The following is a 57,671-nucleotide window of genomic DNA, read 5'->3' on the forward strand; positions in this document are numbered from 1 at the left end:
GTGCGCTTTTTGGACGAGAACGGCGCGGAGCTCGCGGGCGTGGGGCGCGACCTCGCCCTGGTGCGCTCCATCGACCTCTCGCTCTTCAGGCTCTACGTGGGCGAGACCCGCTTCAGGGTCATGTGTGACGTGCGCAGCCTGCTTTTGGGCGAGGAGGGGGCCACGCTGGGATATGCCGCCTCGCGGGGCGCCACGGACGAGGTCGCCCGGGAGCTGGAGCGGGGCATGGCACGCTACGCCGACGTGCTGGACGCCGTCTTTGGGCGCGCGTCGGGCGTGAGCGTCCGCGACCAGTCCGGATCGGGAGCCGCAGGCGGGCTTGGCGCCGCGTGCGCGGCGTTTCTCTCCGCCCGGCTGGACGGCGGCATAGAGAGCATCCTTGAGCTCGTCCGCTTTGACGACATCCTGGCGACCGCCGACCTCTGCGTCACAGGCGAGGGACGCCTTGACGGCCATACGGGCGTCGGCAAGGTCGTGTCGGGCGTGGCCGCGGCCTGCGCTCGGCAAGGCGTGCCCTGCGTGGCGATCGTGGGGGAGGTGAAAAGGGGCGACCTGCCCCCGGTCGTGCGCAGCCTGGCCGCCGTCATCCCGACGGTCGAGTCGTCCGAGGCCGGCGAGGAGGCTCTCGACCACGCCGAGGAGCTGTACGTGCGGGCGGCGAGGCGCCTCTTCTCGCTCGTCGCCGTTGGGGCGGGCCTTGGTGCGTAGCGTGATGAGGAGCTCCGCCCCGTCGTCCAGGCTGGCCATGACGGACGCGAGAAGGTCGGCCGTCGCCGCGACGGGACGCGTCGTGCCGCGCGTCTTTGTCTCATCCGCAGGCGTCCTGGCGCTCAACCTCCTCTGCTGCCTTTTGTGGGGCAGCGCCTTTCCTTGCATCAAGCTGGGGTACGCGCTGTTTTCGGTCACGGCCGACGACACGGGCTCCAAGCTCCTGTTTGCGGGCGTGCGCTTCTTCTTGGCCGGCCTCATGGTGGTCGTGCTCATGAGCGCGCTGCGTCGCAGGGTCGTGCGACCGCGCCCGGACGAGCTGCCCGTGGTGGCCCTGCTCGCGCTCTTTCAGACGGTGCTGCAATATCTCTTCTTCTACCTGGGGCTGTCGCATGCGTTGGGAACGACCAGCTCCATCATTAACGCCAGCTCCACCTTCCTGTCGATATTGCTGGCGGCCCTCGCGTTTAGGCAGGAGCGTCTGACGCCGCGCAAGATCCTTGGCTGCGTCCTGGGCTTTGGCGGCGTCGTGCTGGTCAATCTGGGGTCGCTTCGCACGGGCGGCGGCTTTGCGCTCAACGGGGAGGGGTTCATCTTCCTGTCGGCCCTGTCAGGCGCCGTGGTGACGTGCCTGCTGCGGCTGTTCACGCAGGACCATGACGCCGTGATGCTCAGCGGCTGGCAGTTCATGCTGGGCGGACTGGTGCTTGCTGGGGCGGGTCTGTCGCTGGGCGGGCATCTGTCCCTTCCGGGCCCCTCGGGCGCGGCGCTCATCCTATACATGGGGTTCATCTCGGCCTGCGCCTACTCGCTGTCGAGCGTGATGCTGTCCGTCAACCCCGTGTCGCGTATCGCGGTGTTTCGCTTCATGACGCCGGTGTTTGGCTTTCTGCTGTCGGCGGCGCTGCTGGGCGAGGCAAAGTCCATCGACCCCGCCCGCTCCTTGATCGCGCTTGCGCTTGTGGCGGCAGGCATCATCGTCGTCAACGTGGCCCTGCCGGCGCAGCCACGCGGCGCGACGCGGGAGGGCGTGCGACGCTGAGGCGGGCATGCGGCTCCGCCGAGGGCCTTTTGTCGTCCGTCCGTCGCCCCGCCGCCCGTCCCCTCCCGTCGTGCTACCTGACGCGTACCTCATAGACGTCACGGACGGGAAGCCGCAGGTCGGTTGCCACGAAGGCGTTCGCGCCGCCGCGCCTGGGATCGTCAGGCCATTCCGGAAACAGGTAGACGTGCGCAAACTCCGCGGCAAACGCCTTGATGGTCTGGTGCAGCACGTCCGAGGACCTCCCCTCGAGCGGGCAGAGGAGGTTGGCCAGGTAGGCCCCGCCGGGAAGGAGATGCGCGCGGATGGTCCGCGCGCCGTCCGTCCCGGTGAGCGCGCCCAAGGGCCGCCTGGCCCGAAACGCGTCATTGACGATGAGGCGCCATCGTCGGTCGCCCGACGCCAGCCAGTCCCAACCGTCAGCGCAGCGCACCACGAGGCGCCCCTGCTCCTCGGCGTGAAAGCGCGCCTCAAGCTCGGATAGGAAGAAGTGCCGACGGGCGATGTCGATGATCTTGGTGTCAATCTCCGCCACGTCAACTCGTGCGCGCGGGCAGTGCGCCACCAGCCACTTGGGAAGCGAGAAGCCGCCCCCGCCGACGACGAGGACACCGTCCAAGGTGCGACACCCTCCCGTGCCGCCCGGCCCCAGCATGTCGATGACCTCGGCAAAATACTGGTGGTAGGCGCAGACGAGCTCAAAGCGCTGGTCCGTGGGCCCCCCGTCGAACAGTCGCGCGTCCGATGGGGCCCCCGCTACTCCCGCGACGTCCTCTCCGTCCGTAGCTCCCGCGCCGGGTTCAGCGCCCGCGCCGTCCGATGACGGCAGGACGTAGCTCACGCTCTGGAAGGTGCCGTTGACGTTGAGGAGCCTGATGGCGTCACCATCCTCGTCAAAGCCGTCAAACACCAGGGCGGGCCCAAAGCGCGTGAGGTAGACGCTCACCTTGCGCCAGCGCAGCAACAGCCACAGGGCAGCAAGAAGCACTGCGTCGATGAGGAGGCAGGCTATGACTATGGCAAGGGCAAGCTGGCTCACGGGCGTTCCTTTGGCGCGATGCTGCAGGGCGCATTCTCATTGAGGCGTAAGGTGACCCGATGCTGCGGGGCGCAGGCGCATGATGACCGCACACAGGACGCCTGCGATAGAGATTATGAGTAATGGACATGCTCGGCTATACTACCATGTGCGAAAACCGCACAATCAAGCAGTATGATTTCTCGACCTTTAGGGGGCAGTCAACATGTTTCTCGGCATGGGTCCTTTGGAACTCGTCCTTATCCTCGTCGCGGTCCTCGTGATCTTTGGGCCCAAGAACCTTCCCAAGCTGGGCAAGTCCCTGGGCAAGACCGTCAAGAACATCCGCGAGGGCATGGACGAGGTTGGCGACGCCATGACGGAATCCGACGACGCCACCGACGTGACCGACTCCGTCAAGGACGAGAAGGACGTCGTCGAGGATGCCGCCCCCGCCCACGTCTTCTGCAGCAAGTGCGGTGCCAAGAACGCCGCCGACGCCGAGTTCTGCGGCAAGTGCGGCGCCAAGCTGGGTTCGGCAGAGTAGCCCCACGTCCATCGTCGTAGTCCCGCCCGCACCCCCGCCAATAGGCGACGGGCGGGGACCCATGCGACACCGAGAAGAAAGCGTGACATGGAAAAGCAGGACCGTATGACAAAGAACATCATGACCCAGGGCGCCTACAACCGCCTTGAGCAGAGCATCAAGCAGCTCGAGGACGTCGAGCGCCCCCGCGTCATCGCCGCGATTCAGGAGGCTCGCGACCATGGCGACCTCTCCGAGAACTCCGAATATGATGACGCCCGCGAGGCGCAGGGCCAGCTTGAGGCCAAGATCAGCGAGATGCGCTCCCAGTTGGCCAACGCGGTCATCGTGGAGAGCAGCACCGAGTTCGCGTCGCTCGAGTCGGAGGTCACCATCGCCGACGAGGCGGGGGCGACCCGCACGGTGACCATCGTCTCCGCGTCCGAGGTGGACGTGCTCAGCGGCAAGATCTCCAACAACTCGCCGCTGGGCGGTGCCCTCTTCAACCACACCATCGGCGAGAAGGTGTCCTACGTGCTTCCCTCCGGCAAGGCCAAGACGGTCACCATCGTCGCGGTCAAGCCCAAGTACGATGACGCCGCCGACGGAGGCGCGACGAAGTAGCCCAGGGCGATGCGCCCGCATGCTCGCGCGTGCGCGGCTGCGCCAAGAGGAGCATCGGGGGAATCCAGTGTCAGACGAGCTTGCAAGCGTCCCAGAGGTGGACATCAACGACGAGAGGGCCGTGCGTCGCGCCAAGCGCCAGGCCCTGATTGACGCCGGCATCAACCCGTATCCCACCAGAAGCGAGGTCAGCGCCCATGCCGCCGAGCTTGAGAGGCGCTATGCCTCCCTGGAGGACGGCGCCGCGACCGAGGACGAGTTCACGGTCGCCGGTCGCGTGAGGGCGCTGCGCAAGCAGGGCAAGGTCTGCTTCATCGTGCTCGAGGACGTCTCGGGTCAGATTCAGCTCTTCTGCCGCGTCAACGACCTCGGCGACGCCTGGGGGCTCCTTGGCCAGCTTGACCGCGGGGACATCATCCAGGCGACCGGCGTCGTGCTGCGCACGAGACGCGGGCAGCTGTCCGTCTGCCCGTCGGACGTCAGGCTCCTCTCCAAGAGCCTGCGTCCCCTGCCCGAGAAGTTTCACGGCCTCACCGACCGTGAGGTCCGCTACCGCCAGCGCTACGTCGACCTCATCATGAACCCGGAAGTGCGCGAGACCTTCCGCAAGCGCTCGCGGATCATCAGCCTGATTCGCCGGTACATGGAGGACGACGGCTATCTTGAGGTCGAGACGCCCATGATGCACGCCATCCTGGGAGGGGCCAACGCCAGGCCGTTCGTCACGCACTTCAACGCCCTCGACCGCGACTTCTACCTGCGCATTGCTACCGAGCTGCCCCTCAAGCGCCTCATCGTGGGTGGCATGGAGCGCGTCTTTGAGATTGGTCGTCAGTTCCGCAACGAGGGCATGGACCTCACGCACAACCCCGAGTTCACGTCGATGGAGGCCTACTGCGCCTACTCTGACCTCGACGGCATGAAGCGCCTCACGGAAGGCCTCTTCAAGACCATCGCGCGTGAGGTGTGCGGCTGCGCTGAGGGGCATGAGGTCATTACGTATCAGGGCCAGGCCGTGGACATGAGCGGCAGCTGGCCGTCGCGCTCGCTGTCCCAGATTGCCTCGGAGGTCGTGGGCGAGAAGCTCGACATGGACACGCCCGTCGAGCGCCTGCGGCAGGTCTGCGACGACCACAGGATCGAGTGGCAGGACAACTGGGGGGCCGGCAAGCTCCTCTTTGAGCTCTATGACGAGCTGGGCGAGGGAACCATCGTCAACCCGACCTTCGTGTGCGACTATCCCGAGGAGGTCAGCCCCCTCTCCAAGCGCAAGGACGAGGATCCGCGCCTGACCGACCGCTTTGAGCTCGTCATCTGCGGACATGAGTACGCCAACGCCTTCTCGGAGCTTAACGACCCCATAGATCAGGCCGGGCGCTTTGCTGAGCAGGTGACCGCAAAGGGGTTTGGCGACGACGAGGCCATGGGCTACGATTATGACTACGTGCGTGCCCTTGAGTACGGCATGCCGCCTGCGGGCGGCATCGGCTACGGCATCGATCGCATGATCATGCTCTTCTGCGATCAGCCCGCCATCAGGGACGTCCTCCTGTTCCCCCAGATGAAGCCCGAGACCATCTCGCGGGCGGACATCGAGGCGCAGGTTGGCGGCGCCTTGGGCCAGGACGCGGCGCGCATTGACACGATCGCGGCGGACTCGGTTGCCGGGGCGAGCGGCTCGGCGGAAGGGAAGGGGACCATGGCACGGCTCGAAAGCGGACTTTCTCGCGAACAGGCTCTTGACCTTTTGAAGAAGTACAACGAGGACGAGTTCCACGTCCAGCATGGCAAGACCCTGGAGGGTCTCATGCGCCATTTTGCCGAGCAGTACGACCCCGAGAACGTCGAGTTCTGGGGGCAGGTGGGGCTGCTGCACGACCTTGACTGGGAAAAGTGGGACGACGACCAGCTTCACACCGTCAAGACCGCGGAGCTGCTGGCGGAGGCCGGCGCCGACCCCGCGCTCGCCAAGGCGATCCAGACGCACAACTCCGACGTTAACCCTGATTTGCCCAAACCCGAGCTCAAGATGGAGAAGGTCCTCTTTGCCGTGGACGAGCTGTCGGGGCTCATTCAGGCCGCGGCGCGCATGCGCCCGTCCGGCTCCGTCACGGACATGCCGCTCAAGTCCCTCAAGAAGAAGTTCAAGGACAAGCGCTTCGCCGCCGGCTGCGACCGCAACGTGATTCGCATGGGCGCCGAGCTCAACGGCATGGAGCTCGACGAGCTCCTGGAGGCCGTGCTTGGTGCCATGAAGGCCATCGCTCCCGTGGGCGACTACAACGCCAAGCCCACGGACGCGGCTGCCGAGTAGTCCGCGCGCACACGTTGTGTTCGCCCCCGCGCCGAAAGGTACGGGGGCTTTTTGTGTGGACGCCGGCGCTTTTTGTGCTTGGTACCTTGGGGGTCCCGTCTAAAGCGCACGTTGCGAAGACAACTTCTGCGCCTGCCCAGGATTAGATAATTCGACCCGTCCAAACGCACACGTGCCTCGAGGCCTGAGATGTCGTCCCTGCGCCTCGTCCCGTCCCGCCGCCCTCGCGCACCGGTTTCGTTCATGCGCGGGCGGGGTACAAGCATGACCAGCAAACAGAGGCCGGGTGCATCCCGGCGAACGACCCAGGGGGGCGTTGACGTCAATGTTCGAAAAGTTCACGGACAAGGCGCGCAAGGTCATGAGCCTTGCGCAGGACGAGGCTCGCAACCTCGGCAAGATGTACGTGGGCACGGAGCACCTGCTCCTTGCCCTCATCAAGGAGGGGGAGGGCGTGGCGGCCCAGGCGCTCGCCAAGCTCGACGTCACCTACACGGAGACCCTCGCCACCGTCAAGGAGATCTCAGTTGACGACAACGAGACCATCCCCGGCGGTCACATCCCCTTCACGCCGCTCGCCAAGCGCGTCCTTGAGGACGCCTACCGCGAGACCATGGCGCGGGGCCAGACATATATCTCCACAGAGCACCTGCTGCTGGGCATCGTCTCGCAGCCCGAGGACCGCGCCATGATCGCGCTCTCGCGCATGGGCGTGGCGGGCGACGCCGTCCGCAACGCCGTCAACGAGTTCATCGAGAAGAGCGCCGAGAAGGACGCGCCCTCCACCCAGCAGCCGACGGGCGTTGGCTTTGGCCAGCAGTTCTTTAGCGGCATGGGCCCCGGCCAGAGCCAGCAGAGCGACGACTCGGTCCTCGAGCAGTTCAGCCGCAACCTCACGGCCCTCGCCGCCGACGGCGAGCTTGACCCCGTGATCGGCCGCGACCGCGAGGTGGAGCGCGTCATGCAGGTCCTTGCCCGCCGCCAGAAGAACAACCCCCTCATCCTCGGCGACCCGGGCGTGGGCAAGACGGCCATCGTCGAGGGGCTTGCGCAGCTCGTGGCCGTCGGAAACGTCCCCGACATCCTGCGCGGCAAGCAGATCTGGACCCTTGACGTGGCGAGCCTGGTCGCCGGCTCCAAGTATCGCGGCGAGTTTGAGGAGCGCCTCAAGAAGGTCATCGCCGAGGTCTCCCAGAACAAGGATGACATCCTCTTCATCGACGAGATTCACACCATCATCGGCGCCGGCGCCGCCGAGGGCTCCATCGACGCTGCGTCCATCCTCAAGCCGCCCCTCTCGCGCGGCGAGATACAGGTCATCGGCGCCACCACCGCCGAGGAGTTTCGCAAGCACATCGAGAAGGACTCCGCCCTCGAGCGCCGCTTCCAGCCGATCTACGTCGGCGAGCCCACGCCCGAGGACACCCTCGAGATCCTGCATGGCCTGCGCGAGGCCTACGAGAGGCACCACCGTGCCAAGTACACGGAGGAGGCCCTTGCGGCGGCCGTGACCCTCTCCAACCGCTACGTCCAGGACCGCTTCCTGCCCGACAAGGCCATCGACATCATTGACGAGGCCGGCGCCCGCACCCGCGTTCACAAGGTTGACCTGCCGCCCGAGCTCAAGCAGGTCGACCAGGAGCTGGCGCGCATCAAGGAGGAGAAGTCCAAGGCGGCCGACGCCCAGGAGTTTGAGGAGGCCGCGCGCCTGCGCGACCGCGAGAGGGAGCTGGGAGCCAAACGCGACGAGCTTGAGCGGGCCTGGCACGAGAAGACTGACGCCGCCGTCACGCTCATCACCGAGAAGGAGGTCGCAGACGTCGTCTCGGACATCACGGGCGTGCCCGTCTCCAACCTCACCGAAAAGGAGGCGAGCAAGCTGCTGCGCGCCGAGGAGGCCCTGCACCAGCGCGTCATCGGGCAGGAGGAGGCAATCACCAAGGTGGCCAAGGCCATCCGCCGCTCGCGCTCCGCGCTCAAGGACCCGCGCAGGCCCGGAGGCTCGTTCATCTTCCTCGGGCCCTCGGGCGTGGGCAAGACCGAGCTCGCCAAGTCGCTCGCCGAGTTCCTCTTTGGCAGTGACGACGCGCTCATCAGCTTTGACATGTCGGAGTTCATGGAGCGCCACGAGGTGGCCAAGCTCATCGGCGCGCCTCCGGGATACGTGGGCTACGACGAGGGGGGCGAGCTCACCAAGGCGGTGCGGCGCAGGCCCTACTCCGTCATCCTCTTTGACGAGATCGAGAAGGCCCACCCCGACGTCTTTGACGTGCTCCTCCAGATTCTCGACGAGGGGCGGCTCACGGACGGCCAGGGCCGTACCGTGGACTTCTCCAACACGGTCATCATCATGACCTCCAACGTGGGCGCCCGCGACATCGCGCAGACGAGCTCCATGGGCTTCTCCGCGCAGGGGTCGGGCGGCCTGTCGGACAAGGAGATCAACTCCCGCGTCATGAGCGAGCTCAAGAAGCTCTTCAGGCCCGAGTTCCTCAACCGCGTGGACGAGGTCGTCGTCTTCAAGTCGCTCACGTCCGACCAGCTGCGTGGCATCGTGGACCTGATGGTCGCCGAGCTTCGCAACCGCATGATCGCCCAGGGCATGTCCATAGAGCTCACCGATGCCGCCCGCGACCACATCGTCAAGGTGGGCACCGACCCCGTCTACGGTGCGCGCCCGCTGCGCCGCGCGATTCAGACCCTCATCGAGGACCCGCTCTCCGAGCAGCTGCTCGAGGGCAGGTGGAAGGAGGGCGACATCGTCAAGGCGGACCATGACGGCACGGCGGACGAGCTGAGCTTCGAGCGTGTCGAGGGCGAGATACCAGAGCCCTCCACCCGGCTGCACATGGATCTGCCCAAGGCTCGCGAGCACTGGAGCACCTCGCGCCCGCTGCCCGCCTCCGGCGCGGCCGACGGCACCAGCCGCCAGACCCAGTAGGCTCGCGCTCTCGCCCATGGCCCTGCGGCCCCCAGCCTGCTGGGGGCCGCGCGCACGGAGGGCTCTGGCGCAACGTCGCATGCGGCAGACCCATGAGCGCGGGTGATACACTGTCTGTGACAGTCCGGCCGGCCCGCGACGCGGGTCGGCCTCTTTTAAGGAGAGCCACATGGAAGACGCCCGGCCGACGCAGGAGACGAGCGACGTCAAGGAGCGCCTGCGCGACGCCATCAAGAAGACGGCGCCCGGCACGGCCCTGCGTCACGCTCTCGACATGATCATCGCCGGCCACCTGGGCGCCCTCATCTGCATCGGTGACTCCGACAACGTCATCGACGCGGGCGACGACGGCTTCAAGCTCGACATATCGTTCACGGCAAACCGTCTCTTCGAGCTGTCGAAGATGGACGGCGCCATCGTCATCGACAAGGACCTCACCCAGATCCTGCGCGCCAACTATCACCTCAACCCCGACCCCTCGCTGCCCACGACCGAGACGGGCATGCGCCATCGCACGGCGGCGCGCATGAGCCTGCTCACCAAGGCGACGGTCATCTCGGTCTCCGAGCGACGCCAGGTGGTCACGGTCTACATCGGGGGCGAGGGGCATCAGCTCAAGTCGGTGCCCGAACTCATGAGCAGCGTCAACCAGCTGCTCGTCTCCATGGAGAGCACCCGCGGCAGGCTCGACCGCGCCCTGCTGCGCCTGACGACGCTCGAGCTTGACAACTACGTGACCCTCGCGGACATCACCGAGACGATCTATCTCTTCGAGATGCTCACGACCGTCTCCGCCGAGCTCGAGAGCCTCGTCCTGCAGCTGGGCAGCCAGGGCAAGTCAATCGAGATGCAGCGGGAGGAGCTGCTGGGCAACACCTCGGACGACTACACGCTGCTCTTGCGCGACTATGCGCGCGACAACAGCGAGGCAAACGCCGCCGCCATCCGTCGCGAGCTGCACGGTACGGACAACGCCGACCTGCGCTCCGCCAAGGGCGTGGCGGAGCTTCTGGGCTATGAGGAGATGGCCGAGGACGCCATCCTGCGTCCCTTGGGCCTGCGCACGCTCTCCAACGTCTCGGTGGTGCGCAAGGGCATGGCTGACAAGATCGTCGACGAGTTTGGCTCGCTGCAGACGCTGCTCGACAACATCGAGAGCAATCCCGAGCGCCTTGACGACGTGGGGGTCAAGAATCCCAGCATCCTGGCAGACAGCCTCTATCGGATGTGGGGCAAGCGCGCATGAGCGCCCAGGGCTGCGCCCGCGTGCTGCCGCAGCGCCTGAGGGCCTCCGGCGCGACGCCCGACACCACCGCCGTCATCCTTGCCGGCGGCGTGGGCGCCCGCTTTGGCAACCCCCGGGGCAAGCAGTACGTCGACCTCTGCGGGCTGCCCGTCGTCGCCTGGTCGCTTCTGGCCTTTGACCGGGCCCCCTCGGTGGGCCGGCTGGTGCTGGTGGTGTCCGACGAGCGCGACGAGGAGGTCAGCGACCACGTGCTTCCCAGCGTCTCGCTTGCCAAGCCACTGACGCTGGCCCGCGCGGGATCGACGCGCCAGGACTCGGTCTACTCGGGCCTGCAGGCTGCCGATGACGCCCTGCCCTACGTCGCCGTGCACGACGCCGCCCGACCCCTCGTCGACGTGAGCGCCATAGAGGGATGCATCGCCTGCCTGCGCGAGGGCCAGGACCTGGCCGGGGCCATCTGCTGCGCGCCGGTCACCGACACGCTCAAGCTGGTGGAGGGGCGCTCCATCATCGCGACGCCGGACCGCAGCCTCTATCGACGCGCGCAGACGCCCCAGGTGTTCAGCCTTCGCCGTCTCAGGGAGGCTCATCGGGCCGCGCGCGCCGATGCCTACCTGGGCACCGACGACGCCTCGCTCGTGGAGCGCATGGGAGGCAGGGTCGCCTGCTTTTCGACGAGCGCCGCCAACATCAAGGTCACGGTCCCCGAGGACTATCTTGTCGCCCAGGCGCTCATGAGGGCTCGCCTCATGGGCGAGGGGTGCGGCATCGACGCGGCGACGTTGGCCGCCTGGGGCGACGAGCAAGGCCCCGCCACGCGCGACCGTGACGCCGAAAAGGGGGGTGGGCGCTGATGCTGCGCATCGGCCATGGCTTTGACGTGCATGCCTTTGCCGAGGGCAGGGACCTCGTCCTGGGCGGGGTGCGCATCCCCGCGTCGCGCGGGCTTCTTGGGCACTCCGATGCCGACGTGGTGGCCCACGCGCTCATGGACGCGGTGCTGGGCGCCATGCGCGCCGAGGACATAGGGCAGCTGTTTCCCGACACGGACCCCGCCTATGAGGGCGCCGACTCCTGCGAGCTGCTGCGCCAGGTCGCCGGCCTCGCTCGCGACAGGGGCTATCGCGTCCTGGACTGCGACTGCACCATCGCCGCCCAGGCGCCCCGCCTCGCGCCGCATCGCCTTGCGATGCGTCGCGCCCTCGCCGGCGCCCTGGGCATAGACGTCGAGAGCGTGGGCGTCGCCGCCACCACCACGGAGCACCTGGGCTTCGTGGGCCGCGAGGAGGGCATCGCCGCGTGGGCCGTGGCGCTGCTCGAACAGGACGAAGGAGGAGCTCATGCTCATTTACAATAGCCAGACCCACCGCAAGGAGGAGTTCGTTCCCCTTGAGGAGGGAAAGGTCCGCATGTACGTGTGCGGCCCCACGGTCTACGACCAGATTCACATAGGCAACGCGCGCACGTTCGTCTCGTTTGACGTCATCCGTCGCTACCTGTCCTACAAGGGCTACCAGGTGACCTTTGCGCAGAATCTCACGGACGTGGACGACAAGATCATCAATCGCGCCAACGAGGAGGGCCGCTCGGCCTTTGAGGTGGCCGACGAGTACTCCGCGGCCTTCATAGAGCAGATGCACCGCTTCAACGTGCTCGACCCCGACATTCGCCCGCGCGCCACGCGCGAGATCGACGCCATGCAGGAGATGATCGCGTCTCTCATAGATCAGGGAAACGCCTACGTGGCCCATAACGGCGACGTGTACTTCTCGGTGCGCTCCGACCACGACTACGGCACGCTGAGCGGTCGCGACCTCGACCAGCTGCGCGCCGGCGAGCGCGTGGAGGTCAACGACGAGAAGCGCGACCCCTTTGACTTTGCCCTCTGGAAGGCGGCCAAGCCCGGCGAGCCCAGCTGGCCCAGCCCCTGGGGCGACGGCCGTCCCGGCTGGCACACCGAGTGCTGCGCCATGATCCACCGCTACCTGGGCACGCCCATCGACATCCACGGCGGCGGCCAGGACCTCGTCTTTCCCCACCACGAGAACGAGACGGCCCAGGCGAGCTGCGCCTGGCACGCGCCGCTGGCCAAGCTCTGGATGCACACCGGCATGCTGCGCGTGGACGGCGAGAAGATGTCAAAGAGCCTGGGCAACTTCCATACGCTCAGGGAGGTCCTCGACAGGTACCCCGCCGACGCCGTCCGCCTTCTCATGCTCCAGACGCACTATCGCTCGTCGCTCGACTTTCGCTTTGACCTGCTCGACGGGTCGGTGGGCAACGTCGCGCGCCTGGCGAGTTGCGTGCGCAACCTGCGCTGGGCCTCAAAGAACGCCCCCCAGGACGGCGTCTTCAACGAGGCGGACCGCGCGCTCTCGACGGCCGCCAAGGAGGCACAGGCCGAGTTCACGCGCCAGATGGATGACGACTTCAACACGTCCGGCGCCCTGGCCGCCGTCTTTGGCCTGGTGAACGCCGCAAACAAGTATCTTGCCTCCGTGGGGGGCGACCTCGCCACGGCCGCCTGCCTGCGCGCCGCCGACACGATCCAGGAGCTGATGGAGGTCCTGGGCATAGACCTCGCGGCGTCGGCGGCCGCCGACGAGCTTCCCGCCGAGCTCGTGGGGCTCGCCCGCGAGCATGCCGCCTATGGCGGCGCCGACGTCCAGGAGGCGGCGGAGGCGCTGCTCAAGGCTCGTGCCGCCGCGCGCGCCGACAAGAACTGGCCCGTCGCCGACGCGATTCGTGACGGCATCGCGGCGCTGGGCCTGATCGTCGAGGACACGGCCGCCGGCGTCCGCCTGCGTCCGGCGGAGAGGGGGTAGGGCGCCCATGGCGCGCGGACATCACGGACCCGCCGGGCAACGGGGGGAGGCTCGCCCCAAGGCCGTCCGGAAGGGCGCCTCCAAGTTGGGCAAGAAGCCGGGCCCCAAGCTCGGAGGGGGTCGCGGTCCGGGAGGTCCCCGCGACGCCGGCGCACGCCCGGAGGGGCCTGGGAACGGCAGGAAAGGTCGCCCTCGCCAGGGCGGTCGTCGTCCGGAGGGGCGGCGGCCCCATGACGCGCCGGCGGGAGGCCTCATCGAGGGCCGTCGGGCCGTCGCCGAGGCGCTCGACGCCGGAATCCCGCTGAGGCGCGCCCTGGTCCAGGGCGGTGCGGACGGCTCTGACGCCACGCTCGCCCGCCTCGTCGGCCGCCTCGCGGCCGCCGACGTCCCCGTGCAGGCCGTCTCTCGGGACCGTCTTGACGCGATGAGCTCCCATGGCGCCCATCAGGGCATCGTCGCGCAGGCGGCGCCCTTTGCCTACGCCAGCCTGTCTGACGTCATCAAGGCGGCGGGACCCAAGGACGCGCTCGTCGTCCTGCTGGACCATGTGACCGACGAGGGCAACTTCGGCGCCATCGTCCGCTCCGCCGAGGTCGTCGGGGCCGCGGGCGTCGTCATCGCCAAGGCACGCGCCGCCGGCGTGGGCGTGGGCGCCTACAAGACCTCGGCGGGCGCCGTCATGCATCTGCCCATAGCGCAGGTCTCCAATCTCGCCGCGGCCATCGACCAGCTCAAGGATGCTGGCTTCTGGGTGTGCGGTGCTACGGAGCACGCGCAAGACGAGGTGTGGTCGGCGCCGCTCTCGGGCAGGCTCTGCCTGGTCATGGGCAGCGAGGGCGAGGGCATCTCGCGGCTGGTGCGCGAGAGCTGCGACTTTGAGTGCCGCCTTCCCCAGCGCGGGCGCGTCGAGTCGCTCAACGTGGCCCAGGCCACGACCGTCCTGTGTTACGAGTGGCTGCGTCGCACCATGGCTGCCGCAACAGAAAGGGGCGCGGATGTCCAGGCATGACGCGCCGGCGGCACCTCTCTCGCCCCAGGCCCAGGCACGGCGCACGTCCGCCCAGGGACGACGCGAGCTTTTGGTGGTCGACGGCTATAACGTCATCTTCAAGGGCGACCGATACGCCAGCCTCATGGACGAGGACGCCGACGACCCCTTTGTGCGCGCGCGCGAGCTGCTCATCTCTGACGTGGCCGCCTATGCCCATGGTCGCTACGACGCGGTCGTGGTCTTTGACGCGGCGGGCAACGTCTCGCCCGAGCGTCCCAACCTCTCCCACGCCGGCATCGGCGTCATTTTCTCGGCACGGGGCGAGACGGCGGACGACGTCATCGAACGCCTCGTCACGGGCGCGCGCCTGCAGCCGCGCGAGGTGAGCGTCGTCACGAGCGACAACACGATTCGTGCCACCGTGGGCGGCGTGCCGGTGACGCGCATCTCGAGCGACGTGCTCGTGCACGACGTGGGTGAGATGAACGCCGACATGAGACGCGCGTGCGAGGAGCGCGGCCACCAGCGGCTCACGCTTGCCGACCGCCTCGACCCGCAGACGCGCGCCAGGCTTGACGCGCTGCTGGGCAGGGGCTAGCGGGCGCCCGCACATTGCGCCTCCCAGGAGGGGTTTGCTATCATACCTAGGCCCGCTGGTGTAGCTCAGTTGGCAGAGCCCTAGTCTTGTAAACTAGTTGTCGCCGGTTCGAGCCCGGCCACCAGCTCCAGGAATTTTTGCGGGTCGGCGGCAAGCGCCGTCGGCCCGCATTCGCATTCCACCGTCTACGTGGGTTTGTGCAGTATTCATGGGATAGATACGCCCGGATGCGTGGATTCGGTTGACATGACTTGGCCCACGTCGTACTATTTCTCCGCTCGCATGGGAAACCCATCGGAAATACGGGTCCCAGCGAGCCTGACAACCGAAATGGGGATGTGGCACAGCGGCAACTGCGGCGGACTGTAAATCCGCTCCCTCTGGGTTCCTTGGTTCGAGTCCAAGCATCCCCACCACGCCCGTGTAGCTCAGTCGGTAGAGCACTTCGTTGGTAACGAAGAGGTCACCAGTTCAAATCTGGTCGCGGGCTCCATTTCGCCTTGTCAGGAACGGCACCCGCCGGTGTAGCTCAGCTGGTTAGAGCACGCGGCTCATACCCGCGATGTCACTGGTTCGAATCCAGTCACCGGTACCACGAATCTTACGGCGCCTCGGCGCCGTTTGAGATATGTAGCAGCAGGATGGCCTGAGGGTTGTTTCAGAAGGAGGACGGCAATGGCCAAGGAGAAGTTCGATCGAAGCAAGCCGCACGTAAACATCGGTACCATTGGTCACGTTGACCACGGTAAGACCACCCTTACCGCCGCCATCACTAAGGTCCTCTCCGAGACCGAGGGCTGCAAGGCCGACTACACCGCCTTCGAGAACATCGACAAGGCCCCCGAGGAGCGTCAGCGCGGCATCACCATCTCCGTCGCCCACGTGGAGTACGAGACCTGGGAGCGCCACTACGCTCACGTTGACTGCCCCGGCCACGCAGACTATGTCAAGAACATGATCTCCGGTGCCGCCCAGATGGACGGCGCGATCCTGGTCATCGCTGCTACCGACGGCCCCATGGCCCAGACCCGCGAGCACATCCTGCTCGCCCGTCAGGTCGGCGTTCCCTACATCATCGTCTTCCTGAACAAGTGCGACATGGTCGACGACGAGGAGCTCATCGACCTCGTCGAGATGGAGACCCGCGACCTGCTCTCCGAGTACGACTTCCCCGGCGACGACACCCCCATCATCCGCGGCTCCGCCCTCGGCGCCCTCAACGGCGAGCAGAAGTGGGTTGACTCCATCATCGAGCTCATGCACACCGTCGACTCCTACATCCCCACGCCCGCCCGTGACAACGAGAAGCCCTTCCTGATGGCCATCGAGGACGTCATGACCATCTCCGGTCGCGGCACCGTCGTCACCGGCCGCGTCGAGCGCGGCGAGCTCAAGCTAAACGAGCCCGTCGAGATCGTGGGCATCAAGAAGACCCAGACGTCCACCGCCACGGGCATCGAGATGTTCCGCAAGACCATGGACTTCTGCGAGGCCGGCGACAACGTGGGCGTGCTGCTGCGCGGCATCAAGCGTGAGGATGTCGAGCGTGGCCAGGTCCTCTGCAAGCCCGGCTCGGTTACCCCCCACAGCAAGTTCACGGGCGAGATCTACGTTCTCACCAAGGAGGAGGGCGGCCGTCACACTCCGTTCTTCTCGGGCTATCGTCCGCAGTTCTTCTTCCGCACCACTGACGTGACCGGCGACATCCAGGCCCTCACCGACGCCAACGGCGCCAAGGTCGAGATGGCCATGCCTGGCGACCACGTGACCGTCACCTGCGAGCTCATCCACCCCATCGCCATGGAGCAGGGCCTGCGCTTCGCCATCCGCGAGGGCGGCCACACCGTCGGTGACGGTCGTGTCTCCACGATCACCGAGTAGGGATCTCGCGTAACAGCTGGCATGTGGGCCCGGCGCCTTCTGTGAGGGCGTCGGGCCTTTTTTGGGCGCGTCGGCAACATGCCAGGCAATCGCCACAGTGCTGGAAAGGCCGCCAACATGCCGGGCCGATCGCCGGAATGCTCGGCCGTCTGCTGGTTTTGTCGAGGATCGAGTTTGACCATCTTGATGGTTGACAGATAAAACCAACGAATGGTAGCGTATTTCGTTGCGTCGCTGGCAATGTGGTATTGCCCGCGACAGACCACGGGAGGTTTCATGCGTACAATGGTTACTCTCGCCTGCACCGAGTGCAAGCGTCGCAACTACACCACCTACAAGAACAAGAGCAACACTCCTGACCGTATGGAGCTCAAGAAGTATTGCCCGTGGTGCCACAAGCATACCGTTCACAAGGAAACCCGCTAAGCTAGGTTTCTCACACGCCAGTAGTTCAATTGGTAGAGCATCGGTCTCCAAAACCGAGTGTTGAGGGTTCGAGTCCTTCCTGGCGTGCCAGCTAACACCACCGGCTTTCCCTTCGGGGTTGGCCGGTTTCTATGAAGAGGGATTAATCAAGAGGGGCAGGAATGGCAAAGAAAGAGCGACAGAAGAGAAGCGCTCGACAGGCGCGCCAGCAGGAGCGGGCGGAGCGCGCGTCACTGCAGGCCGCCACCCTTGACGCCACGCGGGAGGCTGCCGACAAGGGCCCCCTCAAAGCGCAGGCGAAGCGGGGCAACAAGCTTGCCAAGGCGAAGAAGCCCGGCCGCGTGCGCTCGTACCTCTCGGCGGTCCGCTCCGAGCTCAAGCGCGTCACCTGGCCCACCCGTCCCGAGCTCGTCAACTACTCCGTCGCCACCATCGTCATGCTTGTGGTGGTGGGCGTTGCAGTCTGGCTCGTCGACCTTGGGTTCGTCAACCTCTTCAATCTGTATACCGGACTGAGGGCGGTGATTGGCAATGGCTAAGCGCTGGTATGTGGTTCACACCTACTCGGGGTACGAAAACAAGGTCAAGACCGACCTCTTGCAGCGCATCGAGACCTACGGCATGGAAGAGCGCATCGTTGACATCCAGATTCCCACCGAGCAGGTGACCGAGATCAAGGACGGCGGCAAGCGCGAGACCAAGGAGGTCAAGGTCTTCCCGGGCTACGTGCTCGTTCGCATGGAGCTGGACGACGAGACCTGGAGCGTCGTGCGCAACACGGCCGGCGTCACCGGCTTCGTGGGCTCGCAGGGAAATCCCGTCCCCTTGCGCCGCTCCGAGTTCAACAAGCTCATGGGCCGCAGCACGGGCACCAGCCCGCGCGACGCCAAGCGCGCCACGATGACCACCAACCTTGAGGTGGGCATGTCCGTCAAGGTCATCAGCGGCCCCCTTGCCGACTTCGAGGGCGAGGTCGCCGAAGTCATGCCCGAGGCGGGCAAGGTCAGGGTCATGCTCATGATCTTCGGTCGCGAGACGCCCGTGGAGCTCACGCTCGACCAGGTGAGCGCGACGCTCTCGTAAGCGATTACCCCCAGTCCCGTATCGGTGAGGATGGCTTCTCGGGACTGCGCACGATACCGACACACACGTTCGATCAAGGAGTCAGCCATGGCCAAGAAGAAGAAGGTCGTCAACTTCATCAAGCTTCAGATCCCCGCCGGCGCGGCCAACCCGGCCCCTCCCGTGGGACCCGCCCTGGGCGCCGCGCAGGTCAACATCATGCAGTTCTGCCAGGCCTTCAACGCTGCGACCAAGGACAAGGCCGGCGACATCATCCCCGTCGAGATCTCGGTCTACGAAGACCGCTCCTTTGACTTCGTCACCAAGACGCCCCCCGCGGCCCAGCTCATCAAGAAGGAGCTCAAGCTCAAGAGCGGATCGGGCGTTCCCCAGCGCGACAAGGTTGGCCAGCTCACCCAGGAGCAGCTCACTAAGATCGCCGAGATCAAGATGCCCGACCTCAACGCCAACGACATCGAGGCGGCCAAGAAGATCGTCGCCGGCACCGCCCGCTCCATGGGCGTCACGATCGCCGAGTAACCTCAGCATCTCGAGGGAGGGTCTGCCGTGGGAGGCGGCCCGCTGAACCTCGCAACTACCTTCAGGAGGTACGAACATGCCCAAGCACGGAAAGAAGTACAACGCCGCCCTCGAGAAGGTCGAGCGCGGCACGCTTTACAGCCCCCTGGCCGCCATGAGGCTCGTCAAGGAGCTCGCCTCCGCCGGCTTTGACGAGACCGTCGAGGTCTCCGTCCGTCTCGGCGTTGACACCCGCAAGGCCGACCAGAACGTCCGCGGCTCCATCAGCCTGCCTCACGGCACCGGCAAGAGCGTGCGCGTCGCCGTCTTCGCCGAGGGCGAGAAGGCGCGCGAGGCCGAGGCCGCCGGCGCCGACATCGTGGGGTCCGACGAGCTCATTGCCGACATCCAGGCCGGCAACATCAACTTTGACGCCGTCGTCGCGACGCCCAACCTCATGGGCAAGGTCGGCCGCCTCGGTCGCGTCCTCGGCCCCCGCGGCCTCATGCCCAACCCCAAGCTCGGCACCGTGACCATGGACGTCGAGAAGATGGTCAAGGAGCTCAAGGCCGGTCGCGTCGAGTATCGCGCGGACCGCTACGGCATCTGCCACGTCCCCATGGGCAAGGTGTCCTTCCCCGCCGAGAAGCTTGCCGAGAACTACGGCGCCCTCTTCAGCGAGCTGCTGCGCGTGAAGCCCTCAACGGCCAAGGGTCGCTACGTCAAGTCCGTCGCCGTCTCCTCGACGATGGGGCCCGGCGTCAAGATCGACTCGAGCGTGACGCGCAACTTCCTGGACGAGTAGGGCCCGTCGCTCGCGTATCACACGTCTATTGACGCGGCGTCCCATTGCTGCGACAATATAGAATTGCCCTTGCGGGCAACCTGACAACTGCACGTCCGCTGCCAGAGACAGCCGGTGCCCGACGGCCATGAGGCCCGACGGCTCAAAGGGGATGTTCCCGCCTGCCGAGGTGGTTCAGAGCTTCTTGTGACTCTGTGACCCCGTCCTGGCACGCCAGGGCGGGGTCTTGCGCGTAAAGGCCCGCCCATGTCGGCGGTTCGTGCCTGAGCGTGCCAAAGGAGGTGTAACTCATGCCCAACAAGAACAACATCGCCATGCTCGACAAGGTCGCGGATTCCCTGGAGCACTCCAAGGGCGTCTTCGTGATCGACTATCGCGGGCTCTCCGTCAAGGAGACCCAGGAGCTTCGTCGTACCCTCACCGAGGCTGGCGCTCACATGAAGGTGTACAAGAACAACATCGTCAAGATCGCCCTCAAGAACGCCAACCTTCCCGAGATCGACAACCTCGAGGGAACCTGCGCCTACATCTTCTTCGAGAGCGACCCGGTCAACGCCGCCAAGGTCATCAAGAAGGAGGCCGAAGCCCTCAAGAAGATCGAGTGGGTCGGCGGCATCGCCGACGGCAACGCCCTCTCTGCCGACGAGGCGAAGGCCTACGCCGACCTGGCTGGTCGCGACGAGCTCATGGCCCAGCTGGTCTACGTGGTCGCCAGCCCCCTCAGGGGTATCGCGTCCGTCTGCGCCGGCCCCGCCCGCGGCCTCGTTACGGCCCTGGACGCCCTCGCGGAGCAGAAGAACGCCGCGTAGGCATCACGCACGCAGGGGGGCCAGCCCCTCACGCGTCGCGGCACCACCCGTACGTTTGCTTGACCATCGCTAGGGAACCGCACGGTTCCCCCATCAAAGGAGAATTGACATGGCTGTCACCAAGGATGAGATCATCGAGGCCCTCAAGGAGATGCCCGCCCTCGAGCTTTCCGAGCTCGTTCACGAGCTGGAGGACGTCTTCGGCGTCTCCGCCGCCGCCCCCGTCGCCGTCGCCGCAGCTCCCGCTGCTGGCGCCGCCGCCGAGGAGGAGGAGGAGAAGACCAACTTCGACGTCGAGCTGACCTCCTTCGGCGCCAACAAGATCGCCGTCATCAAGGTCGTCCGCGCCCTTACCTCGCTTGGCCTGAAGGAGGCCAAGGAGGCCGTCGAGGGCGCTCCCAAGGTCCTCATCGAGGGCGCCAAGAAGGAGGACGCCGAGGCCGCCAAGAAGCAGCTCGAGGAGGCCGGCGCCGAGGTCACCCTCAAGTAGTCTCGCGTTCATGGTCGTGCGGGGGCTGGGCCGGTAGGTCCAGCCCCTTTTTGTCAGCGCCCAGGCCGCCGGGACGCAAGACGGTCCGCCGGGCCGCAAGACGTCCGCGCGCCGGCTCCCGCCACCTTGCCACGGCCTGCCGTCGTCGCATCTTTCGCGAGAGCGGGACGTCTGGTCAGCATCACAGCAGCTACACAATCTGTTTTACGAAAATGCAGGTAGAAGCCGCAGGGCCTCTCATAGTTCAACTGAGCGCAATTGTCAAGACGTTATATTTGACCGAGGGGGAGAGTTTAGTTACTTTATTAGATTGCGACAACTGCCGCTGTATCACGTTTAAGGAGGAAGTGCCTGGTGCCTACCACAAAGTCTTCCAATGCCGTCCCGGAGAAGCGCGAGCGCATGAGCTTTAGCAAGATTCCGGCCGCGATGGAGCTCCCCAACCTCATTTCCGTGCAGAAGGAGTCATACGAGCGCTTCATGGGGGAGGGACTCGCGGAGTCGTTTGCGGAGTTCTCGCCCATCGAGGACGCCACCAAGACCATGGAGGTCTCCTTTGGCGACCACATGTTCAGCGACCCCCCCGAGAGCATCGCGAGCTGCGTGGCCAAGGACTTCACGTACAAGGCACCCCTGCTGGTGAACGTGCGCTTCACCAACAAGGCCACGGGCGAGATCAAGGAGCAGCTCGTCTTCATGGGCGACATCCCCCTGATGAGCGATCGCGGCACCTTCATCATCAAGGGCATCGAGCGCGTCGTCGTCTCGCAGCTCGTCCGCTCGCCCGGCGTCTACTTTGCCAGCGAGCTTGACAACGGCGTCCAGGTGCATCGCGTGCAGTTCATCCCCGCCCGCGGCGCTTGGCTCGAGTTCGAGGTGGACAAGCACGGTCATCTGGTCGTGTCCATCGACCGCAAGCGCCGCCAGAGCGCGACAGTCCTGCTGCGCGCCCTCGGCATCGCCGAGAGCGACGACGACATCCTGAACCTGCTGGGCGACTCCGAGGTCGTCCGTTCCACGGTGGAGCGCGACGTCGCCACCAACCGCGACGACGCCCTGCTCGAGATCTATCGTCGCCAGCGTCCGGGCGAGCCTCCCACCAGGGATAACGCCGCCTCTCTGCTGGAGGGCCTCTACTTCAACAACCAGCGCTACGACCTCGCCAAGGTCGGGCGCTACAAGATCAACAAGAAGCTCGCGCTTGACATCGACCCGACGTGTCGCGTCCTCACCAACGAGGACGTCGTCTCGGCGCTCCAGTACCTGCTGGCGCTGCACGAGGGCGACGCCACCAAGACCGTTGACGACATCGACCACTTTGGCAACCGCCGCATCCGCACGGTGGGGGAGCTCGTCCAGAATCAGTTCCGCGTGGGCCTGACCCGCATGGAGCGCGTCATCCGCGAGCGCATGGTCTCCCAGGACCCCGACGACATCACGCCCAACTCCCTGATCAACATCCGTCCCATCGACGCCGCCATCAAGGAGTTCTTTGGCTCGTCTCAGCTGTCGCAGTTCATGGACCAGGCCAACCCGCTCTCGGGCCTCACGCACAAGCGTCGTCTCTCCGCCCTGGGGCCGGGCGGCCTCGCCGGCCATAAGTCGGGCTCCAGCCGCCGCACCAACGTGCCCACGGCCGTCCGCGACGTCCACAACTCGCACTACTCGCGCATGTGCCCCATCGAGACCCCGGAAGGCCCCAACATCGGCCTCATCGGCTCGCTGGCGCTCTATGCCCACGTCAACGACTACGGCTTCATCGAGGCGCCCTATCGCAAGGTCGAGAAGGGCCATGTGACCGACCAGATCGACTGGATGACCGCCGACGAGGAGGAGAACCACGTCATCGCCCCCGCGACGACGCCCGTGGACCCCAAGACCGGTCGCTTCGTCCGCGTCAACTCCGCAGGCAAGACCGTCGCGGCGAACCACGTCATCGCGCGCACCAAGAACTTTGACGGCAGCTTTGGCGCCCCCGCCCAGGTGGAGGTCAGCGAGGTTGACTACATGGACGTCTCGCCGAGGCAGCTGCTCTCCGTGGCCGCCAACCTCATCCCCTTCCTCGAGCATGACGACGCCAAGCGCACCCTTATGGGCGCCAACATGCAGCGCCAGGCCGTTCCCCTGATCAGGAGCAGCGCGCCTTTGGTGGGCACCGGCCTCGAGCGCGCGGCCGCCCAGGACTCCGGCGAGCTCATCTGCGCCAGCGCGGCGGGCGTCGTGAGCGAGGTTGACGCCGCGCACGTCGTCGTCACCTCCGACGAGACCGGCGAGCAGGTTCGCTACGACCTTCCCAAGTTCCAGCGCTCCAACCAGAGCACCTGCATCAACCATCGCCCGCTGGTGCGCAAGGGGCAGAGGGTCCAGAAGGGCGAGCCCCTCACGGACAGCGCCTCCGTGGACAACGGCGAGCTGGCCCTGGGCGCCAACCTCACGGTGGCCTACGTGCCCTGGGAGGGCTACAACTACGAGGACGGCATCGTCGTCTCCGAGCGCGTCGTCCAGGAGGACCTCCTCACCTCCATCAACATCTCGAAGTACGAGACCGAGGCGCGCGACACCAAGCTCGGACCCGAGGAGATCACCCGCGAGATTCCCAACCAGTCCGAGGAGATGCTCGCCAACCTCGATGACGACGGCATCATTCGCATCGGCGCCGAGGTGGGCCCCGGGGACATCCTCGTGGGCAAGGTCACGCCCAAGGGCGAGACCGCGCTGACGGCCGAGGAGCGCCTCCTGCGCGCCATCTTCGGCGCCAAGGCCCACGACGTCCGCGACACCTCGCTGAGGATGCCGCACGGCGCCTACGGTCGCGTCGTCGACGTCGTGCACTTTAGCCGCGACGAGGGCTCCAAGCTCTCCCCGGGCACCAACGACCAGATTCGCGTCTTCGTGGCCCAGCGTCGCAAGATCCAGCAGGGCGACAAGATCGCCGGCCGTCACGGCAACAAGGGCGTCGTCTGTAACGTCCTGCCCGTGGAGGACATGCCCTACATGGCCGACGGCACGCCCGTCGACATCCTGCTCGACCCCCTGGGCGTCCCCTCCCGCATGAACGTCGGCCAGCTCATGGAATGCCACCTTGGCTGGGCCGCCGCGCACGGCTGGGACACCGAGAGCGCGGACTCCGACCGCATCGTCGAGGGCAACATGCTCGTCGCGACGCCGCTCTTTGACGGTGCCACGGACACTGAGGTCGAGGAGGCCCTGCGCCGCTCCAACATCAACCTCATGAACAAGGCGCGCCACGAGTATGGCAAGCACATGCGCGAGGAGTTCGTCCCGCAGCTCACCAAGGGCAAGATGACGCTCTATGACGGTCGCACCGGCGAGGCGTTCAAGAGCCCCATCACCGTGGGCACGAGCTACATCCTCAAGCTGGGCCACATGGTGGACGATAAGATCCACGCCCGCTCCACCGGCCCGTACAGCCTCGTCACGCAGCAGCCGTTGGGCGGCAAGGCCCAGTTTGGCGGCCAGCGCTTCGGCGAGATGGAGGTCTGGGCCCTCTACGCCTACGGCGCCTCCAACGTCCTTCACGAGATGATGACCATCAAGTCCGACGACACCACCGGTCGCGTCAAGACCTACGAGTCCGTCGTCAAGGGCGAGAACGTGCCGGCGCCGGGCATCCCCGAGTCCTTCAAGGTCCTCGTCAAGGAGATTCGCTCCCTCGCCCTGGACATCAAGCCCATCAAGTACCGGGATGACGTCAAGCCTGCCGTCCCCGCGGACGAGCCCGAGCAGAGCGCCGTCGAGGTCCTCACCGACGGGCTCAACGACATCGTGGGAGATCTGACGGAGGGCCTTGCCCTTGAGGACCAGGCACCCGATCTCATCGACACTAAGGAGTAGCGAACGTGGCAGATTTCGATACCACCGATTTCGACGCGATCAAGATCTCGCTTGCGTCTGCCGACGAGATTCGCAAGTGGTCGCGGGGCGAGGTAAAGAAGCCCGAGACCATCAACTACCGCACGCTCAAGCCCGAGAAGGACGGCCTCTTCTGCGAGAAGATCTTTGGTCCCTCCAAGGACTGGGAGTGCTCGTGCGGCAAGTACAAGGGCATCAGGTTCAAGGGCATCGTGTGCGAGCGCTGCGGCGTCGAGGTGACGACCGCCAAGGTGCGCCGCGAGCGCATGGGCCACATCGAGCTTGCGGCCCCCGTGAGTCACATCTGGTACTTCAAGAGCCCCACGAGCTTCCCGCTCTCGCGGCTGCTTGACATCAAGACCAAGGACCTCGAGAAAATCCTGTACTTTGCGAGCTACGTGATCACCTCCGTTGACAGCGAGGCCCGCGAGGCCGACGCCGACGTCCTCAAGGAGGAGCTCGCCGCCGACCTCGAGGAGCTTGACGCGGAGCGCGATGACGAGGTCACGCGCCTGCGCGAGCAGGGCGAGCCCGCCGAGGGCGAGCTCGAGGGCATCGAGCCCCTCTCGGAGGACGAGATTCGCGTCGGCATCGTGGACCTCGAGGAGGAGTACGCCGAGGAGAAGCAGCTCCGCCGGGACGCCTTTGACAAGTTCATGTCGCTCGAGGAGCGCGAGCTCATCTCGGACGAGAGCCTCTTCACCGAGATGAAGCGCTACTACTCGCTCTACTTCAAGGGCGACATGGGCGCCGAGGCCGTCCGCGACCTGCTGCGCGGCGTCGATCTTGCCAAGGAGGCCGAGGAGCTGCGCTCCATCGTCACCTCGCCCGACTCGCAGAAGCAGAAGCGCGAGAAGGCCGTCAAGCGCCTTGAGATCGTTGACGCCTTCCTCAAGGGCGGCAACAACCCTGCCGACATGATCCTAGACGTCATCCCCGTCATTCCGCCTGACCTGCGCCCCATGGTGCCCCTCGACGGCGGGCGCTTTGCGACGTCCGACCTCAACGACCTCTATCGTCGCGTGATCAACCGCAACAACCGCCTCAAGCGCCTCCTTGACCTTGACGCCCCGGCGATCATCGTCAACAACGAGAAGCGCATGCTCCAGGAGTCCGTTGACGCCCTCTTTGACAACGGCCGTCGCGGACGCGCCGCCACCGGCCGCGGCGGGCGCACGCTCAAGTCGCTCGCCGAGTCGCTCAAGGGCAAGCAGGGGCGCTTCCGCCAGAACCTCCTGGGCAAGCGCGTCGACTACTCCGGGCGTTCCGTTATCGTCGTGGACCCCACGCTCAAGCTGCACCAGTGCGGCCTGCCCTCGGCCATGGCGCTCGAGCTCTTCAAGCCCTTCGTCATGCGCCGCCTCGTTGACCTCCAGGAGATCGGCAAGCTCAAGATCGACAACATCAAGGCCGCCAAGCGCGCGATCGACCGCCGGGCCCCCGAGGTCTGGGACGTCCTCGACGAGGTCATCAAGGGGCGTCTCGTCCTGCTGAACCGCGCCCCGACCCTGCACCGCCTCTCCATCCAGGCCTTCGAGCCCATCCTGGTCGACGGCGAGGCCATCCACCTGCACCCGCTGGTCTGTGCGCCCTTCAACGCCGACTTTGACGGCGACCAGATGTCGGTTCATGTGCCCCTCTCCACCGAGGCGCAGACCGAGGCCCGCGTGCTCATGCTCTCCACCAACAACCTGCGCTCGCCGGCGTCCGGCAAGGTGCTGACGATTCCCTCCCAGGACATGATCATCGGCGCATACTTTCTGACGACCCACAAGGACGGCGTGCCGGGCGAGGACCGCGTCTTTGCGAGCCTTGACGACGCGCTGCACGCCTACGACTGCGCCGAGGGCGCCGGCGCCGACGACGCCAACGCCCTGGACATCCAGGCGCAGATCCAGGTGCGCGTCTCGGCCTGCGACGCCAACGTCGAGCTGGACGGCAGGAAGGTCTTCCGCGTCCGCAACGTGGGGGGCGAGGTCGTCGACATCGACGTGACCGATCGCCCGCAGCGCTTCACGACGACGGTGGGCCGCATCATCCTCAACCGTCGCTGCCTGCCCGAAGACTATCCCTTCATCAACTACAAGATGGCCAAGAACGACATCTCCAAGCTGGTCAACGACTGCTGCGACCGCTACTCCACCGCGCAGATCGAGACGATCCTTGACGCCATCAAGCAGACGGGCTTCCACTACGCCACCATCGCCGGGCTTTCTGTCTCGGTGTGGGACGCCATCATCCCCGAGGACAAGCCCGAACTCATTGACGACTCGCAGGGCAAGGTCGACCAGATCAACCACCTCTATGAGGAGGGCGAGCTTGACGAGCTCGAGCGCCACGGCGAGGTCGTCAAGGTCTGGACCACCTGCGCCAACGCCCTGGGCGAGAAGATGCTGCAGGGATTCAGCGAGGACAACCCCATCTTCATGATGGCCGACTCCGGCGCCCGTGGCTCAAAGACGCAGCTCAGGCAGCTTGCCGGCATGCGCGGCCTCATGGCCGACATGTCCGGTGACACCATCGACCTGCCCATCAAGGCGAACTTCCGCGAGGGCCTTCAGCCCCTGGAGTACTTCATCTCCACCTACGGAGCGCGCAAGGGCCTGGTTGACACCGCGTCGCACACCTCCGACTCCGGCTACCTCACGCGCCGCCTGGTCGACGTCGCGCAGGACGTCATCGTCCGCGAGGAGGACTGCGGCTCCGACGAGGGCGTGACCTACGAGCTCACCAAGATCGAGGACAAGAAGCGCGTCCGCAACATCGACCTCATCGGGCGCTGCGCGCTCAACGACGTCGTCGACCCCCAGACGGGCGAGGTGCTCATCGCCAAGGACGGCTACATCGAGTCCGAGGCCGACATCGACCTGCTGCTGTCGCACGGCCTCCAGAAGGTCGAGCTCAGGGCCCTTCTCACCTGCAAGTCCAAGTACGGCGTGTGCCAGAAGTGCTATGGCTGGGACCTCTCCACGAGGCGTCCCGTCAACATCGGCGCCTCGGTGGGCATCATCGCCGCCCAGTCCATCGGCGAGCCCGGCACGCAGCTCACGATGCGCACGATTCACTCGGGCGGCGTCGCCGGCGCCAGCGACATCACGCAGGGCCTCCCCACGGTCGCCCGCATGTTTGACGTCGTCGGCAACGTCAACGAGAAGATCCTGGGCCGCGAGGCCGACCTCGCGCCCGACACCGGCATCCTTCAGGTGACCACCGAGGGCGCCGAGAGGACCCTGCGCATCCTGGACGCCGACGACCGCTCGCGCGTCCTGTCCGAGTGGAAGATTCCCGCCTCGGTCAGCTTCATGCCTCGCATCGACGAGGTCATCAAGGACGAGGAGGCGGCCAACGAGGTCGAGGTGCACGCCGGTGAGCAGATCACGAGAGGCTTCGTGAACTTCCGCAAGCTTCGCAAGCTCACTGACATCGAATCCACGATGCACACCTTCGTGGGCTCGGTCAAGGACGTGTACACCTCGCAGGGCGTGGACCTCAACGACAAGCACATCGAGGTCATCGCCCGCCAGATGCTCAGGCGCGTCCAGGTCACGAATCCTGGAGACTCCACCTACCTCCTGGGACAGTACGTCGATCGCTACGTCTTCGCCGAGACCGTTCACAACATCACCCTTGCGGGCGGCACGCCGCCCGAGGCCGAACCCGTCATTCTCGGCACGCTCAAGGTCGCCAGCTCCATCGACTCGTGGCTCTCGAGCGCGTCCTTCATCAGGACCGCCGGGGTCCTCACCGAGAGTGCCATCAAGGGCGAGGTCGACCACCTGCTCGACCTCAAGAGCAACGTCATCGTGGGCAAGAAGATTCCGGCGGGCACGGGGCTGCACGCCTACGACACCGTTGAGCTCACCTACAACGGCGAGAAGCTCACCGGCATCGCCAAGGCCGACACCAAGCCGCTGCCCGAGTCCGCGCCCGACTTCCTCAAGACGGTCGAGGAGCAGCTGCCCAAGAAGGCCGAATGGATCGACGGTGACTACGGCTACGGCGGGTACTCCAAGAACGGCCGGACGCTCACGAACGACGAGGCCAAGCTCTATCTGTACGACGACCTCGAGGTTTCGCAGCGCTGGACCAACAAGTTCAGCGAGGTGGGCATCGAGACCGTCGGCGACCTCATCGGCAAGACCGAGGAGGATCTGCTGCGCATCGACGGCATCGGCGCGAAGGCCATCGAGGAGCTGCGAGACGGCCTTGAGGCGCACAACCTGCTGTACATCCTGGAGCCTGACGAGGATGAGGCTGACAGCGAGGACCTCTCGCAGCTGCTCAACATGGTGTTCTCGCCCGACGCGGGAAGCGACGTCATGCTCGGCGTCGCCGCCCCCTCGACGCACAGCTCCGACGACGAGCTCATCGGTGCCATGGCGTCCTCGACGGGCGGCGACCAGGTCATCAACGAGGACCTGGGGTCGCTGCAGGACCTGCTCTCGCAGGTCGAGAAGGGTGACGACGGGGAGCCCGAAGAGGAGTAGCCTCGTGTCAGGTCGTCGTAGGCCTTCCGACTAGGTTTTCTCAGGACCCGACGACGGGACGCGTCCCGTCATCGGGTCCTTGTCTGCATGACGCCGCCCTAAAGGCCAGCTGCGGGGGTCATACCCGGGCGCTTCGTCTGTCTGGCGAGGCGCCTTCTGATTGAAGGGACGTGCGGTATGCAACGCCTATCGGGATGGGTGGCGTAAAGTCGGCATTACTCGACCATTTTTCCCGAAATCGACAGAAAAAGTGCGAGTAATGCTGACTCGGCCCGCCTCCTCAAAGTATGACGTGCATACTTTCAAGTTTTATATGCATATGAAAGGGTGGTATGACGTCTAGGAGCAACGGTAGTGCACGTCCACGTGCGCGGACACGGTCCGTGGCTGGGGGTATGCGCCTGCCCGGACCCTTGTAGGGGCCCTCCCAACGTAGCGTTATCACGGGTCATAAAAACGTCCCACCCAACAGTCTCTTCGGGTGGGACGTTCATGAGGTCAGGCTGGCGTACCCGTCCGCTCCCTCTCGTAGCTCTATCCGCAGTTGAGGAAGGTGAACGAACCCATCTGCCAGCCGCGATGAGAGCCCTGGAGGGTGGAACTCACGCGCAGCAGGTCGATGTTCTCGGGATACCAGCGCGAGCTCAGCGTCACCTCTCCGCCGTTTACGTATATCTCCACGGTGGAACTGTCCACTATAACGCGCAGGCTCCGTATGCGTCCCGCAGAGAGGGCCGACAGGGGCATGCGCCTGAGGCAGCGGAACTGTCCGGCAGGGCTTGTGAACACGAGCTCTGCCATGCTTTCCAAAAGGGTGAACTCAAGGTCGCCGTTTAGTCGTAGGCTTCCGCGGGCATCTGGCGCAATGTCCTCAATCACGATGTCTGCGCCCCCCCTGAAGCTCGCGCCTACGGCGTCCGTCAGGTCGAAGGCGTCAAAGCGCGCCGATCCCACACCGCCCGTCGCGCCGGCGGCAGCCTCGGCCGTAAAGGGAATCTCCTCCCTGCGCAGGGCGTCCATCTCGTGGACGGGCCATTGGCATATGCGTCCTGCCTCGTTGAGGCTGAGCTCGCGTGGCATGGTGAAGGTGCCCGCCCACTCTCTTGTGGGGTTCTCATACTGGGTCTCTATGTCAGGCAGGCCCATCCAACCTAGCAGGATGGTACGCCCTGACTCGTCCTCGAAGATCTGAGGCGCGTAGAAGTCAAAGCCATAGTCGAGCTCTATGAAGTCATCCTGATCGATGCAGGCGTAGGGGCCCGCCGCGTCCATGAGGCCCTGGTCTCCCGAGAGCGTCTCCACCACGCCCTTGGCAAGGGGGAAGTAGCCCGCGTCGTGCACGTTCTGGAGCGAGGTGGTACGCTTGGGCGCTCCCTGGGGGCAGACAAAGAGGAACTCCCGACCATTAAGGCGGGCAATGTTGGGACACTCCCACATATAGCCAAAGGGAGTCTTTGCCGTAGAGGTGGCCGTACCCTCAAGCTGCCATTTCAGGCCGTCGGGCGACCCATACATCAACACGCAGCCACGGTTGGAGTTGGTGCGAGCTCCCAGGAGCATGTGCCATGAGCTGCCCTGCTTCCACACCTTTGGGTCGCGCACGTGGTTGGAGCAGTATGACGGGTACCCGTCGTTGCCCAGGACGAGCTGCTTCTTGCCAAAGGTGCGTCCGTCGGGGGAGATTGACAGCAGCTCGTTGGCATCGCGGCCCGCAAAGTCGTAGTCGTAGTCTCCCTCGGCGAGAACGTTTCCGGTGTAGTAGCACCAGAGCGCCCCATCGTGGATGACAGCCGATCCAGAATACGAGCCATCCTTGTCGAGGGGCATGTCGGGCATGATGGGGCCGCCCACAAACTCCCACGTCAAGAGGTCGCGAGAGGCCCATCCTCCCCATCCGTGCCCCTTTGCAGGCCAGAGTGGCTTGTACTGGTGAAAGAAGTGATACTCGCCATTCAGCTGACAGAGACCATTAGGGTCGGTGAGGTTTCCCGTGGGGACCTGCAGGTGAAAGCGCAGGCGCCAATTGTGCTTTGGCGTTGAGTTGTAGTTGATGGCCATGGTCCCTCCCGTCCTATGCCAGCAGCTTCTCTACTTCGGAAAGGGTGGGCATGGAGGGTATGGCACCACGTCCGCGCACGCACAGCGAGGCAACGGCATTGCCAAAGCGGGCGAACGAGCGCGCATCCTCAAGCCGCACGTCCCGGGGATCCAGCCTGCTGTCCACGAAGGCACAGAGAAAGCCTCCCCAGAACGAGTCCCCGGCACCCGTCGTATCAACGGCGTCCACCCTAAAGCCGGGGACCGTCGCGGAGCCGTCCTTGGTGGCGACGTAGGCACCTTCGGCGTCCAGCGTGACGCAGACCACTTTGACGCCCTGGTCCAGGAGGGCGGCGGCAGCCTCGGCCGGGTCAGCAAAACCCGTTACGAGGCCAGCCTCCTCGTCGCTGATCTTCACAAGGTCCATGTAGGGCACCACTGATCGCATCTGCTCGCCGGCCGTCTGTGCGTCAGGCCACAGGGAGGCACGGTAGTTGGGGTCATAGGACATGACGCAGCCAGCTGCCGTGGCGATGTCGAGGGCGGCTAGCGTGGCGCTTCGGGCAGGCTCGTTCGTAAGGGACAGAGAGCCCACGTGGAAGACGCGGCTGTCTTCTATGACCGAGCGGTTGAGCTCCTCGGGGCGTAGCTGGGTATCCGCGCCGGGCTTGCGCGCAAACGAGAAGGTGCGCTCCCCATCCTCGGAGAGGGCCACGAAGGCCAGGGTAGTGAAGCAGTCGGGGTCCATCACGAGGCCATCGCAGCTGACGTCGTTGGCAACGAGCGTGGCACGTAGGAAGTCCCCGTGCATGTCAGCGCCGACCTTTCCGATGAAGGCGGTTGACATTCCAAGGCGGCTTAGGGCCACAAGGACGTTGGCGGGGGCACCACCCGGATTGCGCTCGAAGAGCTTCTGTCCCCCTATGGACGTGCCCGCGTCGGTGAAGTCTATGAGCAGCTCGCCCAGTGCCGTGACAGAGAACATGATAGGGAGCTCCTTCCATATGTGTGCGATTTCTCTTGAGCAGTGCGACGTCTCTTGGACATGCGTGCAACATGACAGGCGGGGAGCGAACGCCTCGTGCGCTCGCCCCCCACGCGTGCGAGATAGTGGGGCCTGCGGGAGGCCGGCTCGTCCTACTTGTCGAGCTCCACGAGCCTCTCGCCGGCCTTGACCTTGCCGGTCATGCCGACGACCTGCGCATACTCGTCGGTGTTGGTGACGATGACCATGGTGGTCTTGGGCAGGTTTGCCACCTCGATGGCCCCAAGGTCCACGTCCATGAGGAGGTCGCCGGCCTTGACCTGGTCACCGACCTTGCACTTGGCCGTGAAGGGGGCTCCCTTGAGGTTGACGGTGTCGATGCCGATGTGAATCAGGACCTCGGCGCCGCCGTCGCTCAGCAGGCCGATGGCATGGCCCGTCGCGGCGAGGATGGTGATGGTGCCGTTGACGGGCGAGAGCACCTTGCCCTCGGTGGGCTCGATGGCCGCGCCCTTGCCCATGGCCTCAGAGGAGAACACGGGGTCGGAAACTTCGGTCATGGGGATGACCGTGCCGGTCATGGGCGACACGAGGACCTCGGACGAGGTGGCGGGCACGACGCCCTGGTTGCTCTCGGCGACCGCTTCGGTGACGGCCGCCGTCTGGTTGGCGGCAGCCTGCGTGGTCGCAACCACCTTCTCGACCTCAGGCTTCTTCTCAACAGGGACGCTGCCCTCCTCGACGTCCTTGTAGAGGGTCCAGGTGATGGCAAAGGCAACGGCTGCGGCAACGAGGATGCAGGCGGCATACGCAACGGTGTGGCCGGTGGTGATGAGGAAGCCAAAGATGCCCGTGATGCCGTAGGCAATGGAGACGACGCCCAGCATGGACACGAGCACGCCTCCCACCGCCCCTCCGATCATGGCGGCCACGAAGGGCTTCATGTTGGGAAGGTTGACGCCGTAGATGGCGGGCTCGGTGATGCCCAAGAATCCCGAGATGCCGGATGGCAGGGCCAGCTCCTTCTTCTTCATGCTGCGGGTCTTCACGAACACGGCCAGGCAGGCGGCGCCCTGCGCGACGTTGCAGCAGGAGATGATGGGATTGAAGTTGTCAACGCCAACGTTGGCGATGAGCGTCGCCTCGAGGGCGTTGAACATGTGGTGCACGCCCAGGACGACCGTGACCGGATAGATGGCCCCAACGAGCGCGCCGCCCAGGCCGAAGGGAATGGCAAGCAGGAACTGGAAGCCGTACATGACGCCGTTCTCGACCCAGGAGAAGAATGGCCCGATGAGGGTGAGGGTGAGGGTGCCCGTGACGAGCACGGTCACGAGCGGGGTCACGAAAAGGTCGAGCATGTCGGGAACATGCTTGTGCAGCCACTTCTCGAGCATGCACATGATGAACACGGCAATGACAACGGGGATGACGTGGCCCTGATAGCCCTGGAGCGTGACGTCATAGATGCCGAAGAGCTGCACCTGGGGCACGTAGCCGCCGGCGATGATGGCACTGGTGGTCGCATTGGCGGCGGAGTCGAGGCCAAGGACGTTGGCCGTGGCGTCTGAGCCGACGATGAGGTTGCCCAGGGCGCCGGGGATGCTCCAGGCATTGATGAGGGCGGTGTGGTTCATGATCATGCCGATGACGCCGCCGAGAAACTCGTTGCCGCCAAAGACGCGCGCCGCCGAGAAGCCGATGAGAATCTGCAGGAACACGAAGGATGCGTTGGAGAACGTATGGATGAGTATGTACCAGCTGTTGGTGTCGAGCGCGCCGCCCATGGCGTTGTTGATGCCTTCGGTAAGGCCCATGAGCAGGCCTGATGCCACGATTGCAGGAATGATGGGCACAAAGACGTCACCCAGGGCCTTGATGGCGCGCTGCAAGAGGTTGCCCTTGGCAGCTGCGGCCGCCTTCACGTCGTCCTTTGAGCCCGCAGCTACGCCAGATTGGGCCACGAACTCGTCAAACACCTTGTTGACGGTGCCGGTGCCGTATATGACCTGAAGCTGTCCTGCGGCCTGGAAGCTGCCCTTGGCGCCCGCGGCGTCGTCAACGGCAGCCTTGTCGACCTTGGAGTCATCTGCGATGACGAGACGCAGGCGGGTCGCGCAGTGTGCCGCCGAAACGATGTTGCCGGGGCCTCCCACCGCCTTCAGAATCTCCTTGGCCGCCTGTGCATGGTCTAGTGCCATTGGATTCCCCCCTGCCTGATCCGGTAACGTCTCTGAGCCTGTTCGACGAGCACGCCACATTGCGAGCTGGGAAGGCATGACGCTCGTCCTCAGCCAGAATGTGAAATCGTTCTCATACTTAGGCATACTCCATTTGCATGAAAAGGTCGGGTTGTGACGAAGGCGCACGGGGTGAGCGGGGCGGTTTTGTCGCCCAGCGGAAGGGCGTCGCCCTATGTCCACAGGGTCCTAGGAGCGGGTCGAATTCCTGACGAGCAGCTCATGGCTCATGCAGACCCTGCGATTGACGCCCCCTTGCCCCATCGCCTCCACAAGCATCTTTGCCGCCTCCACACCCGAGGTCCTGTAGTGGTGGTGAATGGTGGTGAGCGTGGGGGTCACGACTTTTGAGAGCTCGGAGTCACCAACGCCCGTCACCTGGACGTCCTCGGGAACACGGCGTCCATATTCGCGCAGGCAGACGATGGAGCCGAAGGCAATGGAGTCACTGGAGCAGACGATCGTGTCCACCAGGGGATGCGCTTCCAGGAGACGCTCGCATGCAAAATATCCGGAGTCCACGGTGAACCCTGCCACGAGCTGCGCGGAGGGAGGGGGCGTGAGGCCCCTCTCGCCGCAGGCGTCCAAGAAGCCCTGGTGACGCCTCTTGCCTGCCGAGACATCATGCTCGTTGACGCCTATGAAGGCGGGACGCCGCCCCCTCTTCAGGGCAAGTCGCGTGATCTCGCGCAGGGCATGGTAGTCATCATGAAAGACGCAGGAGCTGCCCTCGCGCTCCTGGCCCAGGATTACCAGGGGGACATCGAGCTTCTTGAAGACGCGCTCATGTGCTGGCGTGAAGATCGTGCCGATCAGGATGATGCCGTCCACATGGTTTCTCTCGGCAAAGAGCTGAAGATACTCCACCTCGACGCTCTCGTCGTTGTCGGTGTTCGCCAGGAGCATCTGGTACTGGGAGCCGTTGAGGACGCAGGTGATGCCCGCGACCATACGAGAAACCGAGACGGAGTTGATCTTGGGGATGATCACGCCCACGAGGTTCGTCTTGCCCGTTCGCAACGTCCGTGCCTGTCGGGAGGGGACATAGCCGGTTTGCTTGATGACGCGGGCTATGGCTTCGCGCTTCTCGTCCGAGACGTACCCGTCATTCAGATAGCGCGAAACGGTTGCGCGAGAGACGCCGGCCATGCGTGCGATCATGTTGATGTTCATAGTCGTCATGTTCCGTTGGGTCATCGTGGGCAAGGCTCGTGATGTGTCCGAGCCTAAATTGATAGCACAAAGGGCCCCTGCGTGCGGGTGGCTGTTGTGGCGGAGCGACGCAGCCGTGCCCGGACGGGTCGCTCTGCCGCTGCACCCGCTCATTCGTCCGTCTGTCTTTTTGCGGTATCGTTCTCACCTCAGGCCCCGACGTCTTTCCCTATGCTTGACAAAATGACGACAGAAAGGGGGCCGCATGGTCAGGCTGGTGCTTACGGACATGGACATGACGTTGCTGCCATTTGGGCAGCCTGCGAGCGAGAAGGCCATGGCTGCCATCCATAGCCTCGTGGGGCAGGGCATCTTCTTTGGCCCTGCCAGCGGTCGCGACTGGGACTCGGTGCTGGAGTCATTTAGGGGTGACCCTCTCTGCATGCGCACGGCCCTGCTCTCCAACGGCAAGAAGGTCTATGCGCATGGCGCCCTGGTCAGCAAGACGTCCATGGATCGCGACAGCATCGTGACCATGGCCAAGATGGTCTATGACCTGCCGGGCGTGTACATCAGCGGTCGCGGTGACGAGGGCGGCTTCATCTCGGGCACCACCCTTGACAACCTCCTGCGCACGGAATGGGGGTCGAGGCGCGCGGACGAGATATGCGAGCCCGAGGGCATTCCCTCTTGGCCCATCGTCACGGCTGGCCTGCACTTTGAGGACGGCTCCGAGGACATAGACAACAATTTCTGGGCAGACGAGATTCGCGCCGCCTGCCCTCGGCTGGACCTCATCTCTCCTGGGTCGCGCATGTTCGACTGCGTCCCAAAGGGGTGGTCCAAGGCTACGGGCCTGGGCATTTTGCAAGACATCCTGCACATAGACGGTGATGAGGTGGTCTGCTTTGGCGACTCGGACAACGACTATCAGCTTCTCCAGTCCGTGACCCATTCGGTGGCCGTGGCAAATGCCAACGAGTGCGTCAGCGCCGTGGCACGATATCACATTGGCTCCTGCGAGCAGGACAGCGTCGGGCAGGCCCTCGAGGACCTTGCCACCCTGGGTGAGGGCGCATTCGAGAAATGGGACCGTGCCTATCAGGGCTAGGGCCGGCGCCCCGTCGTCTTGGAGAAGACCATGAGACTCACCAACAAGATCATGCTCATCACCTATGCGGACAGCATGGGAAATGACCTTAGGGACCTGCGCGAGCTTCTCGACGCCCATTTTGATTCTGCCATTGGCGGAGTTCACATCCTTCCGTTCTTTCCCAGCTCGGCCGACCGCGGCTTTGCGCCCCTTCGGTATGACGTCGTTGACCCCTCCTTTGGCAGCTGGGATGACGTCAGGGCCATCGGCGAGAAGCGCTACCTCATGTTTGACTTCATGATCAATCACATCTCCCGGCACTCCCCGTACTTCGCGGACTTCATTGCCAAAAAGGACTCGTCGGAGTTTGCGGACTTCTTCATCCGCTACAAGGACTTCTGGGTTGATGAGGGCGGCTTTCCCACCGACAAGCAGGTGGACAGAATCTACAAGCGCAAGCCACGGGCTCCCTATGTCGAAGTCACGTTTGCGGACGGCAGCACGGAGAAGCTCTGGTGCACCTTTGGAGAGGAGCAGATCGACCTGAACGTGCGCTCAAAGCGTGTTCAGCGCTTCTTTGCCGAGACGCTCAGCCACATGGCCGAGAACAACGCCTCCATCATCCGATTGGACGCCTTCGCCTACGCCTGCAAGAGGCCGGGCAGCAGCTGCTTCTTTGTGCAGCCCGAGACGAGCGAGCTGCTCGAGAGCATGAGCGGGCTGGTCGAGCCTTATGGCTGCATGGTGCTGCCGGAGATACACGAGCATTACGGCATGCAGATGAAGGTCTCCGAGATGGGCTATTGGGTGTATGACTTCGCCCTGCCCGTGCTCACGCTGCATGCCCTCTACTCGGGGGATGGGCGCCATCTCAAGCGCTGGCTGGAGATGAGCCCCCGGCATCAGTTCACCACCCTCGACACTCATGACGGCCTTGGCATCGTCGACGTGAAGGACCTGCTGCCTGACGAGGACGTCGACTTCACCAAGGAAAAGATGTTTTCCGAGGGTGCCAACGTGAAGAGGATCTACAACACCGAGGCGTACAACAACCTTGACATCTATCAGGTGAACACCACGTACTACTCTGCCTTGGGAAATGACGACGACAGCTACGTGCTGGCTCGGGCGATCCAGTTCTTTGCCAAAGGCATCCCCATGGTCTACTACGTGGGCCTCCTTGCGGGAGCCAATGACCTCGAGCTGCTGGAGCGCACCAAGGAGGGGCGCAACATCAACCGCCACTATTACAGTCGCGAGGAAGTCGCACGTGAGGTGGGACGTCCCGTGGTGCGTCGCCTCGTTGGGCTCATGGAGCTGAGGAACTCCCATCCCGCCTTTGACATAGATGGTGAGTTCGAGGTGAGCCTGCCCAAGCCCGGCCTGCTGCGCATACGGCGCGGCTTTCGTGGAGACTGGGCCCAGCTCGACGCCAACCTGGAGCGTCGAACGTTTGAGATCACCCATTCGTAGGATGTCCCCGACGTCCTTCACAGACGGCTTTCATGATGACTTTCGCACTTCCTGTGAAGTGACGAGCGTGGTGTCCGGGCTGTGGCAAATGCAGTATCTTTCCCCATGCAAAACGCGTCGGACACGCAAGTCAAACGGGAGATGACATGCCCGCCAGCAGCTGGGAAATGGGATTTCACCTGAGGCCGCAGCATGGGTGGCTCAACGACCCCAACGGCCTATGCCACTTTAGGGATCGCTACCACTTCTTCTATCAGTTTGACCCCGAGTGGCCGGTGAATAGGGACCAGAAGTGGTGGGGGCACTTCACCTCCACCGACTTGCTTCACTGGGTGGACGAGGGCATTGCCATCAGCCCTGACACCTGCTGGGACAAGGACGGCGCGTTCTCGGGGTCTGCCCTGGTGATGCATGGCGCCGCCAGCGATGGGGGCGACCTTTTGCGCCTGTACTACACAGGCAACGTGAACGAGCCCGGCTTTGCCCCCGGCGACCCCAATCGAGTGGACTGCGGCTTCTGGGCCAACGAGCTCATGGTTGAGAGCGAGGACGGCCTGAGCTTTGGCGGTAAGAGCGTGCTGCTGCGCGACAGGGACTATCCCGACGAGAGCACGCGGCACGTGCGCGACCCCAAGGTATGGGAGCAAGATGGCGCCGTCCACATGCTGCTGGGCTCTCGCGACAAGGGAGGCGCGGGTTTCCTGCTCATCTATGACTCCGAGGATGGCGTTGAGTGGCGTCTGCGCTCCACCGTGCGTTCGCTGCACAACTTCGGCTACATGTGGGAGTGCCCCAACATCGCCCAGGTTGGTGGCCGCGAGTTTTTGTGCGTGAGCCCCCAGGGCCTTCCCAATCAGGAGGAGCGCTGGCAGAACATGTGGCAGGCGGGATACTTCCCGCTTGAGGGCAAGCTTCTTGAGACGAGGGAGGTCGACGAGACCACCTTCCACGAGTGGGATCACGGCTTTGACTTCTATGCTCCCCAGATCTTTACGGATGACTCGGACCGCACGGTGCTGGTGGGGTGGATGGGCACCTTTGACGAGTCATACACGAGCGAGCCGGAGGGGCTGGAGTACGTGCACTGCCTTACCGTCCCGCGCGAGCTTCTGCTCTCCGCGAGCGGCAGGCTGCTGCAGAGGCCTGTGGGCGAGCTTGAGCAGCTGCGCGGCAAGGCTATCGGTCTTGAGCTGGGCGCGCCCGTGCAGCTGGACATGTGTCGCGCGGACATCGTGATTCGCAACGTCCTCTCCAGGAGGGCCGGAAGCATCACCTTGAACAACGACATCATGCTGACGTTTGGTGCCGGCCGCATGACCGTCACCTTCCTGTGCGAGCAGGTTGCTGCCGGCAGAAGCAACCGTTACGTTCCCTTTGACGTGCTGCACAGCCTGCGCATCCTGGTGGACGGATCGACCATAGAGGTCTATGCGAATGGTGGCGAGACGGTCTTTTCCACGCGTTGGTTCCCCACGGCAGAGACGCTCACCGTAGAGAGCGGCATCGATGCGGCCAACAGCGTGGTGTATCCCATGGACTCAACCGAGGTTGTGCGCAGGGAGGCGCTGGGGTAGCAAGGCAGGTTGGGCAGGCCCCTCTCGCCACGTGGCAGCTCGCCTGTCAGGCGGCCGGCCTGGCCTGCGTGTGGAGGCTTGAGACCCGGGCGCACGGCCTGCTTCGCGCGAGCAGGTTTTGGCGTGCGCCCCTCCGCTTGCGCCCTCCGTTCGCGGAGCTCATGGGGAGGTGCTCTCAGAAAGGCCCGTCGCCTTGCATCTGTTACGATCGTCTCGGCATGAAAGGCGGCCCCACCCGTAAGCGACATCGGGTGGGGCCGCCTTCGTTCGCGGAAATCGCGTGCAGCCAAGGGACGTTACTTGCCGAGCGCCTGCTCGACGGCGACGGCGCAGGCCACGGTGCAGCCGACCATGGGGTTGTTGCCCATGCCGATGAGGCCCATCATGTCCACGTGCGCGGGCACGGACGAGGAGCCGGCAAACTGCGCGCTCGAGTGCATGCGCCCCATGGTGTCGGTCATGCCGTAGGAGGCGGGGCCGGCGCCCATGTTGTCCGGGTGCAGGGTGCGGCCGGTGCCGCCGCCGGAGGCGACGGAGAAGTACTTCTTGCCAGCGAGCACGCGCTCCTTGAAGTAGGTGCCGGCGACGGGATGCTGGAAGCGCGTGGGGTTGGTGGAGTTGCCGGTGATGGAGATGTCAACGTTCTCCGCCCACATGATGGCGACGCCCTCGCGGACGTCATCGGCCCCGTAGCACTTGACGGCGGCGCGCGGACCGTCGGAGTAGGCGATCTCCTCGACGACCTTGAGCTCGCCCGTGAAGTAGTCAAACTGCGTCTTGACGTAGGTGAAGCCGTTGATGCGAGCGATGATCTGCGCGGCGTCCTTGCCGAGACCGTTCAGGATGACGCGCAGGGGCTTCTTGCGGGCCTTGTTGGCGTTGTTGGCGATGCCGATGGCGCCCTCGGCGGCCGCGAACGACTCATGGCCGGCCAAAAACGCGAAGCACTCGGTGTCCTCGCCCAGGAGCATGGCCCCCAGGTTGCCGTGGCCCAGGCCCACCTTGCGGTCCTCCGCGACGGAGCCGGGGACGCAGAAGGCCTGCAGGCCCTCGCCGATGGCCGCCGCGGCCTCGGAGGCGGTCTTGGTGCCCTTCTTCACGGCGATCGCGCAGCCCAGGACATAGGCCCACTTGGCGTTCTCGAACGCGATGGACTGGATGTCCGCCGTGATGTCGTAGGGGTTAAAGCCAAGGTCGGTGCAGATCTTGAGGGCATCCTCCAGGTCAGCGATGCCATACTGCTCGCACGCCTTGGTGATCTTGTCGATGCGGCGCTCGTAGCCTTCGAACGTAACTGCCACTATGCTCAGCTCCCTTCTTCTACTCTTGGCGCGGGTCGATGACCTTGGCGGGGTTGTCCCACTGGCCATAGCGGCCCATGGCGTCGTCAACGGCCTGCTTGGGATCGACGCCCTTCTTGATGGCGTCAGTGAACTTGCCCAGGTTGAGGTACTCAAAGCCAATGATCTCGTTCTGTGCGTTAAGGGCCAGGTGGGTGATGTAGCCCTGCGTGAGCTCCAGGTAGCGGGCGCCCTTCTCCTTGGTGCCGTAGGTGGTGCCCACCATGGAGCGCAGGCCCTTGCCAAGGTCGTCAAGGCCGGTGCCCACGGGCAGCCCGTCCTCAGAGAAGGCCGTCTGGGTGCGACCGTAGACGATCTGGAGGAAGAGCTCGCGCATGGCCACGTTGATGGCGTCGCAGACGAGGTCGGTGTTGAGCGCCTCGAGGATGGTCTTGCCGGGGAGGATCTCGGCGGCCATGGCGGCGGAGTGCGTCATGCCCGAGCAGCCGATGGTCTCCACCAGGCACTCCTCGATCACACCCTCCTTCACGTTGAGGCTGAGCTTGCAGGCGCCCTGCTGGGGAGCGCACCAGCCCACTCCATGCGTGTAGCCGGAGATGTCAGAGATCTCCTTGGCCTGGACCCACTTTCCCTCCTCGGGAATGGGCGCAGGTCCGTGGTATGCGCCCTTGGCCACCGGGCACATCCGTTCCACTTCTGCGGAATACTGCATGATTCTCCTCTCCACCACGTTGGGCGCCGCGGTCCCATTCCGCAGGCGCACGTCTTCGGTGTTGCCGGCGCATCTGCGCAGCACCCCCATTTTACGGCACAAAGGGCGGTCGGGCCGGGGCGAGAGACAAGTTTCCGCTCACCAAGGCAGTCGGTTGCCGCGACGGGCGAGGGCGAGACGGGCGGCAGTCGGTCACTGCGGCGGGCGGTCACTGCGACGGGCGGCAGGCCGCCGCGACGGATGACCATCCCTGCCCTGCGCTGACCCCCACATGGGAGAGGGGCGATCGTCCGCCGAGAGCGCCATCTGCCTGCTGGGGGGTGGCGGCCACAGATCGGGCGGGCGGCGCAGGGCGCCACAAGGACATACTTCTTGTCGGTAGGCCACGGGAGGGAGCATTGCCATGTCGGGCATGGGTTGCACCGAGAACGTCGAGTTTTCGTCAACGGACGGCTCAAGCGTCATCCACGCCACCATCTGGTGGCCGGCGCTCGATGTGAAAGAGACGCCCCGCGGCGTCGTGCTGCTCGTGCATGGCATGGCCGAGCACATCTCGCGCTATGACGAATTTGCCCGTCATCTCTGCGGGCATGGCTTTGTCGTGGCCGGGCACGACCAGCTGGGCCACGGCAGGTCGTGCGACCCGTCCCGCTGGGGCTGCCTGCCGCTTGCAAACGGCGGCGAGCTGCTCATTGGTGACGTTGCCAAGCTCAGGGCCAGCATGGACGAGCGCGTGTCGCCCGAGCTCCCGCGCTTCGTCTTTGGTCACTCCCTAGGCAGCTTCATCACGCGCTGTTACATCTCGCGGCAGGGGGAGGGCCTGGCCGGCGCCGTCATGTGCGGAACGGGCACGGTCACCGCAGGCCTGGCGCGCGCCACCCGCGGCATCTGCAGGGCCGTCGCCCTCGTGCGCGGCGAGGACCATCGCTCCGCGTTCGTGGACTCCCTGGGCGTCGGCGCCTATGCCAAGGCCATCGCCGACCGACGGACGGACCTCGACTGGCTCTCGTACGACCGGGACAACGTCGATCGCTACATTGCCGACGAGGCCTGCGGCTTCACGTTTTCGGTGGGCGGCTATGCGACGGTGGGTGCCCTCGCAGGCGAGGCCTGCAGTGCCTCCTGCGCGGCCAAGGTTCCCCACGATCTGCCGCTGCTCTACATCGCCGGCGACGGCGACCCGGTGGGAGGCAACGGCGCGGGCGTGCGGGCGGCGGCCCAGCTGGCGCGCGACGCGGGGTCAACGGACGTCACGTGCACCATCTACGAGCACATGCGTCACGAGATCCTCAACGAGGCGGATCGAGGGCGAGTCTATGACGACGTCGTCTCCTGGCTCATGGCGCACATGCCGCACGGGACCTGACGGTCCCGGAAGCGCGCGCCGCACGGGGCGGCCCGCGCGACGGCGCGCACGGCACGCCGCGCCGAGGGTGGTAAGCTGTTCCTCATGAGATGTTTTTCCAACATCCCCGTGTGGGCCTACGAGCTTGCCATCACCTTGTCCGCCATGATCTGGGGCGGGTCCTTTGTGGTGCTCAAGGGAGCCGTCAACGCCATGCCCCCCGGCTGGCTGCTCGCGCTGCGCTTTGCCGCCTCGTCGCTGGTTGTCGCGGTCGCCTTCCGCGCTCGCGTGACCGGGAGCCTCGACGGCAGCCATCTGCTCGCCGGCGTGCTCGTCGGCCTTCCCCTGGGCGTGGGCTACCTCATCCAGAACATTGGGCTCATCGAGATCTCGCCAGGTCGCAATGCCTTTCTCACGGCCACCTATTGCGTCATGGTCCCGTTTCTCAACTGGGCGGCGACGCACGTCCGGCCCAGGGCCAACAACCTGCTTGCCGCGCTGGTCGTGCTCGCGGGCGTGGGCCTGCTCTCGATGGACGGCGAGCTGGGCCCCTCCCTCTCGCGCGGAGACCTGCTCACGCTTGCCTCGGCGCTCATGTTTGCCACCAACATCGTGCTCGTGGGGCGCCTGGGCAGCGCCCATGACGCGGTGACCATCACCGTGGTGTCTTTGGCCACGTCGTCGCTGGTGTGCCTGGGCTACGCGCTGCACGCCGAGGCCCTGCCCGCGCCTGGGGCCTTGCCGTTGGCGTTTTGGGGGCAAATGCTGTACCTGGTGTTTCTTTCCACCATCTTTGCCACGCTCGCCCAGAACGTGGGACAGCGTCACGTTGACCCCTCAAAGACGGCCCTGCTGCTCTCGCTGGAGAGCGTGTTCGCCGTGCTGTTCAGCGTCATCTTCTACGGGGAGCTCCTGACGCCGCGCCTGGTGCTGGGCTTTGCGCTCATCTTTGCTGCCGTGCTGGTGAGCGAGCTCATGGTGCCGCGCGTGCGCGAGCGATCCGCGGACCCCGTTGCCGACTCGTCCGAGAGGGGCCGCAGGTGATTTCCGAGGTCGCGCTGAGCAGGTCATGTCGGCCGGCGGTCTTCAGTCGTGGGCGCATCATAGCGCGGCGTCCCGGTCGTATCTGGCGGCGCGAGGTACGGTTCGAAGGCGCGCTCACCAAGGTTTCTGCGCGCGTGGACTCCACGAGCGGCTATGCCGACCACTACCTTGCCTCCGTCACCCTTGACGAGACCGCCGACGAGCTCGTCGACTACGACTGCAGCTGCCCCTCGCATGGGCGCCATCCGGGGCCGTGCAAGCATTGCGTCGCGCTGGTCCTTGACTACAACAGGAACCCCACGTCGTTCGAGGGCTTTGAGGACCACCGTCACGCGGGCACCTCGCAGGCCCTGGGCGCGTATCTTGAGCGGGTGCGGACGCGCTCGCGTCGGCGTCTCGTGGCGTCACGCGACCAGGCCGACCAGGACGGCGCCATAGGTCTGGAGCCCATGCTGGTGCTGACGTCCGCCCAGCGCAGGCTTCTGCGCCTGCGGGTGTCCGGAAGGCGCGGGTCGTATGCGATCAGGGATGTCGCGGCCTTTGCCCAGAGCGTGCAGGCTGGCGCCTGGGTCGAGTATGGCAAGAAGCTGGCGTTTACTCACGAGCTCGGCGCGTTTGACCCGAGCGCGCGTGCGCTCGTCACCTTCCTGACGCGCGCAGTGCAGAATCGTCAGGCCTACGCGCCGGGGCCGGGGGCGCCGGGTGAGCTCGGTCGTCGCGCGTCATGGGGTGCCGTCGGACCGTCCTCTGCCCGTGGCCTTCCTCTCTCTGACCCCGAGACGGACGAGCTCATGGGTCTTATGGCGGGGCGCCGCCTGGCCGTGGAGGCGTCGCCGGCGATCGCCCCTGTCGGCGGCTGCGCGCAGGCGGTGGAGGTCGTTCAGGGAGACCCCGAGGCCGTCTTGGACGTCGTCGAGGCAGGGGAGGGCGGGTTCGTGCTGCGCCCCGCCTCGCGACTGACGTTCTTCGCCACGGCGACGCGGCTCTATGCCCTGGGAGCCACCAAGCTCTGGTGCTGCTCGTCGCTATTGTCGCGTGCGTCTGACTTTCTGACGAGCGTGTGGCGCCCGTCGCAGGACCAGCATCTCTCGCGAGAGGACGCCCCCGCCTTTGCCGCCGCGCTCCCGCCGTTGCGAGAGTGCGTCAAGATCCGCCTTCCTGACGCCCTCAGGGCGCTCGAGCCTTGCCCGGCGAGCTTTCAGCTCTATCTTGACCGCCGTCGCTCTGGGGTGACCTGCAGCGTCGTGGCATCCTATGGAGACAGGCGCTTTGACGTGCTCGACCATGCGGTGGGGGAGCGCATGGACGTGACGCGCGACGCCCTGGCCGAGGCCGCCATGCGCCAGCTCGTGGGACGCTACTTTCCCGTCACGAGGACGCTCAAGGGCAAGGTGCAGGCGATGCTTTCGACCTCGTCGCACGACGACGTGGCGCGCCTGGTGTTTGAGGGCGTCCCCGAGCTTGCGCAAAAAGGCGAGCTTCTCGTCACGGACGCCTTCTCGCGGCTTGCGAGCACGGCGCGCCCTCGGGTGCGCGTGGGCGCCGCCGTGCGATCTGGGCTCCTTGAGGTCACGATCTCGACGGACGACCTGTCCCTCGACGAGCTGCCGGCGTTGCTTGCGAGCTGTCGGCAGAGGCGGCGCTACCATCGCCTGAGGGACGGGTCGTTTCTCGACCTGAGCACGCTTGACCTTGGCGGCGCTGGCGAGCTCTTGGACGAGCTGGGCCTGGGCGCGCGCGAGCTTGCGTCGGGCCAGGTGCAGATTCCCGCCTACAAGGCGTTTTTGCTCGATGGCCTCCTGGACGACGACCAGAGGGACGCCTCGCTTGAGGAGTATCTCGCGCACGTTCGATCGCTGGACCTTGCCAGCTTCCTGCCGCCCGCCGAACTTGCGCCCCGGCTGCGCGGCTATCAGCTTGAGGGCTTCCAGTGGCTCTCGGCGCTCTGCGAGATGGGCATGGGCGGCATCTTGGCGGACGAGATGGGCTTGGGAAAGTCGGTCCAGCTCATCGGTCTCATCGAGGCGCGCCATGCCGAGGGCCCCAGCCTGGTGGTCTGCCCCGCCTCCCTGGTCTATAACTGGCAGGCGGAGTTTGAGAAGTTTGCGCCCGGGCTCGACGTCGTCGTGGTGGCGGGAGGCGCCTCCCAGCGGGCCAGCCTTCGCCAGGAGTCGCATGAGGTGTACGTGACGTCCTATGACCTGCTTCGTCGTGACGTCAAAGGCTGGTCGCAGAAGCCGCTCTGGCTGGTGGCGCTCGACGAGGCGCAGTACATCAAGAACCACGAGACGCTGGTGGCCCGTGCCACCAAGGCGCTCGCCGCCCGGCATCGCTTTGCCCTCACCGGCACGCCCGTCGAGAACCGCCTCGCGGAGCTATGGAGCATCTTTGACTTTCTGATGCCGGGGCTCCTGGGTGCCTATGAACGCTTTCGTGACCGCTACGAGCAGCCCATCGCCGACGGCGACGCGGACGTCGCGGAGCGCCTGCGGCGGGCGGTGGGCCCCTTCATCCTGCGCCGCCGCAAGGCGGACGTGCTCAAGGACCTGCCTGACAAGCTCGAGCAGGTGGTGCATGCCCATATGGACAGGGCTCAGTCGCGCCTCTATCACGCCCACGAGCAGGCCCTCAGGCTCTCGCTCGCCAACAGGGACGAGGGCGGACTTGCCGCAGACAAGATCCAGGTCCTGGCGGAGCTCACCAGGCTGCGGCAGATCTGCTGCGATCCGCGCCTGCTTTTGGACGACTATCGCGGCGGGTCCTGCAAGCTCGACACCATCATGGAGCTCGTGACGGCGGCCATCGACGCCCAGCAGAAGGTGCTGGTGTTTTCGCAGTTCACGAGCTATCTGACCCTGCTTGAGGGGCGTCTGGTCGAGCAGGGGGTCGCCTTCTTCAGGATTGACGGGTCAACGCCCAAGCGTCGGCGGGTTGAGCTGGTGGATGCGTTCAACGCGGACGAGACCCCCGTGTTTCTCGTGTCGCTCAAGGCGGGCGGAACGGGGCTCAACCTCGTTGGGGCGTCGGTGGTCATCCATGCCGACCCCTGGTGGAACGCCGCGGCGCAGAACCAGGCCACGGACCGTGCGCACCGCATTGGGCAGACGCGGGCGGTGAGCGTGTACAAGGTCATCGCCGCGGACACCATCGAGGAGAGGATCATGGCCCTGCAGGAGTCCAAGAGCAAGCTTGCCGACCAGGTCGTGGGCGAGGGCGCGGGACTCTCGCTCGCGGGCCTCAGGAGGGAGGACCTGCTCGAGCTTTTGGGGGAGCAGACGGCGGCGCCCTGCGGCTGAGAGGGCGCGCCGCACGTTTGGGAGGGCGTACCTTTCCGCCGCAGACGTGCTCAAGCGCGTGGCCCGCGCATGCTCCGTGGCTCGTCAGCATATGCTCTGGGCCGGCTTTTAGGACTATCATCGTGCCTGGAAGGATGCGCGCGGCTGACGTCGCGCGCCGGTCGCTTGGTCGCTCGGAACTTGGACGAGGTGTGGGGGTTGGCATGCAGGACAGGAACTTTACGTTCGAGGACGGTGTCATCCGCTGCCGGGACGCTCATGGCGTCGAGCTGGGCCGCATCGAGTTCGAGCCGTGCGGCGTCGGCGACCCCAACGACGACGGCGTCGTAAACGTGACGCACACCTTCGTGGAGCCTGCGGGCAGGGGGCGGGGCGTCGCGGCCGCGCTCTGCGCCGAGCTTGCTGGCCATCTGCGCCGTGCGGGGCTCAAGGCGCGCCTTACCTGCACGTATGCGCAGAGGTGGTTCGGGGAGCACCCCGATGCGGCGGATGTCGTTGCCGATGCGTAGCCGGGTTGCCGCCATGACGCGGGAGGCCTCTCACGACGCTTGGGGCGCGACCAACCCATCAGGAAAGAGACGAGCATGATTGTTCTGGGTGCCTTCATCAACGGCCTCGAGGCGTTTCTCGGCGGCGTCATCGGCCTGCTCTTCAAGCGGGGCGTCTCCGACGAGCTGGGCGACTTCCTGCTCAAGGGTCAGGGACTCTGCGTGGTGCTCGTGGGCGTGCAGGGCATGGTAACCGGCGGAAGCGTCGTCGTGGTCACGGTTGCCATGGCGCTGGGCTGTCTTGTTGGATGGCGGCTGGACATAGACGCGCAGGTAAGGCGGCTGGGAGCCTGGGCGCAACGACGCATCGACGCGTTGGTGGGGAGAGGGGACGCCCAACGCCACCCCGCCCTGGGTCGGCTGGGCGACTTCTCGCAGGGGTTCGTGACCGCCACGCTCTTCACCTGCACCGGCGCCATGGCCATTGTGGGCTCTCTGGCGAGCGGCATCCAGCTCGATCACTCCACGCTCGTCGCCAAGGGCGTCATTGACATGGTGGTGTGCGTTCCGCTCGCGGCGACGATGGGCGTAGGCGTCCCGTTCTGCGGGGTGAGCCTGGTGGTGTACGAGGGAGCGCTCTCGGTGCTCTCGGCGCTCATGGGGAGCGTCCTCACCGACGCCATCATCGGCGAGGTCGCCGTCACGGGGTCGTTGCTGCTGCTGGCGGTTGGTACCAATCTCCTCAAGGTGACTGACCTCAAGGTCGCCAACATGCTGCCCGCGGCCTTCATGCCCGTCCTCATCGTGCCGGCCTTCTCGGCCCTTGGGCTGCTGTAGGCCGCTCGCCCAGGGGGCGCCTCAAACGAAGGCGGGCATGTCGGATGACGCCCCTCAGTCAGTGGCGCTCGATCGTCTGCACGCGGGCTTTCCGGTCAGCGTTCCGCACGCACGACGGCGCTTCTCACCTGGAGCAATATGAGCACCAGGCTCACGCCGAGCAGGGTATGTCCCACCCCGGCAAGCCCGGAGATTGCCGCGCTCATGCCGGCGGGGAGGTCCGTCCTCAGAACCTGGGTGAGACCTCGGGCCACGAGCATCGCCGCCGTCAGGTTCAACCCGGCATGATATGCGCACAGCACGCGACCCGTCGCCGCGCAGGTGAAGGCAAAGCTCCTTTCCAGTGGCACCAGCAGCAGAAAGAGCACCATGCCCAGCATGAAGTAGTGAGTGTGCACGAATGCCAGCGTCGTTTGGGAAGTAAAGCCAAGGTACCTGGTGAGCTCTCGGTAGAACACGCCGCCGACCATGGCGGCGACGGCATAGGCCAAAGCGCTTCTCATGTATCTCTTCATACTGCCTCTCCTTGGTCGCGCCAGATCCGCCGTCCCTTCCGATGGACGCGGATTCGCTCAGTATGCGTACAGGGTCCTGCGGACGATTTCGAGCACGGGCGCCGGGTCATAGTCGCCGCGCAGCATCGCGGACAGCATCAACGAGAGCAGCACGTTGGCAAACTGCTCGACCGTGAACCGTTCCGTGAAGGCGCCCGGGCGAACGCTTGGGTCGTGTCGTATGACCGTCTTGAATCCGTCCGCTATGTGCAGCCACGTCTTTTGCATGCGGAGCTTGCCGTCTGGCTGCGCCTCGTGCATGAATCCCGCCGAATGGAGCGTGAGGAAGCCCGGGTAGGCCATGCTCCCGCGTCTCATGCGGTCGTACATCCATATCACGCAGGATTGGACGTCCTTGAACGCTTCGCCGTCGTCCGATTGATGGAAGATCTCGCGCCAGATGCTCTCGACCGTATCGCTTACCAGCGACGTCTTGGAGTCATAGTAGGTATAGACCGACCCTATCGAGATGCCGCAGGCGGCAGCCACCGAACGGATGCTCACGCCCGCCCAGCCACGCTCCTTGACGAGCCTCTTGCTGGCGGACAGGATCTTCTCCTTGGACGTGACGACGGTGCTCAATGCGACCTCCTTTGTATGAACATTGTTCATACTAGGCGAGCAGCCACCTCGCGTCAACGATCTTGCGGGGGATGTCTCTGAGGGGGGCGGCATGTGTCTCGTTGCGGAACGTCCCGGCCTTGGCGCCCCTCATTATTTCTCACACTGTGCACTACTGCTCATGTTGTGCAATAATGTCTCGATCTGTCACGGCGTCCGTCACGTGCCAGTCGCGTGACGGCGCCCCATCGCATCTCAGGAGGTCACCACATAATGCGCTCTGCCTTCTCCGACCGTGCCACTGCGCCCGCGCCCGTCGTCAGGCGAGATCGCCGCGCGCTGCGCACCCGCGCGGCCCTGCGCGACGCCCTTGCCGCCGAGATCGCAGCCACCGGCGACCTCTCGCAGGTCACGGTCACGGCCGTCACCGATCGCGCCGGCGTCACCCGACGCACGTTCTACTCGCACTTTCGCGACATCGCCGACCTCGTCAACCAGATCGAGGCCGAGACGATCGCCGACATGCGAGGCCTCGTGGCGAACGTCGCCGCCACCCACCTGAGCGATCTCCAGGACGCGCTCGATGACTTTGCGCCCTGTCCCGGGGCCGAGGAGCTGCTGCGCTACTTCAAGGACCGCGGGCGCTACCTTGCCGCGCTCCTGGGCGACGGGGGAGACCCCGCCTTCGCCAACCGTCTTCAGCGGGTGGCGCGCGAGGCGGTGGCTGCCCGCGCCGCCGACGGGCTTGACGTTGACCTGCTGGGGCCCGTCTTTGACTACTACCTCACCTTTGCCATCTCGGCCGAGGTGGGCGTCCTCGTCCGGTGGCTCACCGGCGGCATGAACGAATCCGTCGCCATGATGGCGCGCGTCATGACCACCCTGATGTTCGTGCGTCCCGGCGACCTCTACGGCCGGACCATGGACGTCAAGATACCCAGCATACCTCGGCACCTGCAGATGCATCCTAAGGAGACGAGCAATGACTAACCACGCAGACTCCATCCGGGCGCAGGTTGCCGCCGCCCGGCCCGTCACGCTCAGGCAGCTGGGGGCGGAGCTGTATCCCGCCCATCCCATCGACCTGTCGCATGCGCGTCTTCGCCTGGGCATCGACGTTGGATCGACCACGGTGAAGCTGGCGGTCATCGACGAGGGCGGCACGCTCGTCTATGCCAACTACGAGCGCCATCACACTGACGTGCGCGCCACCGCCAGGGAGCTCTTCCAGCGCGCCCAGTCCGTCATCGGCGATTCCCCCATGCGCGTGTCCATCACGGGGTCGGGCGGCATGCTGCTTGCCAAGTGGCTCGGCCTTGAGTTCGTCCAGGAGGTCATCGCCTCCAAGCGCGCCGTGGAGTCGCTCATCCCCAACACGGACTGCGCCATCGAGCTGGGCGGCGAGGACGCCAAGATCATCTATTTCGACAACGGCATCGAGCAGCGCATGAACGGCACCTGCGCCGGCGGCACGGGAGCCTTCATCGACCAGATGGCCTCGCTCATGAAGACGGACGCCTCGGGCCTCAACGAGCTTGCCAAGGAGGCCACGCACATCTACCCCATTGCGTCACGCTGCGGCGTCTTTGCCAAGTCCGACGTGCAGCCGTTGCTCAACGAGGGCGCCGCCCCCGCCGACGTGGCCGCCTCCATCTTCCAGGCCGTGGCCAACCAGACGGTGTCGGGGCTCGCCTGCGGGCACCCCATCCGCGGCTACGTGGCCTTCTTGGGCGGTCCCCTTCAGTACCTCTCCGAACTGCGCGAGCGCTTCTACGTGACGCTCAGGCTCGACGAGGAGCACCGCATTCTCCCCGAGAACGCCCATCTCTTCGTGGCGACGGGGGCGGCCCTTGCCGGCGAGTCGGACAGGCGCGTGACCTTTGGCGAGGTCATCGGCGCGCTTGCCAACCTCAAAGACACCCAGGGCTCGGAGGTCGCCCGCCTTGACCCGCTCTTTGCCACCGACGAGGAGTACCGCCGCTTCAAGGAGCGCCACGACGGTCAGGTGGTGCCCAAGGGTTCGCTCGAGGACTACCGAGGCCGCGTGTTCATCGGCATCGACGCCGGCTCCACCACCATGAAGGCCGCCGTCGTGGGCGAGGACGGCCAGCTCCTCTACACCTGGTACGACAACAACAACGGCGACGTCCTGGGCACCGCCCGCAGGATCATGGACGACATCTACGACCATCTGCCCGAAGGCTGCGCCATAGGGCACGTGACCACCACGGGCTACGGCGAGGGCATCCTCATCGAGGCGCTGCGCGCCGACTCCGGCGAGATCGAGACGGTCGCGCATCTGCGCGGCGCCAAGGCCTTCGTGCCCGACGTGGAGTTCATCCTGGACATCGGCGGCCAGGACATGAAGTGCCTCCAGGTCAAGGGCGGCGTCATCGAGCACATCATGCTCAACGAGGCCTGCTCGGCGGGCTGCGGCTCCTTCATCGCCAACTTCGCCGACTCCATGGGCATGACCGTCCAGGAGTTCGCGCAGGCGGCGGTCAGGGGCTCCAAGCCCATCGATTTGGGAAGCCGCTGCACCGTGTTCATGAACTCCCGCGTCAAGCAGGCTCAGAAGGAGGGCGCCACCATCGGGGACGTCGCCGCGGGCCTCTCGTACTCGGTCATCAAGAACGCGCTCTTTAAGGTCATCAAGCTGCGTGACTACGACGAGATCGGCAAGTACGTGGTCGTGCAGGGCGGCACGTTCATGAGCGACGCCACGCTGCGCGCCTTTGAGCTGCTCACGGGACGCGACGTGATTCGGCCGGACATCGCGGGCGTCATGGGCGCCTACGGGGCGGCGCTTCTCGCCCGTGACAGGGCCGGGGCCGCGGGCCTCTCGCAGCTGCTCACCAAGGACCAGATCGACGGCCTCAAGGTAAGGCGTACCAACGCCCATTGCGGGCGCTGCTCCAACAACTGTCAGCTCACCATCAATGACTTTGGGGGTGGCCGGCGCTTCATCACGGGCAATCGCTGCGAGAAGGGTTCGGGCAAGTCGCGCAAGGAGCAGTCTCAGGCGCCCAACCTCTTTGAGTTCAAGAACCGCCTGCTCTTTGACCGTGCGGGCCTCTCGGCACAGGAGGCGCCTCGTGGCACCGTGGGCATCCCGCGCGCGCTCAACCTGTACGAGAACTATCCCTTCTGGCACACCTTCTTCACCAAGCTGGGCTTCTCGGTGGTTCTTAGCGACAAGACCACCAAGGCCACCTATGAGGCGGGCATCGAGTCGATGCCGTCCGAGTCGGTGTGCTATCCGGCCAAGCTCTCGCACGGCCACGTCATGAACCTCCTGGCCAAGGACCCTGACTTCATCTGGATGCCCTGCATTCGCTGGGAGCGCAAGGAGGACGACTCGGCCACCAACCATTACAACTGTCCCATCGTCATGAGCTATCCCCAGTCGCTCAGGCTCAACATGGACGAGCTCGCCGCGCCGGGCGTGGAATACCTGGACCCCTTCCTGCCCTACGACGACAAGAGGGAGCTCAAGCGGCGCCTGTACGAGGTCGTCGCCGTCCAGCGTGCCACGGACGCGCGTGCGGGCAAGGGGCGCTTCAAAGGCGAGCCCATCACGCGCAGGGAGATCGACGAGGCCGTCAACGCCGCCTGGGAGGAAGACCTTGCCTTTAAGGAGGCCATGCACCGCAAGGGGGACGAGACGCTCAAGTGGATCGAGGACCACGACGCTCACGGCATCGTGCTCGCGGGTCGGCCCTACCACAACGACGGCGAGATCAACCATGCCATCCCCGAGCTGCTGCATGGCTTTGACCTGGCCGTGCTGACCGAGGACTCCGTCTCGCACAAGATGCTGCCCGAGCGCCCCATCCGCGTCGTGGACCAGTGGATGTACCATAGCCGCCTGTACCGCGCCGCCCGCTTTGTGGCGTCGCGCAACGACCTTGACCTCATCCAGCTGCAGAGCTTTGGCTGCGGGCTCGACGCCCTCACCACCGACCAGGTGGAGGAGATCCTCGAGGCGTCCGGCAAGATCTACACCGTGCTCAAGATCGACGAAGTGAGCAACTTGGGCGCCGCCCGCATTCGCGTGCGCTCGCTCATGGCGGCGCTCAAGGAGCAGCGCGCCGAGCTTGAGCGTCAGACGGCCGCGGGCGTCGCCACCGAGGCGTCACCCGTGGGCGTGCGCCTGGCCGACGGCTCTCTGGAACACGCGCGCCAGACCGACCTCAGCCGTCGGACCCCGGTGTATCGCGAGGCCAAGAGCGCCGCGTTTGCCAAGCACAACTACACCAAGCGCATGCAGGAGGAGGGCTACACCATCCTCGTGCCGCAGATGGCGCCCATCCACTTTGACATCGTGGAGGCGCTGCTCAGGAGCGAGGGGTACAACTGCGTGCTGTTGCCCTCCGTGGACCACCGCGCCGTGGACGCGGGCCTCAAGTACGTGAACAACGACATCTGCTACCCGTCGATTCTGGTCACGGGACAGATTATGGAGGCGGTGCTCTCGGGCGAGTATGACCTCACGCGCACGGCGGTGCTCATCTCGCAGACGGGCGGGGGATGTCGCGCCACCAACTACATCGCCCTCATCCGCAAGGCCCTCAAGGACGCCGGGCACGAGGAGGTCCCCGTGATCTCGCTCTCGGCCGCGAGCGGTCTGGGCGAGTCGTCCCCGGGATTCAACATCTTTAAGCCCGGACTCATCGTGAAGGCGGTCTACGCCCTGCTCTTTGGCGACCTCATCATGCAGCTGCTGTACCGCACGCGCCCGTACGAGACGGTGCCGGGCTCGGCCAACGCGCTCTTTGAGTCTCTGATGAGCCGCGCCAAGACCCTGATTCCGCGCACCGACCGCAAGAGCTTCTATCGGCTGTGCCAGGACGCCATCGACCGCTTTGACGCGCTGCCCCTGACGAACGACCGCTCCAAGCCGCGCGTGGGCGTGGTGGGCGAGATCCTGGTCAAGTTTCATCCCACGGCCAACAATCAGGTGGTGGAGGTCATCGAGGGCGAAGGCTGCGAAGCGGACGTCCCAGGCCTCGTGGACTTCTTCCTCTTTGGCATGTCCAACGCCATCAACACCAACGCCGAGCTGGGCACCAGGGCGCACAGCCGCCTTACGCACTTGGCGGGCATCAAGATGGTCAACGCCATGAGGAGGCCGCTTAACAAGATGCTCGCCGCCTCCTCGCGCTTTCAGCCATACGAGGACATCTTTGAGCTGGCGGACAAGGCCAGCAAGATCCTGTCGCTGTGCAACACCATGGGCGAGGGCTGGCTTCTGACCGCCGAGATGGCCGATCTCATCCAGCACGGCACGCCCAACATCGTGTGCTGCTCTCCCTTTGCGTGCCTGCCTAACCATGTGGTGGGCAAGTCCGTCATCAAGCGGCTGCGGCAGCTGCATCCCGAGAGCAACATCGTCGCCGTGGACTATGACCCCGGTGCGTCCGAGGTCAACCAGCTCAACCGCATCAAGCTCATGATCAGCGTCGCCAAGGAGAACCATCGGGCGGGCGGTGAGTTCAAGATCGTGAACCCCAACGACCCTACGACGAAAGTGGTGGCGCCGTACGTGGACGAGACGCGGCGGCACGGCACCTTTGGCGACGTGGAGCTCAACGAGCGCGAGGCGGGCGCCCGCGTTCACGGCATCAGGCTTTCACCCGAGCAGCTGGCCGCCATCGAGCGCGCCCGGCAGAAGGCCGGCGTCAAATAGGGCGACGTCGCGGGCACGAACGAGCGCGCGCCTGCGGTCCGGGAATCGGACCGCAGGCGTGTTGCCCCTGATACGCTGGGGGTCTTGCGTAACGTGCGCGTTTGGACGGGTCGCAAAAAAACGAATCCTGGGCAAACGTAAAAGGTACCCTTCGCAACGTACACTTTGAACGGGACCCCTCAGGTATCCGGCTTGATTTCGGCCGCCTTCGCCACCCGGACCCGCCCTCCCATCCGCTCGTCCTAAAGCGCTCGGCGGCGCGGCGCGCCGCCCTTCGGCCGACGAAACGACTTTCTCAATTGATACTCGCAGGGCAGCTGTTACCATGGAACCCGTTTGGGCACCACATATTGTGGACTCATACTTCACAGGATACTAAATGTATTAAGAGCGGAGCAATTTGCTCGAGGATGCGAATGGGGCGGACATGCTGGTTACCAAGCGTGACGGACGCAAGGAAGGCTACGACGGAGCAAAGATCGTCGCGGCCATGAGGAAGTCGTTCGTGGAGACTGGGACCAAGGCTGCGGACGAAGACCTACGTGCGCTGCTCGAGAAGGTCGAGGCGGCAATCTCCGGCGGCCACGTCTCCACGGTGGAGGGCATCCAGGACATCGTCGAGCGCTCCCTCATGGAGGGTGGCTACTACGACGCCGCCAAGGCGTACATCCTGTACCGTCATCGCCGCAGCGAGCAGCGTGCCTGTCGCATGGACATCTGCCTGCAGGCCGGCATGGCCGGCGATGACGCGCGCCAGCTGGGGGAGGTCCTCTCGGGCATCGAGCGCGACTTTTCCGAGGGCGAGTACGCGCTCTCTGCCCTCGCGGCGAAGCTGCGCGGCTTCGCCAAGCAGTCCATGGGCGCCACGGAGCGCCTTGAGGCGCTCGTGCGAGCCGCCGTCGAGCTCACGACGCAGGACGCGCCGCGGTGGGAGTACATCGCGGGGCGCCTCCTGGCCTTTCAGAATCGTCGCGCCCTGGCCCAGGTGGAGCGCGAGCAGGGCGTCACGAGCTTCTACGGCAAGATGCGCCATCTTACTGACCTGGGGCTGTACGGCGAGTACATCCTTCAGAGCTACAGCAAAGACGAGATTGACGAGGCCGCCAGCCTCATGGACCCGACCCGCGACGACCTCTTCACCTATTCGGGGCTTGACCTCCTCCTCAAGCGTTACGTCATCTGCTCGCATCATCATGTGCCCCTGGAGAGCCCGCAGGAGATGTTCCTGGGCATCGCGCTGCATCTGGCCATGCGGGAGAAGCATGACCGCCTGGTCTGGGTGCGCCGCTTTTACGACATGCTGAGCCTGCTTGAGGTCACCATGGCGACGCCCACCCTGGCCAACGCCCGCAAGCCTCACCATCAGCTTTCGAGCTGCTTCGTCGACACCGTGCCCGACAGCCTCGAGGGCATCTATCGCAGCGTGGACAACTTTGCCAAGGTCTCCAAGTATGGCGGAGGCATGGGCATGTACCTAGGAAAAGTCCGTGCCAAGGGCGGGTCAATCCGCGGCTTTGAGGGAGCGGCCGGCGGCGTCATCCGCTGGATTCGCGTCATCAACGACACCGCCGTCGCCGTGGACCAGCTGGGCGTGCGGTCGGGCGCCGTCGCGGTCTACCTCGACGTCTGGCATCGCGACCTTCCCGAGTTCCTCCAGCTGCGCACCAACAACGGCGACGATCGCATGAAGGCCCACGACGTCTTCCCGGCGGTGTGCTATCCGGACCTCTTCTGGCGGCTCGCCGAGCAGGACCTCAACCAGGAGTGGAACCTCATGTGCCCGCATGATGTCCTCACCGTCAAGGGCTACGCCCTGGAGGACTACTTTGGCGAGGAGTGGGAGCGTCGCTATCTGGAGTGCGTGGCCGACCCGCGCATTCCCAAGCGCACCGTCCTCGTCAAGGACGTCGTCCGCCTGGTCATCAAGAGCGCCGTCGAGACGGGCACGCCCTTCGCCTTCATGCGCGACACCGTCAACCGCGCAAACCCCAACCCGCAGGCGGGCGTCATCTACTGCTCGAACCTCTGCACCGAGATCGCGCAGAACATGAGTCCCATAGAGACCGTCTCGCAGGAGGTCAAGAGCGAGGACGGCGACACCGTGG

General features: G+C 65.3%; 42 protein-coding genes and 5 tRNA genes (1 of these 47 cut by a window edge). 38 read left to right on the forward strand and 9 right to left on the reverse strand.

Annotation, left to right across the window (positions count from 1 at the left end):
• Both HMPREF2826_RS00950 and HMPREF2826_RS00955 read left to right on the forward strand, forming a co-directional pair.
• A partial coding sequence (locus tag HMPREF2826_RS00950; RefSeq protein ID WP_148138288.1) for a glycerate kinase occupies positions 1-708 on the forward strand: 708 nt, incomplete at its 5' end.
• A 4-nt stretch (positions 709-712) separates the two neighbouring features.
• A complete protein-coding gene (locus HMPREF2826_RS00955) occupies positions 713-1,750 on the forward strand; it encodes a DMT family transporter (RefSeq protein WP_246824646.1) in 1,038 nt (345 codons plus the stop codon).
• 73 nt (positions 1,751-1,823) lie between these two features.
• Here HMPREF2826_RS00955 and HMPREF2826_RS00960 read toward each other — a convergent pair whose 3' ends face one another.
• Positions 1,824-2,789 carry a spermidine synthase gene (locus tag HMPREF2826_RS00960; RefSeq protein ID WP_070638341.1) on the reverse strand — a complete coding sequence of 322 codons (966 nt, stop codon included), beginning with the start codon at positions 2,787-2,789 and terminating at the stop codon, positions 1,824-1,826.
• A 205-nt stretch (positions 2,790-2,994) separates the two neighbouring features.
• On the opposite strand from HMPREF2826_RS00960, the gene HMPREF2826_RS00965 reads away from it, so the two are divergent.
• From HMPREF2826_RS00965 to HMPREF2826_RS01080, 25 genes are all read left to right on the forward strand, one after another.
• Positions 2,995-3,315, forward strand: coding sequence for a twin-arginine translocase TatA/TatE family subunit (locus tag HMPREF2826_RS00965; protein ID WP_070638344.1), 321 nt, complete (start codon positions 2,995-2,997; stop codon positions 3,313-3,315).
• A 105-nt stretch (positions 3,316-3,420) separates the two neighbouring features.
• The gene (gene greA, locus HMPREF2826_RS00970) at positions 3,421-3,918 is read left to right on the forward strand and encodes a transcription elongation factor GreA (RefSeq protein ID WP_168163957.1); all 498 of its coding nucleotides are present in this window, start codon (positions 3,421-3,423) and stop codon (positions 3,916-3,918) included.
• A 19-nt stretch (positions 3,919-3,937) separates the two neighbouring features.
• A complete protein-coding gene (gene lysS, locus HMPREF2826_RS00975) occupies positions 3,938-6,232 on the forward strand; it encodes a lysine--tRNA ligase (RefSeq protein WP_148138289.1) in 2,295 nt (764 codons plus the stop codon).
• A 325-nt stretch (positions 6,233-6,557) separates the two neighbouring features.
• Positions 6,558-9,173: an ATP-dependent Clp protease ATP-binding subunit gene (locus HMPREF2826_RS00980; protein WP_070638350.1), complete on the forward strand. Its 2,616-nt coding sequence runs from the start codon at positions 6,558-6,560 to the stop codon at positions 9,171-9,173.
• A gap of 169 nt (positions 9,174-9,342) precedes the next feature.
• Positions 9,343-10,419, forward strand: coding sequence for a DNA integrity scanning diadenylate cyclase DisA (gene disA, locus HMPREF2826_RS00985; protein ID WP_070638353.1), 1,077 nt, complete (start codon positions 9,343-9,345; stop codon positions 10,417-10,419).
• The gene (gene ispD, locus HMPREF2826_RS00990; RefSeq protein WP_070638356.1) at positions 10,416-11,273 is read left to right on the forward strand and encodes a 2-C-methyl-D-erythritol 4-phosphate cytidylyltransferase; all 858 of its coding nucleotides are present in this window, start codon (positions 10,416-10,418) and stop codon (positions 11,271-11,273) included. Before disA ends, ispD begins: the two co-directional genes overlap by 4 nt.
• Complete coding sequence (gene ispF / locus HMPREF2826_RS00995) at positions 11,273-11,776, forward strand: 2-C-methyl-D-erythritol 2,4-cyclodiphosphate synthase (RefSeq protein ID WP_070638359.1); 504 nt, start codon at positions 11,273-11,275, stop codon at positions 11,774-11,776. The genes ispD and ispF overlap by 1 nt, the downstream gene beginning before the upstream one ends.
• Positions 11,760-13,244 (forward strand): cysteine--tRNA ligase, encoded by a 1,485-nt coding sequence (cysS, locus tag HMPREF2826_RS01000; protein WP_070638362.1) that lies wholly within the window; start codon positions 11,760-11,762, stop codon positions 13,242-13,244. Before ispF ends, cysS begins: the two co-directional genes overlap by 17 nt.
• A 7-nt stretch (positions 13,245-13,251) precedes the next feature.
• Positions 13,252-14,253, forward strand: coding sequence for a 23S rRNA (guanosine(2251)-2'-O)-methyltransferase RlmB (gene rlmB / locus HMPREF2826_RS01005; protein ID WP_083307163.1), 1,002 nt, complete (start codon positions 13,252-13,254; stop codon positions 14,251-14,253).
• Positions 14,240-14,833, forward strand: a complete 594-nt coding sequence (locus HMPREF2826_RS01010) for an NYN domain-containing protein (protein ID WP_070638365.1) — start codon at positions 14,240-14,242, stop codon at positions 14,831-14,833. The genes rlmB and HMPREF2826_RS01010 overlap by 14 nt, the downstream gene beginning before the upstream one ends.
• A 54-nt stretch (positions 14,834-14,887) precedes the next feature.
• Positions 14,888-14,963: transfer RNA gene (locus HMPREF2826_RS01015), tRNA-Thr, on the forward strand.
• A 202-nt stretch (positions 14,964-15,165) separates the two neighbouring features.
• Positions 15,166-15,249, forward strand: a tRNA-Tyr gene (locus HMPREF2826_RS01020).
• Between the two features lies 1 nt (position 15,250).
• Positions 15,251-15,326 (forward strand) — tRNA-Thr (locus HMPREF2826_RS01025).
• Between the two features lie 25 nt (positions 15,327-15,351).
• Positions 15,352-15,428, forward strand: a tRNA-Met gene (locus HMPREF2826_RS01030).
• A gap of 80 nt (positions 15,429-15,508) precedes the next feature.
• Positions 15,509-16,714, forward strand: a complete 1,206-nt coding sequence (gene tuf, locus HMPREF2826_RS01035) for an elongation factor Tu (RefSeq protein WP_070638368.1) — start codon at positions 15,509-15,511, stop codon at positions 16,712-16,714.
• A 276-nt stretch (positions 16,715-16,990) separates the two neighbouring features.
• Positions 16,991-17,140, forward strand: a complete 150-nt coding sequence (gene rpmG / locus HMPREF2826_RS08960; RefSeq protein ID WP_082630080.1) for a 50S ribosomal protein L33 — start codon at positions 16,991-16,993, stop codon at positions 17,138-17,140.
• A 14-nt stretch (positions 17,141-17,154) separates the two neighbouring features.
• Positions 17,155-17,230: transfer RNA gene (locus tag HMPREF2826_RS01040), tRNA-Trp, on the forward strand.
• Between the two features lie 71 nt (positions 17,231-17,301).
• The gene (secE, locus tag HMPREF2826_RS01045) at positions 17,302-17,679 is read left to right on the forward strand and encodes a preprotein translocase subunit SecE (RefSeq protein WP_070638370.1); all 378 of its coding nucleotides are present in this window, start codon (positions 17,302-17,304) and stop codon (positions 17,677-17,679) included.
• Positions 17,672-18,223, forward strand: coding sequence for a transcription termination/antitermination protein NusG (gene nusG / locus HMPREF2826_RS01050; protein WP_070638373.1), 552 nt, complete (start codon positions 17,672-17,674; stop codon positions 18,221-18,223). Before secE ends, nusG begins: the two co-directional genes overlap by 8 nt.
• A gap of 87 nt (positions 18,224-18,310) precedes the next feature.
• On the forward strand, positions 18,311-18,742 hold the full coding sequence (rplK, locus tag HMPREF2826_RS01055) for a 50S ribosomal protein L11 (protein WP_070638377.1): 432 nt from the start codon (positions 18,311-18,313) through the stop codon (positions 18,740-18,742).
• Positions 18,743-18,818: 76 nt separating this feature from the next.
• Complete coding sequence (gene rplA / locus HMPREF2826_RS01060) at positions 18,819-19,526, forward strand: 50S ribosomal protein L1 (protein WP_058270994.1); 708 nt, start codon at positions 18,819-18,821, stop codon at positions 19,524-19,526.
• Between the two features lie 290 nt (positions 19,527-19,816).
• A complete protein-coding gene (rplJ, locus tag HMPREF2826_RS01065; RefSeq protein WP_070638380.1) occupies positions 19,817-20,335 on the forward strand; it encodes a 50S ribosomal protein L10 in 519 nt (172 codons plus the stop codon).
• Between the two features lie 109 nt (positions 20,336-20,444).
• Positions 20,445-20,825 (forward strand): 50S ribosomal protein L7/L12, encoded by a 381-nt coding sequence (gene rplL, locus HMPREF2826_RS01070; RefSeq protein ID WP_070638383.1) that lies wholly within the window; start codon positions 20,445-20,447, stop codon positions 20,823-20,825.
• 354 nt (positions 20,826-21,179) lie between these two features.
• A complete protein-coding gene (locus HMPREF2826_RS01075; RefSeq protein WP_070638387.1) occupies positions 21,180-24,680 on the forward strand; it encodes a DNA-directed RNA polymerase subunit beta in 3,501 nt (1,166 codons plus the stop codon).
• A gap of 5 nt (positions 24,681-24,685) precedes the next feature.
• Positions 24,686-29,185 (forward strand): DNA-directed RNA polymerase subunit beta', encoded by a 4,500-nt coding sequence (locus HMPREF2826_RS01080; protein WP_070638390.1) that lies wholly within the window; start codon positions 24,686-24,688, stop codon positions 29,183-29,185.
• Positions 29,186-29,719: 534 nt separating this feature from the next.
• On the opposite strand, the gene HMPREF2826_RS01085 is transcribed toward HMPREF2826_RS01080, so the two are convergent.
• From HMPREF2826_RS01085 to HMPREF2826_RS01100, 4 genes are all read right to left on the reverse strand, one after another.
• Positions 29,720-31,243, reverse strand: coding sequence for a glycoside hydrolase family 32 protein (locus HMPREF2826_RS01085; protein WP_070638393.1), 1,524 nt, complete (start codon positions 31,241-31,243; stop codon positions 29,720-29,722).
• A 13-nt stretch (positions 31,244-31,256) separates the two neighbouring features.
• Positions 31,257-32,207, reverse strand: a complete 951-nt coding sequence (locus tag HMPREF2826_RS01090; protein WP_070638396.1) for a PfkB family carbohydrate kinase — start codon at positions 32,205-32,207, stop codon at positions 31,257-31,259.
• Positions 32,208-32,359: 152 nt separating this feature from the next.
• The gene (locus tag HMPREF2826_RS01095) at positions 32,360-34,408 is read right to left on the reverse strand and encodes a PTS sucrose transporter subunit IIABC (RefSeq protein ID WP_070638399.1); all 2,049 of its coding nucleotides are present in this window, start codon (positions 34,406-34,408) and stop codon (positions 32,360-32,362) included.
• Positions 34,409-34,636: 228 nt separating this feature from the next.
• Positions 34,637-35,620 carry a LacI family DNA-binding transcriptional regulator gene (locus HMPREF2826_RS01100; protein WP_070638402.1) on the reverse strand — a complete coding sequence of 328 codons (984 nt, stop codon included), beginning with the start codon at positions 35,618-35,620 and terminating at the stop codon, positions 34,637-34,639.
• Between the two features lie 244 nt (positions 35,621-35,864).
• Between HMPREF2826_RS01100 and HMPREF2826_RS01105 the strand changes: the two genes are divergently transcribed.
• From HMPREF2826_RS01105 to HMPREF2826_RS01115, 3 genes are all read left to right on the forward strand, one after another.
• Positions 35,865-36,710 carry an HAD family hydrolase gene (locus tag HMPREF2826_RS01105; protein ID WP_070638406.1) on the forward strand — a complete coding sequence of 282 codons (846 nt, stop codon included), beginning with the start codon at positions 35,865-35,867 and terminating at the stop codon, positions 36,708-36,710.
• Between the two features lie 30 nt (positions 36,711-36,740).
• A complete protein-coding gene (gene gtfA / locus HMPREF2826_RS01110) occupies positions 36,741-38,165 on the forward strand; it encodes a sucrose phosphorylase (RefSeq protein ID WP_070638408.1) in 1,425 nt (474 codons plus the stop codon).
• Positions 38,166-38,311: 146 nt separating this feature from the next.
• On the forward strand, positions 38,312-39,739 hold the full coding sequence (locus HMPREF2826_RS01115; RefSeq protein WP_070638411.1) for a glycoside hydrolase family 32 protein: 1,428 nt from the start codon (positions 38,312-38,314) through the stop codon (positions 39,737-39,739).
• A 296-nt stretch (positions 39,740-40,035) separates the two neighbouring features.
• Here HMPREF2826_RS01115 and HMPREF2826_RS01120 read toward each other — a convergent pair whose 3' ends face one another.
• Together HMPREF2826_RS01120 and HMPREF2826_RS01125 are read right to left on the reverse strand one after the other, a co-directional pair.
• Entirely contained in the window at positions 40,036-41,040 is a 1,005-nt protein-coding gene (locus HMPREF2826_RS01120) for a GGGtGRT protein (RefSeq protein ID WP_058270999.1), read from the reverse strand.
• A gap of 19 nt (positions 41,041-41,059) precedes the next feature.
• A complete protein-coding gene (locus tag HMPREF2826_RS01125) occupies positions 41,060-41,752 on the reverse strand; it encodes an iron-sulfur cluster assembly scaffold protein (RefSeq protein WP_058271000.1) in 693 nt (230 codons plus the stop codon).
• A gap of 403 nt (positions 41,753-42,155) precedes the next feature.
• On the opposite strand from HMPREF2826_RS01125, the gene HMPREF2826_RS01130 reads away from it, so the two are divergent.
• The 5 genes from HMPREF2826_RS01130 (at position 42,156) to HMPREF2826_RS01150 (ending at position 48,762) form a co-directional block, all read left to right on the forward strand.
• A complete protein-coding gene (locus HMPREF2826_RS01130) occupies positions 42,156-43,118 on the forward strand; it encodes an alpha/beta fold hydrolase (protein WP_070638414.1) in 963 nt (320 codons plus the stop codon).
• An 84-nt stretch (positions 43,119-43,202) separates the two neighbouring features.
• Positions 43,203-44,141 carry a DMT family transporter gene (locus HMPREF2826_RS01135; protein ID WP_070638418.1) on the forward strand — a complete coding sequence of 313 codons (939 nt, stop codon included), beginning with the start codon at positions 43,203-43,205 and terminating at the stop codon, positions 44,139-44,141.
• Positions 44,142-44,275: 134 nt separating this feature from the next.
• Positions 44,276-47,437, forward strand: coding sequence for an SNF2-related protein (locus HMPREF2826_RS01140; RefSeq protein WP_246824632.1), 3,162 nt, complete (start codon positions 44,276-44,278; stop codon positions 47,435-47,437).
• A 203-nt stretch (positions 47,438-47,640) separates the two neighbouring features.
• Positions 47,641-47,946 (forward strand): GNAT family N-acetyltransferase, encoded by a 306-nt coding sequence (locus tag HMPREF2826_RS01145; RefSeq protein WP_070638429.1) that lies wholly within the window; start codon positions 47,641-47,643, stop codon positions 47,944-47,946.
• Between the two features lie 75 nt (positions 47,947-48,021).
• On the forward strand, positions 48,022-48,762 hold the full coding sequence (locus tag HMPREF2826_RS01150) for a DUF554 domain-containing protein (RefSeq protein WP_070638431.1): 741 nt from the start codon (positions 48,022-48,024) through the stop codon (positions 48,760-48,762).
• Between the two features lie 95 nt (positions 48,763-48,857).
• On the opposite strand, the gene HMPREF2826_RS01155 is transcribed toward HMPREF2826_RS01150, so the two are convergent.
• Entirely contained in the window at positions 48,858-49,277 is a 420-nt protein-coding gene (locus HMPREF2826_RS01155) for a DUF2871 domain-containing protein (RefSeq protein ID WP_070638434.1), read from the reverse strand.
• 57 nt (positions 49,278-49,334) lie between these two features.
• Positions 49,335-49,898, reverse strand: coding sequence for a TetR/AcrR family transcriptional regulator (locus tag HMPREF2826_RS01160; protein ID WP_070638437.1), 564 nt, complete (start codon positions 49,896-49,898; stop codon positions 49,335-49,337).
• 252 nt (positions 49,899-50,150) lie between these two features.
• Between HMPREF2826_RS01160 and HMPREF2826_RS01165 the strand changes: the two genes are divergently transcribed.
• The 3 genes from HMPREF2826_RS01165 to HMPREF2826_RS01175 form a co-directional block, all read left to right on the forward strand.
• Positions 50,151-50,867 carry a TetR/AcrR family transcriptional regulator gene (locus tag HMPREF2826_RS01165; protein ID WP_070638440.1) on the forward strand — a complete coding sequence of 239 codons (717 nt, stop codon included), beginning with the start codon at positions 50,151-50,153 and terminating at the stop codon, positions 50,865-50,867.
• The gene (locus tag HMPREF2826_RS01170; protein WP_070638443.1) at positions 50,860-55,566 is read left to right on the forward strand and encodes a 2-hydroxyacyl-CoA dehydratase; all 4,707 of its coding nucleotides are present in this window, start codon (positions 50,860-50,862) and stop codon (positions 55,564-55,566) included. Before HMPREF2826_RS01165 ends, HMPREF2826_RS01170 begins: the two co-directional genes overlap by 8 nt.
• Positions 55,567-55,993: 427 nt before the next feature.
• Positions 55,994-57,671, forward strand: partial view of a ribonucleoside-diphosphate reductase subunit alpha gene (locus HMPREF2826_RS01175; protein ID WP_070638446.1) — the 5' portion only. 854 nt of this gene lie beyond the right edge of the window; the window shows 1,678 of its 2,532 coding nt (coding positions 1-1,678); it begins with the start codon at positions 55,994-55,996; its stop codon lies off the right edge, out of view.

The organism is Olsenella sp. HMSC062G07 (assembly GCF_001811895.1).
Lineage (GTDB): Bacteria > Actinomycetota > Coriobacteriia > Coriobacteriales > Atopobiaceae > Olsenella_F > Olsenella_F massiliensis.

Bases quoted from the DNA above. Each gene is read 5' to 3' on its own strand.
- HMPREF2826_RS00955 (WP_246824646.1), top strand. From the start codon at position 713: ATGAGGAGCTCCGCCCCGTCGTCCAGGCTGGCCATGACGGACGCGAGA.
- HMPREF2826_RS00965 (WP_070638344.1), top strand. From the start codon at position 2,995: ATGTTTCTCGGCATGGGTCCTTTGGAACTCGTCCTTATCCTCGTCGCG.
- greA (WP_168163957.1), top strand. From the start codon at position 3,421: ATGACAAAGAACATCATGACCCAGGGCGCCTACAACCGCCTTGAGCAG.
- lysS (WP_148138289.1), top strand. From the start codon at position 3,938: ATGCTCGCGCGTGCGCGGCTGCGCCAAGAGGAGCATCGGGGGAATCCA.
- HMPREF2826_RS00980 (WP_070638350.1), top strand. From the start codon at position 6,558: ATGTTCGAAAAGTTCACGGACAAGGCGCGCAAGGTCATGAGCCTTGCG.
- disA (WP_070638353.1), top strand. From the start codon at position 9,343: ATGGAAGACGCCCGGCCGACGCAGGAGACGAGCGACGTCAAGGAGCGC.
- ispD (WP_070638356.1), top strand. From the start codon at position 10,416: ATGAGCGCCCAGGGCTGCGCCCGCGTGCTGCCGCAGCGCCTGAGGGCC.
- ispF (WP_070638359.1), top strand. From the start codon at position 11,273: ATGCTGCGCATCGGCCATGGCTTTGACGTGCATGCCTTTGCCGAGGGC.
- cysS (WP_070638362.1), top strand. From the start codon at position 11,760: ATGCTCATTTACAATAGCCAGACCCACCGCAAGGAGGAGTTCGTTCCC.
- rlmB (WP_083307163.1), top strand. From the start codon at position 13,252: ATGGCGCGCGGACATCACGGACCCGCCGGGCAACGGGGGGAGGCTCGC.
- HMPREF2826_RS01010 (WP_070638365.1), top strand. From the start codon at position 14,240: ATGTCCAGGCATGACGCGCCGGCGGCACCTCTCTCGCCCCAGGCCCAG.
- tuf (WP_070638368.1), top strand. From the start codon at position 15,509: ATGGCCAAGGAGAAGTTCGATCGAAGCAAGCCGCACGTAAACATCGGT.
- rpmG (WP_082630080.1), top strand. From the start codon at position 16,991: ATGCGTACAATGGTTACTCTCGCCTGCACCGAGTGCAAGCGTCGCAAC.
- secE (WP_070638370.1), top strand. From the start codon at position 17,302: ATGGCAAAGAAAGAGCGACAGAAGAGAAGCGCTCGACAGGCGCGCCAG.
- nusG (WP_070638373.1), top strand. From the start codon at position 17,672: ATGGCTAAGCGCTGGTATGTGGTTCACACCTACTCGGGGTACGAAAAC.
- rplK (WP_070638377.1), top strand. From the start codon at position 18,311: ATGGCCAAGAAGAAGAAGGTCGTCAACTTCATCAAGCTTCAGATCCCC.
- rplA (WP_058270994.1), top strand. From the start codon at position 18,819: ATGCCCAAGCACGGAAAGAAGTACAACGCCGCCCTCGAGAAGGTCGAG.
- rplJ (WP_070638380.1), top strand. From the start codon at position 19,817: ATGCCCAACAAGAACAACATCGCCATGCTCGACAAGGTCGCGGATTCC.
- rplL (WP_070638383.1), top strand. From the start codon at position 20,445: ATGGCTGTCACCAAGGATGAGATCATCGAGGCCCTCAAGGAGATGCCC.
- HMPREF2826_RS01085 (WP_070638393.1), bottom strand. From the start codon at position 31,243: ATGGCCATCAACTACAACTCAACGCCAAAGCACAATTGGCGCCTGCGC.
- HMPREF2826_RS01090 (WP_070638396.1), bottom strand. From the start codon at position 32,207: ATGTTCTCTGTCACGGCACTGGGCGAGCTGCTCATAGACTTCACCGAC.
- HMPREF2826_RS01095 (WP_070638399.1), bottom strand. From the start codon at position 34,408: ATGGCACTAGACCATGCACAGGCGGCCAAGGAGATTCTGAAGGCGGTG.
- HMPREF2826_RS01100 (WP_070638402.1), bottom strand. From the start codon at position 35,620: ATGAACATCAACATGATCGCACGCATGGCCGGCGTCTCTCGCGCAACC.
- HMPREF2826_RS01105 (WP_070638406.1), top strand. From the start codon at position 35,865: ATGGTCAGGCTGGTGCTTACGGACATGGACATGACGTTGCTGCCATTT.
- gtfA (WP_070638408.1), top strand. From the start codon at position 36,741: ATGAGACTCACCAACAAGATCATGCTCATCACCTATGCGGACAGCATG.
- HMPREF2826_RS01115 (WP_070638411.1), top strand. From the start codon at position 38,312: ATGCCCGCCAGCAGCTGGGAAATGGGATTTCACCTGAGGCCGCAGCAT.
- HMPREF2826_RS01125 (WP_058271000.1), bottom strand. From the start codon at position 41,752: ATGCAGTATTCCGCAGAAGTGGAACGGATGTGCCCGGTGGCCAAGGGC.
- HMPREF2826_RS01130 (WP_070638414.1), top strand. From the start codon at position 42,156: ATGTCGGGCATGGGTTGCACCGAGAACGTCGAGTTTTCGTCAACGGAC.
- HMPREF2826_RS01135 (WP_070638418.1), top strand. From the start codon at position 43,203: ATGAGATGTTTTTCCAACATCCCCGTGTGGGCCTACGAGCTTGCCATC.
- HMPREF2826_RS01145 (WP_070638429.1), top strand. From the start codon at position 47,641: ATGCAGGACAGGAACTTTACGTTCGAGGACGGTGTCATCCGCTGCCGG.
- HMPREF2826_RS01150 (WP_070638431.1), top strand. From the start codon at position 48,022: ATGATTGTTCTGGGTGCCTTCATCAACGGCCTCGAGGCGTTTCTCGGC.
- HMPREF2826_RS01155 (WP_070638434.1), bottom strand. From the start codon at position 49,277: ATGAAGAGATACATGAGAAGCGCTTTGGCCTATGCCGTCGCCGCCATG.
- HMPREF2826_RS01165 (WP_070638440.1), top strand. From the start codon at position 50,151: ATGCGCTCTGCCTTCTCCGACCGTGCCACTGCGCCCGCGCCCGTCGTC.
- HMPREF2826_RS01170 (WP_070638443.1), top strand. From the start codon at position 50,860: ATGACTAACCACGCAGACTCCATCCGGGCGCAGGTTGCCGCCGCCCGG.